This window comes from Bradyrhizobium cenepequi (assembly GCF_020329485.1).
In the GTDB taxonomy this organism is placed as follows: Bacteria; Pseudomonadota; Alphaproteobacteria; order Rhizobiales; family Xanthobacteraceae; genus Bradyrhizobium; species Bradyrhizobium cenepequi.
In genome coordinates this window covers 1-57671 of the sequence record NZ_JAGKJI010000042.1, presented here as the reverse complement: position 1 = coordinate 57671, position 57671 = coordinate 1, and the positions used below count along the sequence as shown (strand labels likewise).

Below are 57671 nucleotides of genomic sequence, written 5' to 3'. Positions count from 1 at the left end.
CGAACGTTCCGTGCTCGGTGTCTGGCGGGAGGGCCAGTTCCTCTACGGAATGACCGCGATTGCGCATCGTCTCCACGTGAGAGCGAATATTTCGCTGTGCTTCTTCACTGATAACTGGCCCCACATCGACGGACAGCCGGGCTGGGTTTCCTATTTCAACCTCCCGCATGGCCCCTCGGAGCATCGCCAGAATGCGGTCGGCAACGTCTTCCTGAAGACATAAAATCCGCAGCGCCGAGCAACGCTGGCCCGCCGAGTCGAAGGCGGACGCGATCACGTCAGCAACGACCTGCTCCGCGCCGGCCGAGGAGTCGACTACGAGCGCGTTTTGACCTCCCGTTTCTGCGATGAGCGGTATCGGGTGACCCTTGGCGGTCAGCCGCTCAGCAAGTTGCTTCTGGATCAGACGTGCAACCTCTGTTCGCCCGGTAAACATCACGCCTTGTACGCGGGTATCGCCGACCAATGCTGCTCCGACCGCACCGTCACCTGGCAAGAACTGCAAGACGTCCTTGGGGATGCCAGCTTCGTGCATGATCCGAACTGCCTCGGCGGCTATGAGGGGTGTTTCCTCGGCGGGCTTGGCGAGCACTGGATTGCCCGCCGCAAGCGCAGCAGCAATTTGGCCTGTGAAGATCGCGAGCGGGAGATTCCATGGACTTATGCAAACGACAGGCCCCAGCGGCAAAAGTTTTTCAGCTTCTTCCGCGCATACGATTTCGACCGCGTAGTAGCGTAAGAAATCGACGGCTTGACGAACCTCTGCAATTGCGTTTGCAAACGACTTCCCGGCCTCGCGGATGATCAATCCAACCAGAATTGGCGTATGTGCCTCCATCACGTCAGCCGCCGCATTGAGGTGGCCAGCACGCTCTTTAGCGCTGATGGATGTCCAGGCGGCCGTCACCTTGGCTGCACGCGAGAGAGCCGCCTCGATCTCGGCGGAGGCGGCATCTCGCACTTTGCCGACCACGTCGCGAAGATCAGCAGGATTGCGAATGAGACGAGAGTTGCCGCGGCTTATCGCGCCCGATGGCAATGCTTCCCATTGATGAAGTGCGCTTTTCGTCAGACTTTCGCCCAGCAGAGCGAGCGCACTTTCATCCGAGAGGTCAAGCCCAGCCGAATTCGCTCGGCCCGAACCGTAGAGATCCCGAGGTTTCAGGATTTTGTCGTGCGGAGAGCCTCGCGGCCTCAAAGACCGCGCCGTTTTTACCGGATCCGCGACCAAGTCCTCAACGGGAACGCTCGGGTCCGCGATGCGGTTAACGAAGGATGTGTTCGCGCCGTTCTCCAACAGACGCCGCACCAGATAGGCGAGCAACGTTTCGTACGATCCGACCGGCGCATAGATGCGGCAAGGACGATCGAGTTTCTCACGGCCGACGACCTCCTCGTACAGCGGCTCGCCCATGCCATGGAGGCACTGAAATTCGTACTGGCCACGATAAAAATTTGGTTCCGCCATTTGCACGATTGAAGCCAGTGTTTGCGCATTGTGCGTCGCGAACTGCGGAAACACGGCATCCGGCGCTGACAGGAGCTTACGAGCACATGCGAGGTAGGAGACGTCAGTGTGGATCTTGCGGGTAAATACGGGGAAGTCCTGCATCCCATCAACTTGCGCGCGCTTGATCTCGCTGTCCCAGTAAGCACCCTTGACCAGTCGCACCATCAGGCGACGTTCCGAACGGCGCGCAAGATCGATGAGCCAGTCGATCACGAAAGGGCAGCGCTTCTGATAAGCCTGAGCTACGAAACCAATCCCATTCCAACCTGGGAGATCCTTGTCGACACATAGCGCTTCGAGAAGGTCCAGCGACAAATCCAGACGATCCGCCTCTTCGGCGTCTATATTGAGACCAATCTCATAACGTTTTGCGAGTAGCGCCAACTGCTTCAGACGAGGAAAGAGTTCGTTCATCACTCGGCCAAGCTTGCCGCGACTGTAACGCGGATGGATTGCCGAGAGCTTGATTGAGATTCCCGGCCCTTCGTAAATACCGCGCCCTGCCGAACTTCTCCCGATCGCATGAATGGCTGTCTCGTAAGCCGAAAGGTGGCGCGCCGCATCATCCGCGGTCGTCGCCCCTTCACCCAGCATATCGTAGGAATAGCGAAAGCCGCGCGCTTCCATGCGCCCACTGTTCGACAGCGCCTGCTCGATCGTTTGTCCGGTCACGAACTGCTCGCCCATAAGGCGCATGACGAGCTTGACGCCCTGGCGAATGATGGGCGCGCCGCCCCGCGCAATGAGCCGCGTCAGAGTGGATGAAAGACTGTTCTCAGTTGCGATCGCTGTGAGCTTCCCGGTGACGACAAGTCCCCAGGTCGCGGCATTGACGAACAGCGATGTGCTGTTGCCGACATGAGCGCGCCAATCTCCAGCCGATATTTTGTCGCGTATGAGTGCATCTCGCGTCGGTGCGTCCGGGATACGGAGCAGAGCCTCGGCCAGACATAAGAGCGCGACGCCCTCTTGGCTCGACAACGAATACTCGTGGATGAGAGCTTCGACGCCGCTCGATTGCGCCTTTCCACGAAGGCGTATCACCAGTCCTCGCGCCAAGGTCACGGCCCGCTGCGATGCGTCCTCTGGGAGAGCGGCCAGATCGAAGAGCGGGTCCACACAGTCACGTTCGGCGCGACGATAGGCAGAGGTAATAGCCGCACGAAGGCCGCTCTGCCTGCGCACACTCGCCCTCAATTCCGCAAACGGTGCTGTCGGCGACAGACCATCGGAGATATTGGCGCGTTGCGGTTGCAGCTCTGGCGCGGTACCCGCGAATGACATTGCGCGTCCTCCAATTCGTACAGTGGCAACCTATTAGAGTTCGGCCAGCCGTTTGCACTTTAATGTCGCGCATTGATGCTCTATACGACCAATGTTGCTGGCTTTTGAGGTCTTGTCGTCCATGGATAAGGGCAACTATGGAAAATTGGACCAGTTTGATCGTAAGATCATGGCTGCACTGCAACGGGATGGCCGGAGATCGGTTACGGACCTCGCCAAAGACGTCGGCCTCTCCAAGACCCCATGTCAGGTGCGACTAAAGCGCCTAGTGCAAGGGCGATTCATCGAAGGATTTCGCGCCATTCTCAATCCGCAGCGAATTGGCATGGACCATGTGGCTTTCGTGGAGGTGACGTTGTCTGATACTCGCGAGAAGGCCCTGGCGTCCTTCAATTCGGAGGTTAGAAAAATTGATGAAGTCGAGGAATGCCATCTGATCGCGGGCCGCTTTGATTATCTGTTAAAGGTCAGAACGTCCGACATAAAGAAATACAGGCAGGTTCTCGCTGAGAAGATTTCCAGCCTGCCCAATGTGGCAAGCACGTCAACTTCGGTCGCCATGCAGGCGATAAAGGAAGTATGGTCCGATCCAGTGCGATCATGAACGCGGACTAGGCACACCGCCTAGCCAGCTCACTGCTTCTTTGCTTCACCAACACGACGAGACGGCACATAAGGCAAAACGCAATTAGACCTTCGCGGTGCTCAACGCGCCGCTCGCCCCCGCGATCACCTGAAATGTTTACGCAAGCTGACAACGAAAGCCCACGGTCAAGCCACAGCAAAAAAAGGGCCACTGCCGGAGTTCAGCAGCGGCCCCAGTCCAGTCTAGGGAGAAACAGCAGACGAGCCGGTCTGCCAGCGGATCCTGAAAAATTGTCGAGCCCGTAATCGCTTGCCATCATGATGATAAGCGACGCGACTGCTCAGACTTTTTGAACCTCCAAAGCGCATCGCTTTATTGTGGCGGTCAGTATCGCGCTTTTCGGCTGTCCAAGTGGAATCATTCAATTCGATCGCAAGGCCCCTTGAGATATCGCATCCATGATGTGCATCCCTAGACGAACCGCCTCGGGCGAGGCCAATACCAACTTCGGATGGATCAATGCCAGATTGGCATTGATGGCCGGCAAGGATTGGCAGAAATCCATTCTGCCAGCGATCCTTAAGCACTGTCGAGCGCGTGATTGGGGCGGTCAGGATGATGGAGGGACGCAATCGCCCAGACTTTCGAACTTTCAGAGCACGCCGCTTCATGGTCGTAATACGCTTTTTCGAGCCACTTTGCCTTTTGAAAGCCAAGACATTGCCTGTGCGACCTAAATGGCCATTCTTCTTTACTCGTTTCATCGATCATCTCCCAACAAACAAGCTCATGTTCCACTTCGGAAAGAGCGAGATGCCGAACCGGACGTGTTCGACCGGGCTACGGGAACAACCCACGTGTGTCCTTTGCATCGCGTACCCGCTCCACACCGATCGCCATAGCGCCGGTGCGGTTGAACACTTTGTCCCGCCTACTTCGCGCCAACACCCGCTCAAAGGCACGATCCAGCAGTTGATACTCCCGCCGCATTACCTCTTCCTCCTCCCAGAACAATCGCTGGAGGTCCTGCACCCATTCGAAGTAGCTAACCACTACGCCTCCTGAGTTGCACAAAATATCTGGGATAAGGAAGATCTCCCTCTGACGCTTTTCCAGGATCCGATCGGCTTCCGGTGTGGTCGGGCCATTGGCGCCCTCGGCAAGTATACGGCAGCGCAGATTGCCAGCGATTTTGGCGTCGATTACCCGTTCCACTGCCGCTGGAATCAGTACGTCGCACGGCAACGTCAGCATCTCCGCTGAATCTAAAATGAGTCCGTTGGAGTAGCCATCTAAGCTAACCCTCGAACCTGCGTATTTGACCAATTCTGGGATGTCGAGGCCCGCAGGCCGATAGAGCGCGCCCGTGTGATCGCTTACCGCGATCACCTTCACTCCCATATTGTGCAGCTCGAGTGCGGCGATCGAACCGACATTTCCGAATCCTTGTACAACCGCTGTTGCGCCACTGAGACGCATCTTAAGCTCATCCGCGGCGCGACGAACCAAATGGGCGACGCCCCTTCCTGTGGCCTCACGACGTCCTAACGTTCCGCCAGCGCTCACAGGCTTGCCTGTCACGATTTCAGTGACTGTTTGTCCCTGATACATTGAGTACGTGTCCATGAACCAAGCCATGATCTGCTCGTTCGTCCCCATGTCGGGCGCCATCACATCTGTATGTGGTCCAACAAAAGGAATCATTTCCTGCATGTAGCGACGCGAAAGCGCTTCAAGCTCGCGCTTGGACAAGCTTGAAGGCTCGACATTGATGCCCCCCTTAGCGCCACCATACGGCAATCCGACCAGCGCGCACTTCCAGCTCATCCAGATTGCTAGCGCCGCAACCTCCCCGAGATCGACGCTTGCTGCGAACCGCGTGCCACCTTTTGTCGGGCCAAGTGTGAGGTGATGCTGCACACGATAGCCCTCAAAAACCGCCGTGGTGCCGTCATCTCGGTGAATCGGACAGGATACTGTGACCGCGCGCTTGGGCATTAGTAGCCGAGCCCTTGCGTCTTGCTGAATGCATAGATAATCCGCGATTACCTCGAATTGCTTGACGGCCATGTCAAAAACCGGCCCACCGTATGCGGCCACGTTAGCTCCTTAAGCTGAGTGTGAGATAACAGATGGTTGTCTTGAGTTGCGATGCTCAACCGACATTCCCAAAGGGATGATGCAGCGCGGAGAGCTTGAATTAGCCAGCCTCGGGAGGCGGCGCTCTCAGGTTGAAATGCATCAGGCGATGTTGAAGCAACATGACGGAAGTGAGCAGAAGCATGGCCAGACACACTAATATCAGGCTAACCAAGATGATCATTAACCGTGACGCCATCGCTCGCCTCTGCAATCACCGTTGTCGTCTCGGCTTGGACGATTGCAGGCCTGTCGATTTTACATTTGGATGGCGGCTCTTCGAACGAATGGACAGGCACCTTTTGCCATGAACCGAAATACGCATTGCGCCACCCCTGCCGCGTGGGCAAACGTGGAAGGTGGTCGCAGCAAGCTATCGTTCGATAGTTAGCCGAAGCTCGATACTCTGCCGTTTACCAGCACCACTTCTTGGTCACGCAACGCCTAGAAGTAGAGCTCTTCGTGCTTGGTTACCTTCACGAATGCTGATGTCATTGCGTCCTCTCCCATCGTCATCGAGCACAGCCTCGCCGAAGAGTGCCGTTTTTCCAGATCGATACTATTGCACGCGTTCGCTCATCAAGAATTGATTCGATAGCGATCCGCTTATAAATCTCTTCGCAGGACGCGATGCTAGAGCAAGCGAAGTCTCGTAAGAAGCTTTGGTCGCGAGATTAGGGCGCGACCAAAGGCAAGTCTGCTGTTCATCTCCGGAAAGAGACCAGCCAACTTGCTTTCTCCGTTCGAATGATGTGGAAGCATCTCGAAGACATGCGCAAGGTCGGCCGCATCGACTGTCCCCAACTCCGCCAACATGACGTTCGAGCCTGGGCAATCTCATTGCCACCCTTCGATCTGGAGCCATGGAGTTTAATGAAACTCCCCCGAACTCAATCCCGCCCGCTCAAGAGCGACTTCGTGCCAAAGTGGTCTGAAGCAGCGCGGTCTTGCCGGCGCCATTCGCATCGATGAGCACGACCGTTTACCCGTCGCCCACTGACAGTGACACATACCGAGGCGCAATAATGTCCCATAAGCGACAGTCAGTCCCTACACATCAGCACATTGCGCTTCCGCTTTTCGTAGCCGGCCGAATGCTTTTGACTTTCGTTCCGTTTTTCGAAATATAAACCCGATATTCAATACGATGGCGCGCCCGAACTTGAAAGTCAAGCGAAGTGCGCGCCCATCTGCTTGGGAAGCAGGAGATGAACTTGCAAAAAACCAGCGAAGATCCGTCAGGCCCGCTCGAGCGCTACATGCAGATTCTCGAGGTGCTCGCAGCCTTCCCCGGCTCTCTCACTTTGGCCGATATTGCCGCCCTGCTCGAGCTGCCGAAGACCACGGCACATCGCTTGCTGAGGGGGTTGGCTCGCTCCGGGCTTGCCAACGGCGGAGGAAATCGCCCTTACGAAGTTGGCGAACGGCTGATGAGGCTGCTCCACGCTTCGGCCGACGAGGGTTGGCTGACGTCACTTGCACGACCTCATCTTCGCGCACTGACGGAGAGCACCCGAGAGACTTGCTATGTCACACGTTTGGTCGGTTCGCGGGTTGTCGTCGCTGCATCTCTTTCTCCTGACGCAAGATGGCGAGGCTACGTCCAACCTGGCATCGAGATGCCGATCAACGCCGCAGCGTCAGCAAAGGCGATCATGGCCTATCAGGAGAAGGCGGCGATCGACAAAGCACTCTCACACGAGCTGCCGATGCTCACGGCCAAAACACGAAGAGACCGTGTGTGGATCGAACGGCAACTTGCTGAGACGCGAAAGCGGGGTTACGCGACCTGCATCGGGGAGATCGACGAAGGCCTTGCCGCGATCGCCGTACCGGTAAAGCTTTCGAGCGGCATAGTTCTACACTCGGTCGCCATGACGGGCCCTCTGCAGCGCATCATGAACGATCAATTGGCTGAAAGGCTGAAAGCTTTGGGCCGTGCGGCCGATGCCCTCGCGGCCCTGCTCTCGATCGGAGAGCGAGTCAAAGGGATTAGAGAATCGGCCGACGAAATGGGTAAGGCGGCGTCGGAGACGAGCGTGATGACTGATCGGCATGCCAGCAAAAGCAGCGCTCCAGCCATATCTCGGCCGGCTACGACGAAGCCAATGGCCAAAGCGAAGAAGAAAGCGAAGCCCGGGCGCAAACAGGACCGCGCGCGTGCCGCGGGTCGGTAGTCTCTCAGTTTGCGTTTTTGGCCCAGAAGAAAAAGGCTTGTGCTTGCGCTGCTTTGCGCCGAGAGGTCGCCGCCTCGAAAAGCAAACACTCTTAAGTGCCTACTGGGAATCGGGCTCCATGCGATCCCCATTAGCTGGCAGGCGGCATAAACGGGCCCAGGACATGTAGGAAGAGGGCCCAGTTGGCTCTGTGCCTTGCCCTCCGGGCGAGCAGCTTCCGAGCCCCACATGATGCGGGGCACCATGGATCGGTCCGACCGCCCAGATCCATTTTCGCCCCTGCTCCTTCAAGGCCACTTCGAAAATCGGAAATCGACCCCGCATCATTACTACCATATATAGTGCCGGTTCAATGTTCAGTAAATTTGTTTGCTGCCTACGACATATCTCGAAGCTTAAAGCATTCGGTGTACGTTCCGCCGCGTTGTCATTTGTTTGGTGCGGGCAGGCACGCTCGACCGGCGTCATCGAAGACCGTCATAGACCATCAATGACATCTGCTCCCAACAAGATCGTCGAGTTTATCGACAGCGCCTATCTCCATTCCGCGGCTGAAGCTCTGGGCTTCGACCACAAGCGTCTGATCGAGGAATTTGACGCCCTGGAACGCTCCGCGCTGCCCCTCACTTCGGAAAGCGCTCACGCAGTTGCACTTTCCAGAACTTGCCCGTCGACGTTCGTGGTATCGCGTCGATGAACTCGTAGCGCTCGGGCAATTGCCACTTCGCGAAGCTGCGCGCCATCAGATGCTCGTCTAACTCCTTTGTGTCCACTTTCTTGCCGTGATTGAGCACGATGCAAGCGAGCGGCCGTTCACTCCATTTCTCATCGGGGATCGCTATCACCGCGGCTTCGGCGACCGCGGGATGCTCCATCAACGCATTCTCGAGATCGGCCGAGCTGATCCACTCGCCGCCGGACTTGATGAGGTCTTTCGTGCGGTCGGTGATGCGCACGAAGCCGAGCGAGTCGATCGAGGCGACGTCACCGGTGCGCAGCCAGCCGTCCTCTGTGAACTGGTCGAGCGTCACGGGCACCTCGTGGTAGGCCCCCGTAATGAAGGGCCCGCGCACCTGGATCTCGCCGGCGCTCTTGCCATCCCACGGCTGCTCGCCTTCGTCACCCCACAAGCGCAGGTCCACAAGCGGCACGGGCACGCCGGCCATCGCAGCGCGGCGGTACTTCTCGTCGTCGGTGGCATCGCGCAGTTCGGCCCGGCGGTACGATCTGGTGCCAACAGGCGATGTTTCAGTCATGCCCCATCCTTGCTCCATCCGCACGCCGTGCTTGTCGAAAGCGCGGATCAGAGATTCGGGCACCGTAGCGCCGCCTGTCACTGCATGCATTGATTTTGGCAACTTCCATCGACCCCGGTTGGACGAGCCTTCGGCTTGCGCCGCATCGAAGGTCTGCATCAACGTCATCCAGATTGTCGGCACACTGATGGCCACGGTCGGCGGTTCGATCTGCATCAGGTCGAGAAGGTCATCGGCATGCAAGTGCGGCCCGGGCAACACGAGCTTCGCACCCAGGTTAACCGCGCCGTAGGGGACACCCCATGCGTTGACGTGGAACATCGGCGTCACCGGCAGCACGACGTCCGTGCTATGCAAAGACCAGAAGTCGCCGAGGCTCGCGACGAGCGTGTGTAGGATCGTCGAACGGTGCGAGAACACGACGCCCTTGGGACGGCCGGTCGTGCCGGACGTGTAGCACATCGAGACTGGATCCGTTTCGTCGTGCTTAGCGTATTCGAAACTATCGGGATCCGCACGCCCCAGGAGAGCCTCGTAATCCTTCATGTCCGGCGAAACCGGCGCGCCGGAGAACGGGTATACGATCAGGTGCTCGAAGCGGTGCAAGTGCGCGAACTGTTTGTACAACGGCAGCAGGATGTCGTCGACGATCAGGAAGCGATCCCGGGCGTTGCCCGCGATCCAGCCGATCTCGTCGGGCGCCAAGCGCAGGTTCAGCGTGTGCATCACGCCTCCGGCCGCAGGGATGCCGAAGTAGCACTCCAGGTGAGCATGGTGGTTCCAGCACAGCGTCGCCACGCGGTCACCTTTCTCCAGACCGAGCTGCCTTAGCGCCGATGCGAGCGAGCGCGTGCGCTGGTAGAACTCGCGATACGTGTGCCGGCGCAGGTTCTTGTTGGGTAAGCGCGAGACGATCTCGTTTCCGGCGAAGAGCTTTCCCGCGCGCTCCAGCAGGTGGTTGAGCGAGAGCGGCACATCCATCATCGTGCTTTGCAACGCCGATCCCCTTCTTTCGAGCCAACGTCAGTGCGGCGAAACGCCGGGCCGTGAAACGGCTGAGCTTCCGCGGCCCGCCCCCAGACAACGATACGATCGAGGATGCCGTGCGTGAATAGATCGCGATCCTCTGATAACTGGTAGCGCGGCGCGGACTGAGCGCTGGCCTGGATGGAGCGGCTCACACGCTTCCGGCCGTACCTGCTCGAAGGCACGATCCAGAACTTGATACTGCGGCCGCATTACGTCCTCCTCTTCCCAGAACATTCGCTGCAGGTCCTGTGCGCGTTCGAAGCAGCTCCCCACAACGCCTCTTGAGTTGCACAAAATGTCGAGCGCCTCACGCGACCTCAAACAGGCCGGCAGCCCCCATGCCGCCTCCAACGCACATCGCTACGACGACATACTTCGCGCCGCGTCGCTTACCCTCGATGAGAGCATGGCCCGTCATTCGCGCGCCAGTCATGCCATAGGGATGGCCGATTGAGATGCTTCCGCCATTGACGTTGCAGATAGCGGGGTCGATCCCGAGGATGTCCCGGCAATAAAGAGCTTGGCAGGCAAAAGCCTCATTGAGCTCCCAAAGCCCAATGTCGCTAACCTTGAGCCCATGGAGCTTCAGCAACTTCGGAATGGCGTAGATCGGACCGATCCCCATCTCTTCCGGCGGACAGCCGGCCACCGCGATGCCGCGGTAGATTCCGAGCGGCTGCATGCCACGCCTCTCAGCGAGCGATCGCTCCATCACGACGCAGGCTGAGGCGCCGTCGGAAAGTTGGCTCGCGTTTCCGGCCGTGACAACACCGCCGTCGATCACCGGCTTCAGTCCTTGCAAGGTCTCCAAGGTCGTATCCGGCCGGTTTCCTTCGTCGGCCGCGAGGGTAACCTCTTTGTAACTCGTCTGACCTGTCGCCTTGTCCACCACTGCCATCGTAGTCGTGAGGGCAACAATTTCCGCGTCCAGTCGATTGGCCTCCTGGGCTACCGCGGTCCGCTGTTGGGACTGCAGGGCGTATTGATCCTGGGCCTCGCGACTGATGCCGTACTTCTTCGAGACCAATTCGGCCGTCTGCAACATCGGCATGTAAGCGCGGGGTGCCCGCGCCGTCACGGCGCCGTCCTGCGTGCGGCCTGACCACTGGTAGTACTCGTTCTGAACAGCGGAGATGTTCTCAAGGCCGCCAGCAACCGTCACATTCATGCCATCGACCACCACCTGCTTGGCGGCCGTCGCGATTGCCATCAGACCCGAAGAGCATTGGCGGTCCAAGGTCTGGGCTGAAACCTCCAGCGGAAGTCCGGCGGCGATCACGCCGAGACGAGCAACGTTCATGCTCGAGGTGCCCGCGGTAAGGCAACATCCGATCACCGCGTCCTCGATCTCCGCCGGATCGATGTTCGCACGGACGACCGCGTGGTGGAGCGCATGGCCGAGTAGCGTTGGCGATTTGATGTTGTTGAAGGCCCCTTTGAAGGCGCGCCCGATCGGGGTGCGTGCGGTGGAAACGATGACTGCTTCGCGCATGATGAGGTGTCCTGTCGGTCGTCTTTGCGTCTAGATTCCTGGCCGTTCTATCCTTTGGTCCAGGCAACGATGTGCTCGCCGCTGGCGGCGAGCGATTTAAGAAGGTTGCTGGGTGTCCAGTAACCGAACTGGTTTCCTCGCATACGGCCGTAGTGCTCGAGGGTCTTCTCGATTTCAGACAATCCGATCTGGTCCGCCATAAACATCGGCCCTCCTCGGTGATCGGGAAACCCATACCCGGCAGTCCACACGACATCGATATCACTGGGTCGGTATGAGATGCCCTCATCGAGGATCTGGATGCCCTCATTGATAAGCGGGTACATCAGACGTTGGATGATTTCCTGGTCCGTGATGTTACTGCGGCGCGAGATTCCATGCTCGCGTGCGAGCTCCGTGCACACTGTGGCGACCACGGGCTCTGGCAAGGGCGTGCGGCCCTCGTAGCGGTAATAGCCGGCCTCAGTCTTCTGGCCGTAGCGCCCCAGGTCGAACAGCTTGCGCACGACCACGCGATAGCTGGGGTCCGGCGGCAATTCGCCCGCTTCGAACTGTTCGTTGACGACCTTTGCCCCGATATCTACCCCGGACAGGTCGGACATCCGGCAAGGTCCCATGGCCAGGCCTAAAGATTCGATTGCAGTGTCGATCTGCTGTGGCTGCGCGCCTTCTAGCAATAGAAACTCTGTCTCGCGCATGTAGGGCTCGAGCATTCGATTTCCGATGAAGCCGTAGCAGACGCCCGACACCACCGGGACCTTTCCAATCGTGCGCGCGATCTGCATCACCGTCGAAAGCACATCGGGAGCAGTCTTGGCGCCACGGACCACTTCGAGCAAACGCATCACGTTTGCGGGACTGAAGAAGTGCATGCCAACCACATCGGCCGGCCGGCCTGTTGCTTGCGCGAGGATGTCCAGATCAAGTGTCGAGGTGTTCGTCGCAAGGATCGCCTCTTCTTTGCACACTTGCCCCAGACGTGCGCAGACCTCTCTCTTAATCTGCAAGTTCTCGAATACAGCTTCGATCACCAGGTCGGAGCTCGCCAGCGAAGCGTAGTCCAGCGAACCGCTCAGCAGCTCCATCCGTTTCTCGACTTCCTCGGCACTCAGCTTGCCCTTCGCAGCGCTCGCCTCGTAATTCTTGCGGATGACCGAGAGACCCCGTTTGAGCGCTTCATCGGTCGTCTCGACGAGCACAGTGGGAACGCCGACATTGGCAAAGTTCATGGCAATGCCGCCCCCCATGGTGCCGGCACCCACGATGCCGACAGATCGTACCTCGCGGGCGCGAATCTCTCTCGGCAGTCCCGGAATGCGCGCCGCAGCACGTTCAGCGAAAAACAAATGGCGCAGCGCTCGCGAGGTGCTGCTCAAGCGCAGTCGCTCGAACTCGCGGGCCTCCACCTCTTCACCATCAGCGAACGGCAGATTCACGGCCGCCTCGACTGCCCGTACGATCGCGCCGAGTGCAGGATAGGCCGGCTTCTCTGCGGCCTTGGCCGCCGCTGCCGCCAGAGCCTGCGTCGTTGCTGCGTCGACGGCGACCTTCAACGTGCTCGAGCGCCGCAGCGGTGCGTTCGCTTTGACCAGGCGTTCGGCCGCGCCAATTCCGAGCGCAAGCGAATCGCCTTCCGCGATCTCATCGACAATGCCTGCGGCAAGCGCATCCTGTGCGGAGATGAATCGGCCGGTCAGGATCAGATCGAGTGTGAGCGGCACTCCGGCTAGACGAGGGAGGCGCTGCGTGCCCTGGGAGCCGGGAAGGAGGCCCAGCTTGACTTCCGGCATGCCGAAACGTGTCTCCGGCAGAGTCAGCCGGTGGTGGCAGGCCATTGCCAATTCCAATCCGCCACCCAGGACGGTGCCGTGCAGGGTTGCGACAACCGGACGCGGGGACGCATCCAGCCGCACAAGCAGCAAGTTGAAAGGCCGAGTGTCGAAATACGGGGATCCAAAGCTGGCGATGTCGCCGCCCGCCACGAAAGTTCGTCCTTCGCAATGTATGACGAGTGCTTTGGCTTCGGCATCGGCCTCGAAGGCTCCGAGCGCCCTGCGCAGGCCCGCGACAACTTCGGGCGAGATTGCATTGACGGGAGGGTTTGAGATCAGCACCAGCCCGATGCCATTACAGTTCTCATAGCTGACAACGTTGATGGACATTTTCTGGATTATTCCGTTTGATCATGTTTTAGGTCATCACGACGATACGTCAGCCACCTGCATGCTGAGCTCAGGATCGCTGCAGCAACGATTGCTGGCAGTTCGTTCGGGAAAAAATACGGGCCTGGAAACGGCGGGTCGCACAATACATCCACGTTCGCTTCGCTGCCCTGACCGACGCTAAGCCGGTCAGGCCGGCGCGGGTAGCCGCACCTCCGTCCCCGCTTCGGACACGAGACGACTGCCGCTTGTCAGGCGCTGCGCCAGAACGACGGTGCGGTCTCGGATTTGCGTCACCTCACTTTCCACGCGCAGCGTCTGCCCGGCGAAGGCCATCGACTTCATTTTGAATGACAGCCGCTCTATGAAAGCCTGCGGCCCGGCCCAATCCAGTACCGCGCGCGCGAACAGCGCGCCGAATGCCTGCCCGTCGATGATGACGTTCGGCAGTTTCATAGCCCAGGCGAAATCGACGTCGTAATGCACGCGGTGCCAATCCCAGGTGGCGGCGCCGTACGCCATGAGATCGACGGTCGTGAAGGTCCTCTCCAGCATCGGCAGCGGCTCGCCCGGCTGGACCATAGCCACGCTCTTGGTCGGCTTGATCATGCCATCTCCAATGGCTGATAGACGACCGTCTCGCGGTTGATGGCAACCACCTCGCCAGCGGCATCCTTGTAGCGGGCGACCGAACTGACGAACAGCTGCGTACCGCCACGCGAAGAACCGCGCTCAACGATGTCTCCCAGCGTCCAGGTGACGGAGATGCGGTCTTCCGGCAGGACGGTCCGCATGAATTCATAGTCATTGCCGGTGCGGATCATGCGGCAGTCGGTTATGGGCAGGTGCCATTCGTGTCCGATGTAGCCGTTCGCCTCCGGCCTGCGATGGGCGTACTGGCAGGTTTCGCAGACCAGTGTCGGCGGCGCGATCACCGACGGATAGCCAGCCTCCCGCGCGTAACCTTCATCGAGATAGAGCGGATTCTCGTCGCCCATGGCGAGTGCGAAGTACCTGATCGAGGCACGACCGAGCTCCTCGTGCGCCGGATAGTGGACTTCGCGGCCGATCCAAGCCTTGAGTTCGTCAGTCAGCAGCGTCATGGGTCAATCCAGGACGGCAAGGGCATCGACATCCATCCGCATCCCGGGGCGCAGCAGCGCGTCGCTGATGAGGCCGGTGGAGGCGGGACGCGGTTCCTGCAGCATCTTCGAGCGCACGCCAGTGACCTCGCGATAGCGATCGAGAGAAGCCGGGGTCACGTATTCGATTGTCTTGACCAGATGACGTGACGCGCCCCCAGCGGCCCGCACCAGCTGGAGCACGTTGCCATAGATGCATTCGGCTTGCGCGACGACGTCTCCCTTGTGCAAGACGCGTCCGCTCTTCGGGTCGAGAGCGCCTTGCCCCGACATGTAAAGCAGCTTTCCGGCTCGCACAGCGGGGCTGCAAGCCAACTCGTCGTAGCGCGTCCAGCCGGGGTTCACCGCCACCGGCGCTTCGCGCGAGGCGATGAGATCACACTGGACGATCGCCTGCGGATGCAGGAGCCGCGGCATCACGATATCAACGGCGGCAGGATACACGGGGCCGAGCCGCTCGCGCCGCACACGCGCGGTGTTCTCGTAGGCAGGTAGCGCACGCGGCGTGATGTACGTGGCGGTCTTCACCACGCGATCGAGGCCCAGGCCCAACGCGGAAAGCATCCGCGCGGCGCGGTCGTACACCGCATGGGTCTGGGCCACCAAGTCGCCGACACCCACGACATTCCCCTGGTCGTCCACGGGCTCAATCGACGGCAAGAAGACCGTGCTAGGCGCAACGCCACGCGCGGCCGCTGCGGTCACCTCGATCTCAATGAAGGCGTCTGGCCTGAGCAGGCTCTTTACCGGGACGGTATTGACCACGGGCTGATGTTTGCCGAACAACTCCCGCCGCACAGCCGCCGCTTCCGCATAACGCTGAATGCCCTCGGGGTGCACGTACTCGACGATTCTGGTCACATCGCCGTACCCGAGACCGCCGCCTTCCAGGATGGCCGCCACCTTGGCATAGATTGTGCGTACCTGCTCGGTCATTCCGCCTCGCACAACGATGCGGCTCGTTGCGGGCTCGTACTCGGAAGCCGTATGACCGGACAGATAAGTGCCCGCGGACGTCTTCAGCCCAAGAGAAAAGGAGTAGCGCCTGTAGTCGTACCAATCGAAGCGGTCGAGGTGTATGGGGGTAATCGCCATGGAATCGTCCGGCTCATCTCTGTTGTTGTCGGAGCCCCAGCTCAGTAGCTCCGGGGAAGTCCCAGGCGTTCCCCGATGAAGTTGCGCACCATCTCGTTGGAGATGGGGCTGAAGGGGCCCAGGCGCGCGTCGCGGAATAGGCGTTCCAGTGGCGACTCCTCCACCATTCCGAAGCCGCCTAGTACTCGCATGCAACGGTCGGTCGCGCGGACTGCAACCTCGCTGGCCGCGAGCTTGGCCATCGCGGCCTCCACCGCGCATTCATGCCCATTGCTTTGCAACCAGGCGGCCTTCGCAGTGAGCAAGCGGATCTGCTCGAGTTCGGCGGCCGTGTCAGCCAGTGGATGCTGCACCGCCTGGTAGGCGCCGATCGGTCGGCCGAAAGCGGTGCGGTCCTTCGCGTACTGCAGGGCTAGGTCCAGCGCTGCGGCGGTGATGCCGACGTACATCGCCGCGCACAGAATCCGTTCCTCATCCAACGAGCGCAGGAGCGTATGCCATCCACGTCCCAGCTCTCCGACCACCGCATCGGCCGGTGCACGGGCATCGTCGAAGAACACTTCGCAGGTACAGGCGGCGCGCTGGCCCATGAGCTCAAGGCGGCGCACCTGCACACCGTTCTGATGTCGCGGCGTCAGCACCAGGGATAATCCGCGTGAGCGCTTCGCAGCCTCGGCCGGATCGGTACGGCACAGGACCAAAATCGCATCGGCATCGTCCGCAAGAGATGTGTAGAGCTTCTGCCCGCGCACTACCCACTCGCCCCCCACCAGCGTGGCGCGTGTTTTCAGGCCGAGAACATCCGTTCCTCCGCCTGGTTCGGTCATGCCGAAGCTCATCAGGAATTCGCCGGCAGCCAGCTTGGGCAGGAGCTCCGATTGCTGCTTCTCGGTGCCCGATTCACGCAGCACCCGCGCCGTCATCGAAATGAGCAACCAGTCAGTGGCGAGGGACGGGAAGCGCCGGGCAATCTCCTCGCAGAGAACCGCGCCCGTCATCACGTCCGCGCCGCTGCCTCCGTATTCCGTTGGCACCGACAAGCCCGGCCAACCAAGCTGGGCGAGACGCTTCCAGAGCTCGCGCGGGATGCGTCGTGTGCGATCCATCTCGCGGATCTTCGGTTCCTGAAGCTCACGATCAAAGAATTCGCGAATGCTGTCGCGCAGCGTTTCGTGCTCGGGGATGCGTTCGAAGTTCATCGCCAGCCCCGAACAGCCAGTCCCGAGGTAAGGATTGCGCACATGCTCGCTGCCGGCGAACTCGGATGTGCGCCTGGCCGCCGTGATCGGCCCTGTCTTATGACCCAGACACACGGGGGTATTCGAAGATCCTGTCCCCTCATTGCCATTGACATTTCCCCTTCACCGGCGTGCTAAACGCCCCTTGACTTTCGTTCCGATTTTCGGAATAATAGACCGATATTCGATACGATGGCCCGCTGGACTGTTAAAGTCAAGCGCAGGCGCGCGTCTATGGATCGCTCCGAAGGACATCATCGCTGGCGCGGTTTGACCGATGCTGCGGCTCGATCCAGTAATGATCACCAGCTTGCTGGCAAGCGAGAAGGACATCCTCACTCAAGCTCCTCGCGGATGAGGCCGCCGAGAACGGCGAGCTGGCGCAGGTGATGATCGGCATCACCGAACAGCGTGTCGATCATGGTGATGCGCTTGAAATAGTGGCCGATGCGGTACTCCATCGTCATGCCGATCCCGCCATGGAGCTGGATCGACTGCCGGCCGATCGCCTTCGCCGACTGGCCGATTTGGGCCTTCGCCGCTGAGATGGCTCGCGCGCGCTCGGTCGCGTCGTTTTCGCCCGCCATCATCGCGGCGTACATGGCCATAGAGCGCGATTGCTCCAGTTCGATAAACATATCGACGGCCCGGTGCTGCAGCACCTGGAAGGAGCCGATGGTCGTGCCGAATTGCTTGCGGGTCTTCAGATAATCAAGCGTGGTCGCCTGCATTTCAGCAAAGCAGCCGACTGCTTCCGCGCAACTTGCCGCAGCCGCCTCGTCCGCCACCCGCGCAATGACCGGAAAGGCGCCCGTCGGATCACCAATGACATCGGCTGCCTCGACGTGCACATTCTCCAGCGTGATCTCGGCTGCACGCAGCCCATCCTGAGTCGGATAGCCGCGGCGCCGGACGCCCTGTGCATTCCCGTCTACTAGGAAGAGGCCGATTCCGCCCTTGTCGCGCGAAGTCCCCGCAGTCCGCGCCGACACGATGACCTTGTCGGCCGCCGCGCCGTGAAGCACGAGCCCTTTGGTGCCATTGAGCATCCACCCGTCACCGTCCTTCTTCGCCTGCGCCTGGACGTCGAAGAGATCGTAGCGCGACTGCGGCTCGGCGTAGGCGAAGGCAAGCTTCATATGGCCGTCCGCGACCGCCGGAATCAGCTCGGCCTTCTGCGCTCGGCTCGCCCCGTGCCGCAGAATGCCGCCGGCAAGCACCACCGTCGCGAAATAGGGTTCTAGGATCAGCGCCCTGCCGAAGGCCTCCATGACGATCATCGTCTCGACCGCGCCGCCGCCGAACCCGCCATGCTCGTCAAAAAACGGCAGCGCCAGAAGCCCGAGCTCGGCATACCGCGCCCACATCGCCTCGCTGAAGCCCCGAGCCTCGGCCTGGTACTTGCGGCGGTCCTCAAAGCCATAGCTATCGAGCATCAGCCGCTCGACGCTGTCCTTCAGGAGCCGCTGCTCCCCGGAGAGATCAAAATCCATGTGGGGAATTCTCCTGAAAATCAGGGTGGTGCCAGCGACCCTGAAACATTTTGCAAATTGGCCCCTGCCCGGCCTTGCCGAATCGATGCCGAACGTCAGAGGCCAAGGATCGCCTTCGCGATGATGTTTTTCTGGATCTCGTCGGAGCCGCCATAGATCGATACTTTGCGGGTGTTGAAATAGGCGGGCGCGATCGTTGCCGCCCAGTCCGGACCAATCGGCGGCTCGTTGCGACGGTCGAAATCCTCCTCGGACTGATAAGGCAGGGCATAAGGGCCGACTACGTCCATCAGAAGCTCCGACGTCGCCTGCTGGATCTCCGCACCCTTGATCTTCAGAATCGAGCTTGCCGGGTCCTGCGTGTCCTTCTGCCGTTTCGATTCATTGGTGAGGACGCGGAGCTGCGTAATCTCAAGCGCCTTCAGCCGGATCTCAACTGCGGTGACCTTCTCGCGGAAGTCGGCTTGGTCGCTCAACCGTTCGCCGCCGAAACGGACCCGCGAGGCGAGGTTCTTGATGCGCCGGATGCGCTCCTTGGAAACCCCGACGCAGGCGATGTGGAAGCGTTCGTTGCCGAGGAGGAATTTGGCGTAGTCCCAACCACGGTTCTCCTCGCCGACGAGGTTTTCGGCCGGCACGCGCACGTCGTCGAAGAAGACCTCGTTGACTTCGTGGCCGCCGTCGATCATCTGGATCGGACGCACGGTGATGCCGGGCGACTTCATGTCGATCAGGAGGAACGAAATCCCGCGCTGCTTCTTCGCAGTCGGATCTGTCCGCACGAGGCAAAAGATCCAGTCGGCACATTGCGCAAGCGTCGTCCAGGTTTTCTGTCCGTTGACGAGGTAGTGGTCGCCGTCGCGCACGGCCCGCGTTTTGAGAGAGGCGAGGTCGGAGCCGGAGCCGGGTTCGGAGAAGCCCTGGCACCACCAGTCTTCGAGCGTAACGATGCGGGGCAGGAAGCGCTTCTTTTGGACGTCATTGCCGAAGGTGTAGATGACAGGTCCCACCATATTGACGCCGAAGGCGAGCGGCGCGGGCGCCGGCGTCTGGCTCATCTCCTCGGTAAAGATGTACTGCTTGACCGGGCTCCAACCCGTGCCGCCATATTCGACCGGCCAGTGCGGCACGCTCCACCCCTTCTCGGCCAGGATCCGGGTCCAGCGCGCCACGTCGTCCTTACTGGGGTGCATTCCGGCGATGAGCTTTTCGCGGGTATCGGCGGGAACCGCGGCCTGGAAGAATGTTTTGATCTCATTGCGGAAGGCGAGTTCGTCTTCAGTAAAACTCAGATCCATCCTTGCTGCCCCCTTTTCAGAAAATCTCGAACAGGCACGCGGCACTCACGCGGCGCCGACGTACATCGTCACGCGCGTATTTCACGCCGGCGCCGCCGAAAAGGCGGAGGAGTTCCGTCTTCAGGGCACAAAGAACCGTAGACTTGCCAGACCCATTTGGGCCCACCAGGCAAGCATAGTCGTTCAAATAGACCGTTTCGTCGGCGAACGATCGAAAGTTTCCAACTCGTGTGGACTCAATCTTCATGCGATTGCAGCTGCAACTCTATTGCGCTAGCGCGGGTGAGAACTGGGACTTCAACCAGCGCGGGTGAAATCGACCCCACCCTCAAATCGTTCTGCGCTGGGGTCTTGTAAAGGAATAGATCTGTACGTAACGTACAGATCGCGTCTCTGATGCCGTCGCTGTATTCGTGACGCTTCACTTCTGTTCGAATCGTACCAAAAATTCGGTCTGGCTCCTCCGCCAGCCTTGTGCCTGTTTCTGTTTGCGCTAATCTAGTCGTGCTCTTTGAGAGAATATTTTGGAATGAGCGGGGCCACTGGCAGCTTGACTGGCACTTTCCCAACATTTGAGGCGGCCTGACGCGATCCCAAAACGCCATTTGCCACCAGACGAGATGCAAATTGCGATAAAGGTGCAAAATGAGAGACTTTGTGACACCTGTGTGCGCCAGTGCATCGCAACTTAGTCGACGCATTGCTTGAGGGCAGCTCGGTCGCCATCCTGGCCAAGAAGCAGCTCGAACCGATTCAAAGCCGCACTCAGTGATCTATGGTCTCCACGACTCGTGTCACGATGGGCGCTCATCCGAAGTCGGGCCTGCCAGCTCGCGCGCCTTCATGACACTCGAACCAGGACTCGAGGACAAGTAATCGCCCCGCCGCAGCGTTGTAACCAGAAGCAAAATTTGCGACTAACCGCCGCCAAAAGGAAAGCGCTCTCTCTGCCCCGAGGACCGTGGTAGCTTCGGATTCGAGATTTTCATGCTCCTCACAATTGCCGAGCAGAAGCCGCGAGCCACCGCCTCCGATCGGTGTTGCCGGCCGGCAGAGACAGGCTTTCTCATAGTGGCGCAGTCGGAAGCGCGAGATAGTCGTTCGATGCAAAATCCACAAATGCGCGCGGCTTGAGGCCCGCGCAGCCGTTATCTTCTTTCAGGGCATGCAAGCCTCGACGTAATCGGCAACTTTGGCCGAATGAATCGAGCTCATTCTTTACTTCGAGCGCAATCAGTCCTCGATCGCGCCAGAGTACCGATGCCGTGCAGCACAACCTAGCATCTGCGAACGCCTCATAGCCTTCGACCCGGTAGGATGCGATTTTCTCGGTCAACCAGCACAACGCGTGGTGTGAAGGTTTTTGCTTCCACCTCATCAAAGGAGGCATATGCAACGATAATCACGTTGTCCCCGATCATCGCCAATCGCGCGGCCGCACCATTCAGGCCGATGGTGCCGGACCGCTTGGGTGCCTCTATCACATAGGTGGCGAAGCGCGCTCCGGTTTCGATGTTGTAAATTTCAACGCGCTCGTTGACCAAAAATCCCGCCGCGTCCATTAGCGCACGATCAATGGATATGGAGCCTTCATAGTTCAGGTCGGCTTCCGTCACCGAGGCGCGATGGATTTTGCCTTTCATCAACGTAATCTGCATTTGTCACCTATACGGGAGTTTGCGCATCGTGCTCGCTGCCTGTTCCAGTTGAGGCAAGGTTCGGACGCGATGCCGCTCCGGTGGAACAAATTCGCGTCGCGGTCGCGCCGCGGGTTTTTGGTGATCAACATCGCCGATCAAGAGCGAATCGGCACTGGCGACGAGGCACAGCGCCTGCCGTTCATCGCTCCTATACTGTCGCCCGGCGGACAACCGCACGACGCTCTTGGGCATCGTGATTTCGGCCGGTCGCGACGAGGCGCGCCAGCGCGATCGGATCGGGACGGTCCGCGGTGTCATTGACCGGCACGCTCTTGACCTCGTTCCAGAGGTTGATCGGCACCCATTCTGGATGCTTCGGAGATTGGCGAGCAGCGCCAACATGCTGAGCCGGTCCTCGAGGCGCGCGCCCATCCCAATAATGCCGCCGCTGCACACCTTTATGCCGGCCTCGCGCACATGTGCAAGTGTGTCGATGAAGTTCTACAGAGTGCGGGTGGTGATGATCTTGCCGCAGAACTCCGGCGAAGTATCGCCGTCGTGATTGTAGAACGCGAGTCCGGCCTGAAAGAGGCTGCGGCCTTATCCGGGGGTCACAAGAACGACAGCATGATCGGAAAGCGTAGCACGACAGTCGAGTTCTATTTAGCTACCAGGATGGAGAGGCCCTGCGCCGTGTTAAGTAGCTTCCGGACGATTCCCTCCTCAAGATAAACGCATTATCCTGTTAGCGACAAGCCAAGTGTCTCTTCAAGGCTTTGAGCGCCCGAGTTCGGTATTCTTTAGCGCCCCACTGCGCGAGGCAGTGGCTTAGCGGAGTCAATCATGACCCAAACCCGCCCCATTAGCCAGGAATCGTCCGGGACTCGATTTTCAAGGATCGTCAATTTTCTCTACAGATCAGCCGCGGACATCGCTTTCTTCATCACAATTCTATGCGCTGTCGGTTTCGCAAGTGGCCTCGTCGTGCCGAATACGATCGACGCGGGCCCGCACACGTGTATCGAAGCGCTTGCTGTAGAGGGGCCGGATGGTTCTGTTTGCCATGCAACACAACGTCATGGCGCGCAAGCGCTTCAAAGATTGCTGGACACAATATGTGCCGAACTACATTGAACGAAATACCTGTGCGCTCCGAGCCGCTGCCTCACGCTGCGAATTTGCACCCGACGCCAGGAATTATCTGGCAGCCCGAGGAAGCTACGGGGCGGTGACAGCTGCGCTGGCTAACCTTGCCGGACGCGATATACGGCAGCGCAATCCCCGGGCTGTACTAGAAATTTGTGCGATACGCCCTTTATCTCGGCTCTATCATTGCGTTCTGAGCCGCGCACGACACCACGATCGGGTATCTGTTAGTTGCGGCCGTGATGACCGCTTACATCTATGCTGCCATCTTCTGTCTCCTGGGGCCAGTGCCGTTGTCGGCGTTTTGTATGTCCCGCGTGGCATAGAGCCTCTCGTGAAAGGTGCGTCGCCGAGAGAACTGCTATTACACCAAAGGGTGATGTGCGCCTGCCTAGTACCCGGAATCGGAGCTGAGTGATACGGCGGTCTTTGAATCGGCGTTGACGGACCTTTTTCTTGGTCCAGACGAAGGGCTGGGCTTTGTCGTCGTACGCGTTGACGTAGGCATCGATGTGGTCCTGAAGCTGCTTGAGGCTTGTGAAGGAGGTGCCGCTAAGCGACTGCCCCTGCAAGATCGAAAACCATACCTCGACCTGATTGAGCCAGGACGCACTTGTCGGCGTGAAATGAAACTGCACGTTGGGGCGGGCCTTGAGCCAATGTTCGTTTTTCTTGTGGGTGTTGAGATTGTCGAGGATGACGTGAAGCTTTCGGCCCGGAAAGGCCGCGGTGACGCTGTTCATGAAGTCGAGAAACTCGACGCGGCGACGCCGTTTTGAATGAGCTGCGATGATCTTCCCGGTGGCGACTTCGAGTGCCGCAAACAGTGTTGTGGTGCCATGCCGCTTGTAGTCGTGGCTCTGGCCGGTCAAGGCGCGGCCATTGGGCAGTTTCAGATAGCCCTGCGCTCGCTCCAAAGCCTGGATCGAGGGCTTCTCGTCCACGCATAGCACAATGGCCTTCGCGGGCGGGGCGACGTAGAGGCCGACAACATCGGCGGCTTTGGCCGTAAAGTTCGGGTCGTTGCTCTCGCACCAGGACTTGCGAGCCGCCAGGTCAATCTTGTGGCTGCGCAGGAACCGCCAGACATATTGGACGTCAACATCGCCCAGCGCCTCGGCCAGCAGAGGGCCGGTCCAGCGCGCAAACCCTTGCGGGGGCGGCTTGTCCAGCAGCTTCAGAATCCGCTTGTCGGTCGTCTTCGTATAAATCGGCTGCTTGCCAGGCCGCGGCTTGTCCTTCAGCCCTTCAAGCCCATGATCGGCATAGCGATGCCGCCAAAGGCTGACAATCCGCGGCTGGACCCCAACTTCCTTGGCGATCGACCGCGTGCTGCGACCGTCCGCCGCCAACAAAACTATCTGCGCCCGCTTCAAATCGCGCTGCAACGTCACCGGCGAGCGACAACACGCCTCAAGCACCTTGCGATCTTTCCGCGAAAGGTGGACTTCTCTTGCTTCGGGTATCATCCATATCTTGAATCACGACTCACGATCCAAGAAAAGTGGGTGCTAGCGCAGATTCATCAAGCCATGCATGCGACCTGCTGGATGGCGTCCCCAATCTCATCTTTGATCGTCTCGGAATGGATCAGAACCGGAACGGCCGCTCGCGTGAAGCAGTCTCTGGTGCAGGAGGCGAGGAAGCGCGTGAAGCTCGCCTCCCAAATCCTCCGTCCGCACATCCGTCCAGACCGTCCCGCGAGCTTCCATGTCTGGCTGGACCTGCCAAGCGACGCCGCACAGCGCGTAGCAGCCCGCGCCTTGCAGCGTGGTGTCATCACCACCCCTCCCTCCGCTCTCCTGGTCGAGCCCTCCTTGATCTCAGCGCCGAGGATCTCGATCGGCGTACCGGAGCACGTCGAAGATCTCGAATGGGCGCTGCGCCAGATGGCTGCCTCGCTGGAAGTCGGCAAAGAGGCCGACATGGCGATCATCTGAAGCAAGGGCGCGCGCCACGCTGGAAGGCTGGATCTTGCGCGCGCTAAAACTTGCCGCACTGCAAGTACGCGGTCTGCGGATCCACACCGGACGTATCACGCTTCGGACCTTGTTTTCGGCGGCCATCGCCATCTCCGCGCTCCCCAGCACCCGATGATATATGGAGCCAGCGAGCGGCTCCTCAGTAAGCAGCGGCCGCAGCTCGGGGAAGGCAAAATCTCTCAGTCCCATGCTGCGGATGACGTGCTGCACGACGCCGGTGCTCCAGACGATATGATCATACGTTCTCGCCTTCTGAAAATCTGGTGGGACGGGACGAAAGAGTGGAAGGTTTCTTGCTTGGAGCAGACCATCTGCATGGCGGATGATCGGCGGTTGGTGCTTTAATACTTTTCGAAGCCGACCATTTTCATGGTCCAGCTGGTTACGTAGCCCCTATCGTTGCGATGGATGAACATCTTTCGGATTGAGGTCTCGAGGTTTCTGCGCTCGATCCCGGGCAGGAAGGGAATGTCGAGCTGACGCGTCTGCTTGAACTTCTCAACCACTGCCTCGGTCGGATTGCAGGAGGGTAATCTTGCGGCAACGGGGTGCGAGACGTGCAGATCCTCGATGAAGTAAAAGCCGCCTGGCTGGACGATGGGAAAAAGCTTCGCTAACGCAAGCTGCTGGTGGTAAGCGGCGTGCGAGGCGTCATCGATGATGATCTTGACGGGCGGGAGCGAGCTCGCAAGGCGCTCCAGGGCTGCCGCATCGCCCATGTCCAGGCGCTCGAAACGAAAGCGGTCCATCTTGAAGGTGCTGAAATCAGCAATGTCGCAGCCGATGATGTCGGCTTTGGGAAAGAACTCAAGCCACATCTTGATCGACGGGATGTCGTTGACCTTGCGAGTGGGCAGTGCATCGGGATCGAGAGAGCCGTGCTGCAGTCCAATCTCGACCATCGTGAAAGGTTCGTGGCGGAATTCCTCGAACAGAAACGAGTAAATGCTCGTGTAGCCATGGGCGTCGGCAACCTCATCGCCCTTGTCAGTTCCGAAGGTATTGGCCAGTTTCGTCAAATTCGGAGCGCTCATTGCAAGATCACCTCTTTGGGGCATCATACGGCGGGACGGCTCCTTCCTTTCAAGGCGCGTACCAAACAAGCCGATGCTGATTTGTCTTCCATTTCCGTCTGGCACGTGTCGCGGGGTCGACAGCGTGTCGTAACTCCGACAATCGCCGTCACAGGCGCTCCATGCCGCGTAGCCGATCTGGCGTGGGCTCAACGGGAGCAGGCGAGCCGCCCTCGCCTACACCTGCCCTGGTGCTCCCCTGGGAAGGACACAACCGCACCGATCACCTTTACGCCAGCTGCAAATGCTCCGGCGGTTGATGGAAGCGCAGCCGCAACTCGCGGGCTCGGCATTGGATTTACGGCAGCCTCTCCGGCCGACTGCGTCGATTTCGGCTTCAATAGCACGGTAGGCCACTGGCATAGTGACAGTTCAGCCGACCGGCTTTTCCACAGCATCGCCGATAGGCATTGGCCGACGCGCAAGTTGTTCCTGAGGATGGCTGGCCCTTGGGGATTGTTGATGCGCTGGACGAGCGCGGACGTCTCAAGCTCGGCCGCTCTGACATCGAAGATCGTCTTGACATGACAGTGCACGGCTCCCGCGGCGCCTGACCTCCACCTTCGTAAACCGTTGCAAGCTTTCGACCCTGAACGATCGAAAAGCTTGCAGCATTGTTTCCCGACGCGAGCCTGAGTCTAGCCACGGGACCCAAGCTTGCGTGATTGTGTAGTCGCGGCCTCCCGAAGCTTCCAATTACCAATGGTCAAGCGTCGATCGTGAGAATCAATCTGCGTGGCAATGTCCGTCTGGCGTGCCCAGAGCTAGGCTCGGCGAGGAGCGAGCAGCTTCAGTCAAACTTGTAGGACGCCTGCAGGAACGTGCCCCATCGTTCCATGCTGTACTTCCCAGGGCTAGGTTCAGTAATGATGCCCGCCCCATCGCAGCCGGTGCAGGTTGCCTTGCTGTATCTTGGAGTCCACATTGCCCAATAGCGACCCCCGACACCGACGCTGAAATTGTCAGTGATGAAGTAGGACAGGACTCCTTCTACCTGCACACCGCCGCCACCACTGCCGCGCTGATCGGCGAAGGTCGTGTCAGGGCGCAGGAGATGGTTGTCGCGACCCTGGAAATCGGTCCAAGGCAGGTAAGCAACATCGGCGCTCACGCGCCAACGGTCGAGCAACATGGTCTCAGCGTTGAGGCCGATGCGCAGCGCATTCCAATCGGTATCTTGGCTGCCGATAACCCTTCTATCGCCCGGCACAAGGCATGGAAAGTCGGGGGAGGCGATCTGCGCGCATCCTGTCGAGTCAGATTTCTGGCCGTAATAGGTCCAGCCGACAAACCCAGCGACCTTATAGGTGCTGCCGCGCAAGAAATCGTAGCCGGCATCAGCCGTGTAGTACATGAACTTTCCGTTCGCCTGGCCCGATATCATGTTGGAATATCCGACGGGAGGGTAAGGCGGGGGCAGGCCCCAATCTTCATCATTCATCTTTCCGTTGTTGAAGCGCCCGAATCCGATATTGCCTTTCAGGAAGATCCCCCAGGGGCTGTCAACCCGTTCGAACAACTCACCGGAAATCCCATCCAGCTTGCGATAAGTGAGTCTTGACAAGAGATCGGTTGGATCTCGATCGCTTGCATTGTCCCACTGAAATCTTCCTCGGCTCAGCCAGACCCGCGTGCCGCTTTCCAGCGACCAACCCCGAGTGAAGGCAATCGGCGGCGCGCTGAAGGTTGGCCTTGTCGCGTATAGTGGTGTATCGGACCATGCCGGCGCCCGTGGGTCGGCGTCAAAATGGTAGTTCAGACCAACCTTGCCGACATGATAGCTGCTGGACAGGCTGGTTGTGTTTGCCGGAATAATTGCAGGCGGCGGATATTGCACCGTTGGAGGGGTTGCCACACTTGGCCCGCCGAACATCAGATAGCCATACTCGAGTTTGACGGACCAGGCCGGCGTGAGCGCTTGCTCAACGCCCGCGCCAATTGTGCCACCTACACGACCATAGTCGAAATGAGTTGCGCCCTGTGGCGTCTCGCCAGAGAACTCGTTGTTATTGACGACATCGCCGCGATTGTGTTGCCAAGCCACGCCCCCCTTGAGATAAACCAGGGTGTGGCCCTGCGGGCCAAACGCATAACCCAAGCGGCCAGTCCCGGTGAAAAAGACGTTTGGACCTGCCTTGCAGTTTGCGCCCACGACAATCCCGGAGACGGCAAGACAGCTGTTCGTACCGTCCGAGACGGCGCCACTGGCATCCAATTCGACGCCAAGAACCCAGCTCTCCTTCTGCCAATTGTAGCCGATCTGGCCTCCGGCCATGAACACAGGCGTATCGGCAACGTCGCCGTAAATTGACGGACCGTAGGGATTACTGAACGATGTCCGGCCGTAGCCCCCGCCGACATGCCCGCCGATATACCCTCCGGTCCAGCTCCACAATGCCGGCGGGACCTTTACGGCCGGTCCGAGATCTGCCGAACTGGCAGCACCGCTTGCAAGGAGCGCAGCTGTTGCGGCACCACAAAGAAGAAGTTTTGATCGCATATCACCTCACGAGCACAACGCGCGACACCAGCTTGCAACGAACGCCGACTGGCTGACGTTTGCTAGCGCCGCTTCCACGCGCTTCTGGTGTGCAGGATCGGGGCCAGCGGAAGCGATGCGCATCGCTTGGGCCCTTTTTAGTGAGGGACGTCGTCTTCGCAACAACACGCGATAGGTATTGAAACAAAGCCCGTCTGACGTCTGACACGAAGCGCATGCTGCACGCAATTCCCGCAGATTGATCGGGTGAGCGCTCCTTCGAATTGGTTCGTCTCTTGCTCTACGTCTCCTCACAACCGCGCAATGAAATGAGCGTTGAGCTATTCGCGGTACGACACAACAGTTCGGGAGAATTTCAATGTACGACTGATCTCCCGAAAAGAGACTTTCGCGGAATTCCTGCCGTTAACTTCTGCGAGAAGTGCTGGAAAGGGGAGGCGTCCTGCTCGATGCTCAAGCTGTTGGACGTGTTTCTGAAAATCGCCCCAAGTGGTCTGCGCCGGTTGATATTTCAGCATTTCGCTGAATATCAGTGCCTGCTCAAGCGTCTCGTGAACGCCGCGGGCAAGCTCCTGAAAGCCCTTCGAGAGCAGCCAGCTCTCATACAGACTGTAGCGTTCGTCAGCCGTCATATCCGGACTGGTGAACCTGTAGGTCATTGTAACTGAGGGTCTGGATGAAAATGGTTGCTTTGATAGGTCCGCATTGGCCGCGGCATCGAGAAAAAAGCAACAATCTCGCTGCACTGCCAAGGCGCACGCTGTGCCGGAGCGGCAACGCCGTTAGCATCAAGTCGTATCTGTAGTTGGTGCATTGCTGCTTGTCCTGTGACACCCATCCGCATAGAGATTTTGGGGCATGATAGTTGTCTCCTAAGACCGAGACGACAACCCTCGCGTTCTTGCGCCAAAATGGCGGTATGCCCGCAGGGGCTCGGAGGTTCTTGTGTTGCGCTTCGTCTCCGTCATTGGCGTCATCGCTGCTAGCGCCAACTGGGCCGCGGCAGAGGCAATTGACGTCAAGTATTATGGTAAGCTCGACCGGCCCCCCTTCGCGTGCACCGACATCACGCGCAGCAGCTTCATCGGTCGCGCCTGCTACGACAAGAACCTGCAGCTCATGATCGTGCAGCTGGACTCAGTGTATCACCACTATTGCGAGATGCCGGCGGCGACCTTCGAGGCGTCGGCGTCGGGCAAGTTCTACAACGCCACCATAAAGGGCGCCGGCTCGGATGGCCCGTTTAATTGCCGCACGCATCGGCTGGCGAAGTACTGATTCCGGAAGTGGTATCAGAACCGTCGCGACGTGGCCCGCTGATTCGCTTCATCTCCGGGCGCTTTACCAGCATTTCAGCAAATTAAACTGACAGTGGATAAGCCGGCGCGGACGCTCAAGACATTCGCTTTCGGATGCGGAAATCACGGTAAATCTGATCGTATGCACACGAGAGCTAGCCAGAGGATTTCATCTGCAGCGTGACAGACGATTGCAAGGGAGGGCTCATGAACGTCAAAGCGACCGAGGTCAACCGAACAGGCCGATCTCTGTGTGCGACAGAAACAGAGGTGCCGCGCTCAACGGCAGCACCATTGAGGTCAAAAGCGTGCTGACGCTCGCGAAAACCATGAGCGCCAGGACGGCTCGTGCCCGCAGGAGCGGCCCACGTAGAAACAAGGCGGGATAGAGCGAAGCACCGTTTCATAGCTCTCAGAGGCCTGTGTCACGGCTTGGCGTGGAAGGAGCCGCATGAGCAACGCGCTCATCGTGAACATTGGCACCGCGGAAGCAAGATAGACCGACCTCCAGCACCAAAGTCGGCAATCACTCCAGATACGAAACGGGCAGCGAGAAATCCGATTACGACGCCACTGGTGACGAGTCCCACCGAACGCCCGCGTTCCGACGGTGCGGCGATCTGCCGGGCCCGACCTCGACTGTCGTGCCGGCATGAGCGCGACTAGCGACACCGGAGCGGCGCGGCACGTCGCAATCCTCAAGGCGGCGACCAGCGTCTTCCTACGCTATGGCTTCAAGAAAACGTCAATGGACGACGTGGCCCAGGCGATAGTGATTTCGCGCCACCGCCTGTACCTCCACTTCCAGACCAAGGAAACCCTATTCAGGGCCATGGTCACGTACACCCTGGAGGCGATGCGCGCCCCGGGCAAGGGCGGCTCTCGCTCGCGAAAGATCCAATCTCGAAGAGCGCGTGCTCGGCGCCTTTGAGGCCCTACGGCAATGCAGTCGGTGTCGAGCACCTCGGCGAACTGATCGCGACCACGGCAGCACTCATCAGTCCCGTTTTTCTGCGAGGTGGAGAAGGCATTGGTTTCCGACGTAGCCCGCCTGTTGGCCTCCGCGGGCGTCGCCGTGCGTTGGAAGGAGGCAAGGCGGTATCTGCCAAGAACCTCGCGGAGCACCTCTCGCCGCATCGATGGCGCTCGACCTCGAGCGCGTCAACCAGCTGGAGCGGCCCTGGCTCGATGGCAAGGTGGTCGAGCTCGGCCGCGAACTCACCGTGGCTACGCCGGTCCACAGCATGACGTACACGTTGCTCAAGCCCTGCACGATAGGGACGTCGGGGAATGACGCTGGGTCGGCATTCGATCGGGCGTATCGACGGTAATGCAACCGCTGGCCGCGCGCGACACGCAGGTGCACAGCTTCCCGTTCGTCGCCTGCTCCTCGCTGCTGAAGAACACGTCGCGATGATCAACCGGGGCCGACGCCTCCAGGATCGGCAGGACGCACAGGCCACATTCCCCGCGTCGGCAACCGAAGATCATGTCGACGCCCGCATCTTCAAGCGCCTCCAGCATGGAGCGGTTGGCGGGGACGTCGACTTCGAGACCCAGCCGGGGAATCCTAATCTTGAACGACGCGTCCGCAAAGTTGCCAGCATTGCTAAACGTCTCGTAGCGGAGGTGCGCCACGGGCCTGCCTGCATCGTACCACAAGCGCCTGGTCGCCTCCAACATGCCGAACGGGCCACACACATAGAGCTCGCCGCGCCGATCGAGTTGGGCGATCTCGCCGGCGATGTCGATGCGCTGTCCCTCTTCGCCGACGAAGAGCTGAAGCCGTTCGCCGATATGACGGGCTAGCTCGTCTGCGAGCGCCAGGTCGCCGCGGCTGCGCGCGGCATAGAGCAGGCGAAAATTCGCGCCCGCTTGCTTCAGCGCTAGTGCCATCGTGTAGATCGGCGTGATGCCGATGCCGCCGGCGAGCAGCAGATATTCCGGCCGGCCGTAGCTCAATTCGAAGCTGTTGCTCGGCGCGGAGATCGTAAGCCGTTCGCCCGCCTTGAGGCGCCACATGCCGATAGACCCGCCCCGGCTGGACGCGAGCCGCTTGACGGCGATGCGATAGAGTCCGTCCGGACAAGGTCCTATCAGCGAATAGCTGCGAAGCTGCGGCCGGCCGTCAATGGGCACAACGACGTCGATGTGACTGCCGGGCGTTGCGGTGACGAATGCGCGGTCCGGCTCGATCTCGAAGAGACGGACGTCAGGAGTAAGCTCACGCGTGGCGCGAAGGCGCGTGGCTGCCCATTCGATTGGCTTGGCCATGACCTTCCGCTCACTCGGCCGCAACATTTGCGATCACGCGGGCCTGTTCGTCGGCCAGCATCCGGTCGATCAGCCGCCGCGCCCAGAGCGCGCCCGCATCGATGTTGAGATCGTAGAAGGGCGAACGCGGGTTCTTGTCGATCGCGGCCTGCTGCGCCTCCAATACCCTGTGATCCTGATCGTAGACGCCCGCTCCGCCATTGACGTGGGCGAGCTGGAGCTCTTTCGTCAATTGCGCATCATGCCTGCGATAATTGCGGACGAAGTTCCAGAAATAGTGGCAGGTCATCTCGGTCTCGGGGGTGATCGCCGCCAAGAACGCGCCGTTGGCGCCGTGCGAGCGGTCGCCTTGCGGCGCGCCCGTACCTGTCAGCGCCACGCCGACGTCGCCGACGACGACCGACGGTGCCTGGAACGTCACGATCTGCCAGCGATCGACACGGCCCGGCCGTCCGAGCTGGCGCGCCCAGAACGGGGGCGGCTCGATGTCGATCATCCAGCGCGTCATCGTCGCCGTGTCGCCGGTGTGGGTCACATCGAAGGGCGCGGCCGTGATCGCCTCATCGCCGATGCTGCCGGCGTGAACATACGTCTCGTGGGTGAGGTCCATGAGATTGTCGATCACAAGGCGATAGTCGCATTTCAGCTGATAGAACGTGCCCCCCTCGCCGAGCCATTGCGTGCCGTCGTTCCAGTGAAAATTCGGAATTTTGGCAGGGTCCGCCAGCGCGGGGTCACCGGGCCACAGCCAGACCAGGCGATGCCGCTCGGCGACCGGATAGACGCGCACGCAAGCTGACGGATTGATCGTCTTCTGCGCGGGCATGTAGGTGCAGCGGCCGGCCGAATTGAAGACCAGCCCGTGATAGCCACACATGACGTCATCGCCCTTGAGATGTCCGAGCGACAGCGGCAGCAGCCGGTGCCAGCAGGCATCCTCCAGCGCGGCGATCACGCCGTCGGTGAGCCGGTAGAGCACGACGTTCTTGCCGCAGATGGTGCGGGCGGACAGCTCGCGGCCGATTTCGTGGCACCATGCAGCCGCGTACCAGGCGTTGAGCGGAAAAGGCTTGGATGCGTTCATGGTGGCGTCTCTCCCTGGTCCGGTCGATGGTCGCGGGCTTGTCTAAGCCCATTCCAATAGCCTGCGCCTTGCCGCCCCGGCACGAGATGTTCCTCGGCGATCACTCATCATCCTCAAATGACAAGCGTGGCAATAAGCCACGCCGCTCGAATGGGTTTGTCGATGAGCTACAGGCACCGCCAAGCCTACAACCTGACGCTGCGTCAGGTTCAAGCTTTTTCGTGCTCATTTTACGCGCACGGCGATGTAGAGCTGAGCGCCACAAGTAGCGACTTCTCGTCGTCCTCGACTTTCATCATCACTGCGTGCCGCCTCCTGACGGCCCTATTTTGGACGATGTCTACCCGTTGCGTTGGGTATCCACATCGATGGTGAGTCGATTTGCAGCTGTGGCACACGATCTGACATGAGCGACCCAGATCATCGCGAATGCCGCTTATGACGCCGATCACATCCGCGATGCTGCGGCTGACAAAGGGGCCCAAGCCATCATTCCCAACAACCCCTCGCGATCACTCAAATATCCGCTCAACAAACACCTCTACGCCCATCATCGCCTCATCGAATGCTACTTCAGCAAACTGAAGCAATTTCGTCGCGCGGCGACCCCGCTGAAAACACGACCAGAAACTACCTGGCCGTCGTCACGATCGCGGCTACCGTGTTACGGCTCCGATGAGTGTCACATGGCCTAGAGGATCGGGGTAGCGAAATCGCACCGCGGCCGTGCCGTAGTGCTTTTTCCGATTACCAGACGAACTTCGCGCCGTCCGGCAGTTCGCAGACGAATTCGCCCTCCTTCACGGCTTCGGCCGCCCCGGCGGCCAGCTTGGAGACCCGCATCGTGAGCTTGCCTTCGCGGCTGAGGATGTGGCGATGGTATTCCGTCACCGGGTGCCCCGAGTTGTCTACGGTTTGATGCGCACCGCCGAAGCTGATGCCGTTCTGGGCGGTTTCGCTGAAGGCCCTGATAACCAGCCCGCCCTGCACGGCCGGCCCGGGCTTGCCGCCATCTACGGTGGTACAGCGGTTGAGGTCCAGTATGACCTTCACATTCTTGCCGGCGTGCAGGGCACTGAGCACCTCGGCGTATTTCGGCGAGGGCTCATCGGCCTTGGCGATCGTGCTCACGCTTGCAGCCAAAAGCAAGGAAAACAGGATCGACAGGCGTCTGCCACTGAACTGCATATGCTCTTCTCCTCTACATGAACCACAGGCCGCGCAAGCGCCAAGTTGCCCGATGTCGTGTTCGCAAACAGCTTGGCGGATTCAAGACATCGGGCACGTTCGCCTTCGAAACAACACGTGTCGCAACCGCGCGCAAGTGGTTGCGAAGGCTAATCTAACGTCACAAACGCGTATGTAAGGTTTGCGAAGTGGCGTCACAATTTGTGACGCTCTCTGCACGATTTGGACCAGCGGTGGCAGCTCCGAAAGGACGAACGTAAGCGAGCGATCCTTTGACCCCACCTTGTTGCTCGTGAGCTGATCGGCAACATGCGTTCGGTCTTGAAGAGCACGGTTTGCATAGATGATCGAGCCTGTTGTCGAAGCATCCCAGCTACGGGTCCGGTGGCGCTGGAGTGGCGAGGTCAAGGGACGGATCGTCGCAGAATCCTTTGTGCCGGGCGCGATCGTCTCGGGTATCGCGCGGCGCCACGATCTGTCGCCGCGGCATTTGTCGGCTTGGCGCAAGGCGATACGCGACGAGGTGTTGAAGCTGCCAGAAGTCACGGAGCCGGTGGCGACGAGGTCTGCTGGAGCGATCACGATCCAGAAAGCGAGCTCGTCAAGCGGCAAGGCCGTTAGCTTGCGGCGATCGATGCCCAGGGCATGCGTTCGTCCAGACGCGAGGCCGGCCAGAGATTGACAAGTCTGGTGAGGACGCCGGTCAGATAAGCCCGCGGCTCGACGCCGCAGACCGGCAGGTCGATCAGCGAAGCAATGCAGGCACAGTTCTCCGCGCCCTCATGATGCCCCGCGAACAGTGCATTCTTGCGGTTGATAAGAGGACGGATGCTTCGTTCGACGATGTGGGTGTCGAGCTTAATGCGACCGTCGTCGAGGAAACCGCGTCAGGCATCCCAGTGGTTCAAGGCTTAACGGATGTGCTGGGCAATTGTCGCTTTGCCCGAGACGCGGGTGAGTTGCCGCTCGAACCAGGCCTTGAGCGCCAGCACCAGCGCCTTGCTGCGCTCCTGGCGGACGGCACGGCGCTCATCGGCGCTGCGGCCCCTGATCGTCTACTCGATGGCATAGAGAGCGGCGACAGGCTCGAGCGCTTCGTCAGCGATCGAGGCAGAACCGTCCTGGACAACGAAGAAGCGCCACCGCAAATGCGACCTGCAGAAAGCCGGCGTGATCGCCGCGTCAGGCGCGGTGTCGGCAATGGTCTTGCAGACGGTATAGCTGTCGCATTGCACGATGCCGCGATAACCGTCGAGCAGCCTGCGCGCGTAGACGGGGCCGCGACCGGGCGCGAAAGTGTAGGCCACTGCCGGCGGGTCGGCGCCGGTTCACGGCCGATCGTCGCGCGGATCGCCCAGCAGATCGTCGTCCGCTCGCGATCGGGTGTCGGTGATGTGTCGCCGGGGTCGGCGGGCTCGCCGTCGAAGCGGAGTGCAAGGGGGAGCGGCCGAAATCGGTCATCGGGGGAGACTGTCCAGGCTCGACAAGGGTCTATGTGAGATAGTCGGACGGCTCATGTCGAAGCCGATCTCGGGCTGACAGGTGGCGGTCATGCCGAAGACCGAGGTCACGATGCGGCTTGCCCGGAAGCTTGCGCCCCGTTGCTCGGCCGCCGGCATCGGATCGCTCTCGTCGGACGCGGCGGCGAGGTCGAGGATGTCGAGGGGTGAGCACCAATTCCCTGAACCAGAGACATTGCGCTTTTGTATTATATACCCCAGATAAATTCAGCCGCATCCGGCGCAGCTACTCGTTGCGATCTTGGGCGGCGCATCGTATCCGCTCGCCTACTCTCGACAGCCTGTGTTCCAGCCTGCAAATTTGACTCCTGAGCCGCGGATCGGCCTCCAAAAAAGCGGACGCCAATCAGGCGCAAAATTGCAATCCGATTGACAAAAAACGCCGTGAGAGGGAGGGACTTGGTTTCGCGTCATGCCGACAGCCGCAACGAAATCTCAGCGCTCGAGAAGGTCCTGTCCGGCGTTGACATCTCCATGTCCACGACGCGCATCGATGCACGTCGATCCTCATAGATGTACCGCACGTGCCAGAGCGGCCCCATGTCCGGTGTGAAGCTGAAATCGCCAGAGCGAAGCGCTCTCCCAATCATTCGGACAGCGTTACCGTTGCTTATTGGCAAGCGGAACGCCGCATCGATAAGTGCCGCCAAGCTCACGCCGTCTTTCAGCAACGCGCGTGCAATGTTGTCGCCGTGAACGCGCCGCAAAGTTGAGACGATTGCCGCTACGGCGTCTGGGTCCTTCAAAGGCACTCTGCGCTAGCCTTGTTGAGCCGCGCCATAATTCCGAAGCCCGAACGTCCCGCAAGTCTGCGGTGATGTTCGTAAAGGCCAGGACGGACCGGTTAAGAAAAGCACTCCGCCGGCAGTATGCTGGCATCTGGCTCGCTGTTTCCAATTGCGAGCGAACGGAGCGGCCTGATACCGCTTGCCAGCTCGCGCTCGAAATTTTCTGCGATCTAGCTGTCGCCGCGGGTCACGAAGGCACGGTGTCAAAGTGGTGCCACTGGTCATCTGTAGCCGGCCAAGCGCGCGGCCGTTACCGGCCGCCTCGATCGCAAGCCTGCCGACGACCTCGCTCATCGGCGAAAGCAGCGGAAGTCCCGCCCTGCGCATCAGGTCACGGCTTCCTAAGCAAATTGCGGTGCACCCAGGCTTTAGGAGCACAATGGCCTGCTCCGGGTCCGACGCCGGATGCAGACAAGTCAAGAGGATCTGGCTATTTCGCAGCTGCGTCCATTCGGCAATCTGGGGCTCCTTGACCTTTATTATCATCTCGCTCGATGCAAAATACCTCACGTAAGGAGTCCAGAATCGTTGCGCCGGCCTTGCGTGTCGACCCTAGCGCCGATGCCACGCCGGCATCGGTCTCGACTACCAACCCTGTGGCCGGCCGCCACATATTCGCGGGGCCTCAAGCGTAAGACCCAGGCGGTTCGTGCGCCCTGATTTGCTTGGGAACACCAACATTTCGTTTTCAATCTGCTTAGTCGGACGACCTCTTATAATTGGGAGAGCAGTGCAAGCTTGCGAACCAGGCGCCAAATGGCGCAGAAATTCAGCGATCTTTATACCTGTCACGCAGGATACCAAACCGATGGACACCGCCAAGGTCGATGTAACAACCGTCGCCAAGCTAAGCACCAATACGGATCTCTCAGACCGAACTCGCCGCGTCGACCACCTCAAGTCGATTCAGCCCGTTGATCGGGCCCCTATCGCCCCACGGCGAGAAAGAGCAACGGCCATGCCAGCGCTCCTCGCGCGCACTAAGCGCCTGATTGCGCTTTGAAACGGTTCGCGATGCGCTCATGGCGCGCGGTGTTTTGAATCTCACAGGTTTTGTGATGCCGCTGTCGGAAACCGGACAACAATATCAAGAAGAGGGGCTGGCGTATCCGGACCTTTCCCACGGTTAATCCAGAAGGTCGCTCTGGCCCAAAGGACCAGGACATGAAGCGCAGCCGCCTTTCGCAAGAGTAGATTATCGGGATTTTTAGGAGCACGAGGCTGGCTTCCGGTCGCCGATCTGTGCCGGAAGCACGGCGTCAGTGAAGCCATGACCTACAGATGGAAAGCCAAGCGTCGCAGGATGGAGGTCTCGCATGCGAAGCGCCTGATGAGGTTGGAGGACGAAAACATGCGGCTGAGGCTGCTGTTGGATGCGACCGCGGCAATAACCGGGACCGGCTGCTCGACGGCGATATCGCGGCCAAGTTTCTTTGCACTGTGCCAAACCTGCCGCAGGTGCATTGGCTCTTGTCCGGCGAGCACCTCTCAGGCGATGGCAGGCTGATCGAGGCGTCGACCTCCATGAAGAGCGTCAACGCTGCCTTAGACAATCCTGTGCGGCCCGGTGAATATCAATGCGTTGCCAGAGCTGATCGGCGCGATCCCAAGCGGCTGCAGAAGGGTAAGTAACGCTAAGCTGCGCCGATGCGGCCAGCCGTGCCTTAGCGGTTTATTGCCCACGCGGCGTAAGGCCGTTTCGATCAGGGACGCAATGACGGCCCAATGCTGCCGTCGTCGTCCGTAGCAATGCAAGAGTTCCCGCAGTCTGGGGGGTGCGATCAAGCGCTTCTAGCCATTTTCACCGAGAACAGTCTCATCGTTGAGTGACGATGAAGTGAGACGCGACAACCGTCTTGGCTATCAACTGCATGGATGTGAAATACGTACTTCGAAATATCCAACCCAAATGTCGCGACTTCCTTGTTGAATGGCCCTGTTAGCGGTTCCGTGCATCGCGGTCTATGGCTCCGACGGATCTGGCCGTCTTCCCCATTAGAGGTCGCCCGCGGCATGAAGGATTGAACGAGACGCTGTTCACGTCGCTGGCTCAGGCCCGCGTCACGCTTCGATGCTGGCGGGCCGAAGACAACGACGCACGACCACTCGTAGCACGGATGGAAGACGCCGTGTCCGAGTTCGCCTTCACCTGCCAACCGCGACGGGATCTGGCGCTGCGCTATGCCGCAGGCTCCGCGCCAGCTCCCGTCGCTCCCACCGCCCAACCAGGCAAATCCAACGACCGGGGCGAACTCAGGACTGGATCGAACTTGGGGCCACCTCAGGCGAGCGGTGATTAGGGCTCAGGATGAGACCTCGATGTCGGCTTTTCCGACCTCAGCAATCCATCAACGAGCCACGATGGCGTCGCTTTGCGCCTCGCCGTTGGAGGGGTTTGTCCGAGATCGAACAACCAGGTCGACAAAACTCCGAAGAGTAGAGATTGCAAGAAGCCTAGGATCACGCAAGCCCGTAATGTTGGATAAATTGTTCGGTGGCGCCGTGCCCGTTGATTCAGATCATTGTAATCCTCAAGCGAGATCAAATAAGAATCCAGGTCGGATGAGCAATGGCGAAGAGCTTGGCGCAATGGCTGTAAGTGCGATACTTGGGGAAGAGAAGAGAAATCTAAGGGAACCCAGGCGCAACGAGACGTTGCGGATTGGGATTGTCGGTCTGGGTCATGGATTTGTTATGGCGCAGGAAGTTCTGGCGACCGGAAGAGCATCGCTGGCAGGGTTATGCGTCAAAGATCCATCCAAGAATGCTCGAAAAGCCGAATATCTGAGGGCGCCAGTTTACACCTCTATCGATGTTTTGGTCGACAAAACGAAGCCGGATGGAGTGATCGTTGCGGCGTCGACTGACCATCTGGCTCAGATAGCAGAGAGATGCATTGAAAGGGGCGTCCCCGTTCTGCTTGAGAAGCCGGCGGCGCGAAACGTGGCTGAGATTGGACGTCTGCAATCGGCCGCCAAATTACGTCGAACACCAGTCTTGGTTGGATATCACCGCAGATTCTCAGACCAAATTGGATGGCTGAAGAGTGCTATTGACAAGAAGGTAGTGGGATCAATCAGCCGCGCCGTTGCGCTATGGTTGGTTCGCAAACCCGATGAGTACTTTGATTCTTGGCGTGTTCAAGCCTCTGCGGGCGGTGGAACGATCATGATTAATATGGTGCACGAGATAGATACGTTTCAGCATCTTCTTGGTCCGATCCGCGAGGTTAGTGCTGTCGGACAAGAAACGAAATTAGCGGACGATGAAGTCGGTCATTCGTATACGATAACGGCCACCATCGAAAATAGGACGGGGGGCGTTTGTCACGTCACCTTTATCCATTCAGACCTAACCCCCTCACCGTTCAGCTATGAGAGCAACGCCGCGGAGAATAGTGTTTTCCCCCGATACCCTAAGGATTGCTATCTCCTGTTTGGAGAAGGTGGAGCAATTTCCTTTCCATCGGGACAGATCTGGTCGACCAGCGGATCTCGAAAGGGATGGACACAACGGCTTGAAAGTTCGATTTACCCGGGCGCCGCAGGCAATGGTCTGCACAATCCTCTTTTACAAGAAGTGGAGCACTTTCTTTCCGTGATTGAAGGGAAGTGTGATCCGAAAGTTACTTTGGAAGACGCGGCTTCGACGTTGTCTGTCATACAGGCGATTAGAGATTCAATGTCGCTCGGTCGACCTGTTGACCCAAAAGCGTACCTGGATTCAACCAAAAGAACTCGCATCGGGGCGGTGCCTCCGGGAGTGACCGCGACGTAAGGGGAGCGACACAGTGCAATCCACATTTGAGGGCAAGACTGTGGTTGTGACCGGAGGTACCCAGGGTATAGGAGGCGCCGTCACATCCCTCTTTCTAGAAGGTGGCGCAAAGGTGTGCGCCCTCTTTCATAAGGACGAATCGGCGGCAAAGAAGCTGCGCGAAAGTGCGGGCGTACACCAAGATCGTCTGCTGACGCTTCGGGTGGATGTTTCCAACTACCAAGCCGTGAGCTCTGCGTTTGACATGTTGCGGGCACGTTGGGGACACGCAAGTATTTTAGTAAACAATGCGGGAGTTCACTGTCCCGTTGCCGCTTTTGAACTCCAAGACAATCAGACGTGGATCGACGTCTTCTCCGCCAATGTGTTTGGAGCTGTGTTTGCAACCAAAGCTGCCATTACTCCTATGAAGAAGGCACGGTGGGGACGGATCATCAATATTGCTTCGATCGCAGCGACTGAAGGCTTGCTCAACGGTAGTCCCTATGCGGCGAGCAAGGCGAGCTTACTCGGGCTTACTCGCAGTCTGGCGAAGGAAGTCGCGCCGTACTCGATAACGGTCAATGCGCTCCTGCCGGGCATGACGGAAACGCGAATGGCACATGCAGTACCGCGCGAAGTCTACAACCGAATCCTGTCAACGATCCCCATCGGTCGAGCTGCTACTTCGAAGGAAGTCGCGGCGCTGATAGCGTTTCTCGCTAGCGACGCTGCAAGCTATATCTCCGGTTCACTGATCAATGTGTCGGGCGGGCGCTAGGCGCGTATTCGCTGTTCAAGCGTTAGAGGGCGTGGCATATCTTGGATATCTTTGTGTGCAGATATTCAACGCGGCGGATGCAAGGGCATGTGGCCCGCAACTCGTTCGATTGGTCATGAGAACAAAACGCTGGAGGTCCTAGAACATGATCGCTGACCGAAAGATTGCAATTGTCACGGGTGGCTCCGGCAATATTGGACAAAGTATTGCGACCGCCTTGTCCAATGAGGGCTATCGTACAGCAATTTTCGATCGATCTCCTCCATCGGAACAGTTCGGCTCTTTGCCCAAGGAGGTGATCTTTTTGTCGGGAGATGTTTGTCGAGAAGAGCAAGTGAAAAGAGCTTTCGCGGAACTCTTTGAGAAAGAGGGCCGCCTGGATCTATTGGTCAACGCGGCGGGAATCTCACCGAAGCGCGACGGTTCAAAGAGAGCGCGAATTTGGGAGGTGAGTTTTGAAGAGTGGCAAAATGTGATCGGCGTAAATCTGAACGGCGTATTTGTGACTTGCAAGGTCGCAACTGAGTATTTCCTTCGGCAGCGCTCGGGCAATATCGTAAATATTGGTTCAGTGATGGGGTTCATTGGAAGCACGAGCGCGAGTTCAAATAGGTTTCCGTACAGCAATTCTGGCGCCCACTATTGCGCATCAAAAGCGGCCGTCCATAACCTAACCAAATCGCTGGCACGAGAGCTGGCAGAATTTAACGTCCGAGTTAATTGCATAGCGCCAGGGGCGGTAGAAGGAGGAATGCTTCTCCTGGACGAGGACCAGAGACAATCGGTCTTGCGCCAGTTGCCTTTAAACAGCTTCTGTAAGGCTCGGGATATCGCTGAGGCAGTACTCTTCCTCGCCTGTAGCGACAAGAGTCGGGCAATCACCGGACACACGATAACCGTGGACGGCGGCTGGAACATGCGCTAGGTGGTGTGGACACTTATCGCATCCATAGGACGATGGCTGCGAGAGTGACGACGGCAAGGTAGTTTCGGGCGGTCTTTTCGAAGCGGGTTGCGACGCGACGGAATTGCTTCAGCTTTGAGAAGCAGCATTCGACGAGATGGCGCTGGGCATAGAGATGTTTGTCGAGCGGATATTTGAGCGCCCGTGAAGGGTTGTTGGGGATGACGGCGAGCGCCCCTTTGGCGGCGATGGCCTGGCGCAAGTGATCGGCGTCATAGGCCGTATCGGCCATGACGACCTCGGCAGGTAGCCCTTCGAGCAAAGTAGCCGCTTGCGGTGCATCGCCCTTCTGACCTGCGGTGAGCGTGAAGCGCACGGGACATCCCAGGCCGCGAACGGCCAAATGTATCTTGGTGCTCAAGCCACCGCGCGAGCGGCCGAGCGCTTGATCTTGATCTTCAGACCCCCTTTTTTGGCCCCGGCAGCGTGCTGGTGGGCTCGGACGATGGTGGAGTCGACGATCAGATATTCGAAGTCCGGATCATCGGACATCGCCTCGAAGATCCGCCACCAAACACCTTTGATGCTCCATCGGCTGAAGCGCCGGAACACGCTGTTCCAATCCCCGAACGCTTCGGGAAGATCACGCCAGGGCGAGCCCGTACGCACGATCCACAGCACCCCTTCCACGAACATCCGGTTGTCGCGTCCGGTTGAACCCTTCTGGTCAGGCCGCCCTATGATCAGCGGCGCCATCCGCTCCCACGCCCCGTCGCTCAAAACCAACCGGTCCATCACACCCAAGACTGCCTCCCCAAAAGCAGCCTTGAATCTGATTTGCTCCTAAAAGGGAATCCTTAGAGTCCACACCACCTAGCGGACTCGCGCGTCAAGCTACCCGATCAACTGAGCAACGGCACTCGATATTCCGGCGCCGGTTAATCCAAAACCATCGAGGGCGCCTTCGTATTGGAGGTTGCTCGGATATTTCGAGGAGCCCGAGAATGGCAACAGTCTGACGTTATCTATGCCATGCTGAACCAGTATCTCCGAAACGATGCTGGCTAGTCCACCGACTCGTCCGTGCTCTTCGACGGTGACGAGTATATCCGTTGTCTTAAGCGCGCTGAGAAGAGTTGTTTTGTCAAACGGCCACAGGCGAACTGCATTTAGAATGCTGCAGCTAATACCTTTGTCGTTCAGCAAATCAGCGGCGTCGCTAGCGGCGAAAAGACCACGGCCGGTGCTCAGAATTGTTACACGGTGTCCTCGCCGTAGGACCTGCAGCCTGTCTAGATCGGGGTCCTCTCTGCCATGTTCTCTCATGCTCGCCGACAAGAACGGGTTCTCCACACGTACATAAGCGAAGCCGCGTTCCGCAAATAGGCGATCGACGATATTGTGCATGTCCAGGTAACTGCTCGGGCAGTAAACGGACACGTTGTCTAACGTACGCATGATCGAAATATCCTCGTGAGGAACGTGGGTGTGACCCTGAAACGTGTAGTAGAGGCCCGACCACAAGCCTACGACTTTAACATCGTAGTTTCCATGTGACACAAGCGTGCGGATCTGCTCGTAGGCTCGCATCGTAACAAATGAGGCTATGCCCACAATAAATACTTTGTGCCCGCAGCTGGCCAGTCCGGCGGCCACACCAGCCGCACACTGCTCCATAACCCCGAGCTCAAGAAAATGAGCTGGATAGTCCGCTTCTATTTGCTCTACCAGCGATGACTTCTTCGAATCGACGGAAATGAGGGTGAAGGCGTTGCCTGCCTTTGCTTTTGTTATGAGCGCGTCTGTGAATCCGGAACGAAGATCAAGAGATTGGCTCGACATAGCGTGACGCTCCGCCTAACTGAAATTGAAAAGAGCTAGCTGATCGCCCAACCACCATTGCAGTCGATGGTGCAGCCGGTGATGTAATTGGCTCTGTTTGAGGTCAGAAACGCGGCAAGCTGTGCCACATCTTGTGGCAAGCCGAGCCTTTGAAGAGGAACATTGTGCCTGGCCCGGCCACGCCGTCTCGTTCCAGGGTCCGAAAACTCGCTCGACGTATTCCGCGAGAAGCTCCGGAACGAGTGCCACGCTTGATGTTTCAACGTCTGCCAATGCGTTCTAACCTGATCTGCAGCGGTCAAGCTGGTCATAGACCGCCAATGAACCCACGAGCTACGAGCTCTTGCATCGCTGCACCGTACTCCGCCTCAGAGGGAACTCGGTAATGCCATTCCACTGAATTCTCCATAAAGGAGATACCGCGCCCCTTGATCGTATGCGCGATCAGGATCTGCGGAGATGCTGACGTTTCAGCGTTTGATCTGGCTAAGTTGAGAGCGTGCACGATTTCAGATATCGAGTGTCCATTTACTTCTTGCACATTCCAACCAAACGACTTCCATTTCTCAGCCACAGGCTCAAGGGTCATTATCGATTCGGTTGGGCCGTCTATCTGGAGTCGATTTCGGTTTACGATGACGAGTAGATTGCTTAGCTTGAGATGACTACCAGCTAAGGCTGCTTCCCAGACTGACCCTTCATTCATTTCTCCGTCGCCGACAAGCGCGACCGTCAAGTAGGATTGCCCAGACCTTTTTGCGGACAGCGCTGTTCCGATTCCAAACGCGATCCCGTGTCCAAGCGATCCACCCGTCATCTCGACGCCGGATATGCTGATCGTTGGAAACATTGTCAGTTCAGAGCCACCCGCAAGAAACCGCTCCAGCGAAGATGGCGGCAAGAAACCGCGATGCTCCATTACTGCAAAGAGCGCCACTGCACCTTGGCAAGAACTTAAGATGAAGCGATCTCTGTTGGGGTCGTTTGGCTTCAGTGGATCGATGCGCAGAAATCGACAAAACAAGCAGTAAAGGATCTCGATCAGCGAAAGAGAGGAACCAATATGTCCACCGCCGGCATTTCGAATCGTGCCTACAGTGCGAGCGCGAAGTGAGCTGCAGAGCAGTTCATCCTCTCTCTGCATTTCCATGGCTGATGGGAGTTTCGTTGCGGTTTCGGCGGGCACCATCTGCTCCATACGCTCAAGGCCTCACAAATTTGATGCATTGGCAACTATGCGACGTCGCCAAGTCCGTTCTGCCCAGCCACGAGACTTGGAACGAGTTGACCGACAGCAAAGCCATCGGCTCACCCCAAACTTGTCTCGACGTTAGCTCCTGCTTTTGACGCACCAGCTGCGAGAGCTTCGCCTGCGCATCCGCGCCTGGTGTCCGAGCGTTTCGGTTCAAGGCCAGGCCGACCTCCTCCGGCCCGATCTGCTGGAACGGCTCGTTATCGTCTATCGCGACGGTGTTACGCAGCACCTCATGACGTACCACTAATCCGAAGGCCGGCTGCAGACTCGACTCGTCCAGCTCGCCGCGAAGCCGGCGCCCCATTTGGATCTGACAGGTCTCACTGCCGCCGTCCAGACGCGACCGGAACCAACGTCGCTGCTGGGCGTAGAACAGCGACACCCGCGACGGACGCGGCAATGCTTCAATCGGCGAGACCGCACTCAACAGTGGAGAGTCTACGGCATTGATTTGTATCAATCGAGCACGTTCCATGCGAAGTCCTGAGCCGGTGACTGGAGACCGCTATGGTCGCAACGGCTCCTTCACCGTGTTCCAGCAATCGGCATGCCGCAAAAGACGTTGCGCGCGCCTTGCTTGAAGAAGGCAACAGCATGAGCTTCGCGCCGTATCGGCGGAACAGTTGGAGCCTAGTGTCGGACTCCGGACGTCAACGTCTTCAACCGGACGCCGTTGGACACGACGATCCGAATCGTCAAATGACGATAGTCGCCTCCTCGTGCCAAACTCGAACGTCTGCTTGAGGATGATGTCTCCAATGGCGACCTCACGATCGAAGGGCTCAGTATCGGAACATTACCTGGTGTCATTCGACTTGCGGAGCGGTATCCCATGCCGAGGACGCTGTTGCCCCTATACGTCCGGAGACCTCCTCGCAACGTTGATAATTTGGTCCTGCGGTGGAATTCGCGTGAGAAGTGATATTTCAGTACGCTACGGGATGCTGATCGCTATGACGTTCGAACACGATGGCGAGGTTGCGCGGCCGTCGCCGCATCAAGCTTCGGCATGAAAGGCAATCTAGTCGCGTCACGGTCTTTTTACTGGAGCCGCGCATATCCGTTCCTGTTCGCCGCGAAGCAAGCCCACACGCGAGGTAACCATAATCTGGCAAGTGTCGGTATGGCCCGCCGAATTTCTTCCAGGCTCGCATGATCAGTATTTTGTGCCGAGCGCCTATCCTGCAAATCAGCAAGCCGCGCAAGCTTCGCCGCCACATTTGAGCGCGCTACCGCGAGAGCCTCGCAAACCTGTCTCATCGGGCGTCCTCCGGCAATGATGCGAGCGCGCAATCCATCTTTGCGCAACCGTACGTCACGCAGGGTTTCGACTCATCTCCTCTTGCCCAGCAACCGTTGCAGCTCGTCGAACCCTACGACGGCAATTTGGTCTTCGCCTCGGTGCCCAGCTGCAGATTAATTCGTCTGCGCAGCATTCCAACTCTGCTTGATCATGGCCAAGTCAGCAGGTGGCCTGCAACGGACACAAAGCGATCACGAGGACCCATTTCGTGCAGGCACGAAGAAGCTCCAAGGATCAACTTGATGATAACAAGCGCGGCGGCCGGCCCTAACCAGATGACGGCGGTGAGCGCGACGGCGATGCCGCCGACACCGCGGATGGTTACCCGTTAGAGGCTCGTCTCGTCTCCCAGCAGCTTGTGATGATCGCGCGCGCCAGTACTTGGAAGCCCGCCAGCGTTTGAGCCCTCAGCTGTAGCGCTCGCTCGTAGAGGCACGCCATGACCTCCCTGAACGACCTTGACTCTGTGTTGTCGTGTTCAGCAGTGTTCAGTTGAAGACTTATGTTCGCAACTCGACACTGAGGCTCGGGAATTCCGAAGGCGTGGCGCGAAGCGCATGCTTTTACCCCTCTTCAATAGGGCCTGCAGAACGTCCTTGGTGGCACGCCGATTGCTTGGGCGCACGGTGAAAGTGCGGTCCGGCCAATTGACGCTCTGCTGCACTTTTTCGCGGTTGCCGCAATCGTTCGCCCAGCGGCGGCTTTGATATCTTTACGCCTGGAGGACGGCGTTCGATCTGGAAGCCGGGCCGTTGACCCGGTGGAGGTGCAGCGATGGCTAATGCCATGCTTAGCCAGGCAGGAAATGTGATTCTTAGCGTCGCGTCGAGCTGATCACGGGGGAGCGCCGCCCGCGACGATGGAGGGCGAGGAGAAGGTCCGAATAGTGGCGGAGAGCTTTTGAGTAGGGTGCGAACATCTTCGAGGTGGCCCGACGCAATGGCGTCGGCCGCAAGCTGCTCGCGCTTTGGGAAGCCGCGGCTATGGAGAATGTCGCTATCGCACCGCTCGTCGTCTCGACCGCCCACTATTCCAAAACCTCGCCACGGGCAAATGAATCCACGATCACAATTGTCTCGTCATGCTCGGCCCGATCGGCCCCGGCAAATCCTGGCTGGACTGCGCGCCCGGCAACGGAGCCTGCCGCGATGGCATCTCCGAGAGTATCTGCGGCGCACATCTTGGCGTCTCCGCTCCCGATACGACCCGCATGAAAACCCGCGAAAGCGACCTGAGCGCCAAGACTGCAAAGACATTTTCGACGCTGTCGTGAGGGTTGAGAGCACGGGCCGTCCTGAGCTGACGGCAACCGTTCCTGCCGTGCTCGTTTTGCTCAACGAGGCCGTGAAGGCCACAGTTAAGCATTCAGCGATCTACGACCTCGCCTACCTGCTCACGGCCGAGGAGGTCGCCTGATGCACAAGATCGTTGATGGCTCGACGCAGATCCTTGGCGTCGTTGGGGATCCGATCCGGCAGGTTCGCGCACCGGAAGTCTGGAGTGCTCTATTTCGCGCAAATCGTTTCAATGCCGTCTGCGTCCCTCTGCATGTCACGCCCGCCGAATTGAAGACCTTCTTGACGGGATTGCGAACGATCCAAAACATCGCAGGTCTGATCGTCACCATCCCGCATAAGCTCGCGGCGGTACATCATGCGGACATCCTTACAGAACGGGCGCGTCACGTGCAGTCTGTGAACGTCATGCGCCGTGACGAGGACGGCCGCTGGCGTGGAGACATTCTCGACGGCATCGGCTTCGTCAAGGGATTGCTGAGCAGAGGTCAACGCATCGAAGGACGCCGCGCGCTTGTCGTTGGTTCAGGAGGGGCTGGCACTGCGATCGCCTTCGCCATCGCAGAGGCGAAGGCTTCCTCTGTTCATGTCTCTGATATCGCGGCAGACCGCGCGAGCGATCTCGCGAGCCGATTAGAGGCGGCCGGAATACCCTCCGGGACCTCGGCTGCTTCGGCGCGGGGATACGATCTCGTTGTGAATGCCAGTCCGATCGGGATGAAACCGGATGATCCGATCTCGATCGACTGCACCGATCTGGTGCGTGAGGCATTGGTCGGAGACGTCGTAGTCCATCCTCAGATTACACCGCTGCTGGCTGCCGCGCGGGAGCGCGGCTGCTACACGCAACCGGGTATAGTGATGATGGACAACCAACTGACTGCGATGCGTGAATTCTTGCGTTTTCCTGACGGTGACTACACCCCGGCGGCAGTCGCACGCGTGCCGGCCGCCTAACGCGTAGCGCTGATCAAATAGCTGACCACAACGTATACGGCCCGAGGTCGGAAACTCAGAGGGAGGAAATTTGCAATATGTGTGAGCGATGCATTTAGGCGAGGTACCGAGAGTCGCCGCTGAGATAGCTGGCATTGTTGGGTTGGTGATCGATGGTGGGCGGCACCATCGCCAAGGGTGATCTGCGCCGTTGGGGCGCGCTCAGAAATACCCGTTAGGCCCTTAGGTTAAGATAACCTGCTCGTCGCAAGCGCAATCCGCCGGCACGCGTCCTCAAGCTCCGAAAGAGCCGTGGCAAAGGAGATCCGGAAGTACGGCGCGAGCCCGAAGGCCGAACCGGGAATGACCGCGACGCCTACGCTGCGCAGGAGATATTCCGCGAGATCGGTATCGCTGTTGGTACGCTGACCATCCGGCGCGGTCTTGCCGATCAGTCCAGCGCAACCGGCGAAGGCATAGAACGCGCCCTCGGGCACCCGGCAGCTGATGCCTTCAATTCTGTTCAAAGCGGTCACAACGAAGTCGCGCCGTGCCTGGAACGATCGGCAGCGCTCTGTGACGATGTCCGAAGGGCCATTGAGCGCGGCGATGGCGGCAGCCTGGCTGACCGACGAGGGGCAGGACGTGGATTGGCTCTGAACGACAGCCATGGCGCGAATGAGCGCGGCTGGTCCGCCTGCGTAACCAATCCGCCAGCCGGTCATCGCATAGGCCTTGGAGACGCCATTGACTGTGAGGATGCGTTCGCGAAGCAAAGGCTCGATCGCGGCGGGCGTCACGAAGCGGAAATTGTCGTAGACGATGTGCTCATAAATGTCGTCCACCATGAGCCAGACATGCGGATGCGCAATCAGCACGTCGAGGATGAGCCGGTAAGCTGCCTCCGAATAGGCCGCGCCCGACGGATTGGACGGCGAGTTCAATATCACCCAGCGCGTGCGCGGCGTGATCGCCCGTGCGAGATCCTCCGCTGTCAGACGAAAACCGTTGGCTTCCCGGCACGGCACCAGCACAGGTTTGCCACCCATGATCAGGACGATGTCGGCATAGGACACCCAATAAGGCGTCGGCACGATGACCTCATCGCCCGGCTCGAGCGTCGCCATCATCGTGTTGAACAGGATCTGCTTGGCGCCGGCCGACACCGTGATCTCGTCCTGCGCAAAATCGAGACCATTGTCGCGCTTGAACTTCGCGCGAATTGCAGCCTTGAGTTCGGGCGTGCCATCGAGCGCGGTATATTTCGTCGCGCCGGCGTCCATAGCCCGCTTTGCCGCATCCTTGACATGCTCGGGCGTGTCGAAATCCGGCTCGCCCGTTCCGAGCACGATGACGTCCCTGCCCTGACGCTGCAACTCCGCGGCAAGGCCCGTGATCTTCAGGATCTCCGAAACGCCGATCGCCGACAGCCGGCTCGCCGGCCGCAGCGGGGACGCCCTTACTTGAACGGGAGCGTTCACGCCTGATGCTTTCTCACACAACGTCGAACCTGACGCCTTGCGCAAGCGGCAGCGTCCGGCCATGATTGATGGTGTTGGTCGCGCGGCGCATATAAGCCTTCCACGCGTCTGATCCGGATTCGCGGCCACCGCCGGTTTCCTTCTCCCCGCCGAAGGCGCCGCCGATCTCCGCGCCAGACGGGCCAATGTTGACGTTGGCAATACCGCAATCGGAGCCGCGTGCCGACAGGAAGGCTTCGGCTTCACGCAGGTCATTGGTGAAGATCGAGGACGAAAGGCCCTGCACAACGGCGTTGTGCAGGTCGAGCACGGAATCGAAGTCGCTGTACTTCATCACGTAGAGAATCGGCGCGAAGGTCTCGTGCTCGACCGGACCGGTCTGCGCGGCCATCTCGACCAGCGCCGGCCGCACGTAGTAGGCGTCAGCAGTTCCCTCAATAGCAACACGCTCGCCGCCGTGAACGATACCGCTTGCGGCTTTCGCGGCTTCAAGTGCGCCTTGCATGCCGCGATAGGCAGCCGCATCGATCAGCGGACCAACCAGAGTCCCGGTATGAAGCGGGTTGCCGATCGTGACTGATGCATAGGCGCGCTTTAAGCCCGGCACGAAGCTATCGTACACCCTCTCATGCACGAATAGGCGACGCAGTGTCGTGCAGCGCTGGCCGGCGGTGCCCATCGCCGCAAAGGCGACGCCCCGGAGCGTCAAATCGAGATCGGCGGTGGGCGCGACGATCGCCGCATTGTTGCCGCCGAGTTCGAGGATCGCGCGCGCAAAGCGCTTGGCGAGCCGCGGTCCGACCGCGCGCCCCATCGCAGTCGAGCCGGTGGCTGAGACCAATGCGACCCTGAGGTGGTCGACCAGCAGTTCACCGATCTCGCGGCCGCCAAATAGCACTGCCGAAAGACCATCTGGCGCCGCACCGCCCTCCTGCTTGAAGCGCTTCACGGCACGCTCTAGGAGCACCTGCGTCGCCAGTGCGGTCAATGGTGTCTTCTCCGACGGCTTCCAGACGATGCTGTTGCCGCACACGAGTGCGAGCGCTGCGTTCCAGGCCCACACCGCGACCGGGAAATTGAACGCCGAGATGATTCCAGTGACGCCGAGCGGATGCCAGCTCTCCATCATTCGATGATCGGCACGCTCGGTCGCGATAGTCAGTCCATAGAGCTGTCGGGACAGACCGACGGCGAAATCGCAGATGTCAATCATCTCCTGGACTTCGCCAAGCCCCTCGGAGACGATCTTGCCGACCTCGATCGAGACCAGCCGGGCCAAGGCCTCCTTGTTGGCGCGCAACTCTTCGCCAAGTAGCCGTACAAGCTCGCCGCGCTTCGGCGCGGGCACCAGTCTCCAGACGCGGAAAGCAGTGTGCGCCGCTTCGATGGCCGCCGCAGCTTCGCTGGCGCTCGTTTTCTGGACCTGTGCGATGGTTTCGCCGGTAACGGGCGTATGCACCTTGAGCGTGCCATCCTTGTAGTGGGCTCGGTTCACGCCAAGTGTGGTGAGCAGCCTGTCGACGTCATCGGAAAGATCGGATGTGTAGGTTTGCGGTTGCAGTTTTGTCGAAGCGGACATGGCGGCTTCCCCGAGTTGGGCGTTGAGTTCAGATCTTTGCAGGCGTCGGGTAAACTACATGTGAGGGCTCGTTCCGCCCGAATCGGAGCGCGCGTCAATCGCGTTCGCAAAGGCGATCTGTGGAGACCCGATTGGCTTCAGCGCTCGCTCCAGCGACGCTTTCTCCACCTGCGCATAGAGTTCCAGTTCATCGCGGACGACAGCGCCAAGCTCCGCTTCGAACTGAGGCCGATTGGACTGCGCAGCATAGTTCTTCTGCTCGTCGGTGCCGATATTGGACTGGAAGATTCCCGCTGCACTCACAGGCAGGAAATCCTCGTACACGATCGGATCGAATTGCAGAAAGCCATTCGAGATCAGTTCGTCCACGGTCGCTGGTTGCCTGCCGAGATGGTTTGATGCGAGCCCGGCCGCAGTTGCCGAATACCGGAAGAAGGCAAGCCCACGCGACCGCAGCTCAGCCCAGTCGTCCGGAAATAACTTAAACCGCTCCGAGAGCTCGACGTCGTAGGTCGACGCATCAGTGCCCGCGGCGTCGATCTGGACATCACGACGGACGGATGCGAGCAACTCATCATAGAGCCTGCGGCCGTCGGCCGTCAGGGCGACGCCGCGTTGCTCGATCTCGCCGAAGCGCGCGGTGTGCGTCCCAGCAATGTCTTCGCCCGCGCTGTGTCTGAAGATGATTGGCTCTTCCAGTGCCTTGAAACTGGTCTGCCGGAGCAGGATCGGGCACCTGCGACGCGCCAGCCCTTCGATAACCGCCTTGGGCGCAATTCGACGTCCTCGCATGCCGACCCGGGCGGCATCGATATCCAGAGTCCGCGGCGTGAGATGATTGATATGCGGGCCCTTAAAACTTACGATGTCCGCGATCAACCGGAGCGCATTGTGCAGCTTTCGGTAGGTGACAAGGTCCACAGTCGCGTCACTGTGCCAGCGGAACGTCTGCAACGCCTCACGAACGAACTCTTCCGCTTCCGGCTGCGTCAGCCTACCTTCGGCTTCAAACACATCGACGAGTTCGAGGGTACGCGGCTTGAAAATGCGGCGAGCAGAAAGGATTCGCTCAGCCTCAATGCGCAGCGCAGGATCCTCGATCAAATCGAGCCGGAGCAGCGAGGTAAAAACCCGAAACGGATTGCGGTGAAGCGCTTCCTGGGCCGTCGGGCGAAATGCTGTGGAATGAACCGGGACACCGGCGATCGAGAGATCATAATAGCCAACGGGGTGCATGCCCATGACGGCGAAGACACGGCGAATGTCGAACAACTCTTGCGCTGTGCCGATCCGAATTGCGCCCTGACGTTCAAGCCCGAGTCTTTCGATTTCCCCGCTCTGCTCGAGGCTCGCACGCATCTCAGGATCGGCGCGCACCGCATCGGCATTGACGTCCGCAACAAGCTGCAGGAGCGTCCCATATTGCGGAACCTCGGCGCGATACATGTCGGACATTGCGCGCAAGAGACGGTCACGAATGTCATCGGAATGCGCATGCCTTGCGGCCATTATTAGCTCCATTGCTGAGCCCCGGTGTCCAGCGGGGCTCGCCGGTGCATACTGTAGTGGTATATCTAGCCAAAGATTATGCTTGTGTTTTCAAAGCAATCAAACGACCTTTCCTTGAGAGATCATTCTAAACTGGAATAAACATGCATACCGCCCGCCGGCTCCTGCCTTCGACCGCACAGCTAGCTGCTTTCGAGGCCGCGTCTCGGGCGGGGAGCATCACTTTGGCGGCCAAGGAGCTCAACCTGACGCAGAGCGCGGTCAGCCGACAGATCAAGACTCTTGAGGAGCAGCTCGAGGTCGAGCTATTTGCGCGCGAACGGCAAACCATTCGCCTAACGTCCGCCGGTGAAGCTTATGCGCGGGAAATACGCGAGGCGCTGCGCAAGATCAGCGCCGCTTCATTCAACCTTCGCGCCAACCCTAGGGGTGGCACGCTTAATCTCGCGATCCTGCCAACCTTCGGCACGTGTTGGTTGGCGCCGCGACTTCCCAAGTTTCTCGCGCATAATCCGGGCATCACCATCAATCTTGCCACGCGCCTCACGTATTTCGATTTTCGGAGGGAGGCCCTGGACGCGGCCATTCATTTCGGGCCGCGGGACTGGCCCGGCGCCGAGATGGCATTACTGCGCTCAGAAGAAGTTATCCCCGCCTGCAGCTTCGAGTTGAAGAACCAGTACGGGTTTCGCACGGCCGCTGATCTCAAGAAGGTGCTACTGCTCAGCATCTCGACCCGGCCAAATGCCTGGGATCTGTGGTTCTCCGCGCAGACCGTAGCGGGCGGGCCTGGACAGACGATGTACTTCGATCAGTTTGCCACCGTCGCACAGGCCGCGATGGTTGGTGTCGGTGTTGCTCTGCTGCCGACCTTTCTGATCCAGGACGAACTGGCAAACGGCAAGCTTGTTCGCGCTCTCAACCTGCCCATGGAAAGCGCCGAGCGATACTATCTGGTGTGGCCGTCCGAGCGATCGACCCACCCGCCTCTCATCATGTTTCGCGACTGGCTTCTGGCGGAAACTGCTGCCGACCGTTGAACATCGGCATGGCGCGCCTAGCGTGTGCGTGCCTCACAAGCAGGGTCTCGTTGGGACCGCCTTCTTGCCACCTACTGCATAGACTCTATCGAGCCTTGCCAAAATCATCAGACTTGCAAGACCTTTAACATCCGCTGCAGATCAGCCCAAAGGTGATCGACACTCTCCAGGCCGACGCTCAAACGAAGATATGTTGCTGTTTCGCTGGAAGGCATAACATGACGATCATTGGTGATGACCATTGGCGCGACAATGCTCCGCGTGCCGCCCCAAAATGCCCCGATAGCGAATGTTTTCAAGCTGTCCAACGCTCGATCAACCAGCTCCGCTGAAACCCCGTCGAACCGGAGGCTGAAGACGCCGGAACTACCTTTAAAATCAAGCCGCCACAAAGTGTGGCCAGGGAAATCTGAGAGACAGGGATGAAGCACGGCAAAGCTACAACTCTCAGCCAATCGGTGAGCGAATTCCTCCGATATCTCGCCGACGTGGCGCAGTCGCAGCCCCATGGTCTGAATGCCCTGCAATGCAAGCGAACGCTCGTCAGGCAAGACGCCAACACCGAGAGAGCTCAAAGTACGACGTATCCGTTGATAGAGTTCCATGTCACTGAGGATGATCGCGCCTAACAAGATGTCGGAATGGCCCCCAGCATATTTTGTCAAGGCTTCGGCAATTAGCCCGACAAGCACGCGAGGAGTTCGAGGAGCAGAACGATGTGCGGCGCTACTGTCCCACAGCGCGGACGGAGAATAGCTACCGAATCAGAGCCGCGCTTCAGTCAGGTGAACAAGCTGAGCCCCCGCTCTGTAGAGGGCCTCTCGGGCGGCACGAAAGCGTCGCTCTTCGACGGCGGCGACCGGAAGCGGCAGATCCCTTTCCGTAACCTGGCCGAGGACATAGGATGCCAACACACTGCCGAAGAGAGTCCCAGGCGCAATACCGCGCCCATTGTAACCACTGAACGCGACGACGTTGCGGCCGAGCATGTGAAAGCGCGGCAGGCTGTCCGAGGTCATCCCAATCATGCCGAACCAGCCGGCTTCGAATTTGAGATCGCCGATCTGCGGAAACAATCTGCGCAGCGACCTCACCGCCCAGGCACGGTGAACCGAGGCGCCAACGCGCTCAAGAGCGCCAACACTGCCGAACACCAGACGTCCCGAGCGATCGAAGCGAAACGAGGAAAGGACCGCCCCTGTGTCCCATGCCCCTTGCCGTTCGGGCAAGATGGAGGTCCTCAGATTGTCCGATAAGGGCGGCGTGGCAAAATTGAAGTAAGGTACATGGATCTGCTGCCGTCGAACCTGCGACCAAGGTCCTGTGCCGTAAGCGTCGGTGGCGACGATCACCCACTCAGCATTCACAGATCCCTTTGCCGTGCCGATCCTCCAGCGCGAGCCGGTATCGCTGGCTGTGAGGACCTCACTCTGGGTGAAGATTTTCACGCCCGCTGCAAGCGCGACGCGTGCCAGGCCACGCACATAGGCCAGCGGCTGTATTGTGCCGGCGCGCTTGTCGAGCAGCGCGCCGGTGTAGTTGCCGCCACCGATTTTTTTGCGCGTCTCCTCAGCATTGAGCACCACGATGGGAGCGCCGCGCTTCTGCCACTGTTCGACACGCATCTCGATTTCCTGCAGACCCTTGCGCCCGATCGCGCAATGCAGGGTGCCCGCGCGCTCAAGTTCGCATTCGATGCCGTGCTTCTCGATCAGTTCGAAAACCTTACGTGGTCCACGACCGAGCAGGTCGATCAGCCGCTCCCCGAACGGAACGCCAAGAATACCTGCGAGCGTGTCGGGCATGATCCACATGCCCGCATTGACCAGCCCGACGTTGCGCCCAGAACCACCGAATCCTATCTCGGATGCCTCGAGCAGGCCGACGCGCACGCCTGCCTCCGCAAGGTGAATGGCCGAAGAGAGTCCAGTATATCCCCCGCCAATCACAACGACGTCGGCTTCCGCATCGCCCACAAGAGGACCGGTATCTGGCGGCGCTGGAGCCGTCAGCTCCCATAAGCCGTGCGATTTTGGATCGCCTCGCATCCGACAAACTCCCTCAGCTAAGGATTGTGAATCACGTCGGAAGGTCAACGCACTTCCCGCAGAAATACAATCCACTTCGTGCACGCGAACTGATCGAGCTGAGCTGCACATTTTACGTCTCCTCCAAAGAAGCCGAAGCACTCGCCATTGCGGACGAGAGAAAGAGCCAGGCTGATCGTCTCGGTCCCATCCCATAAAAAGCGTGCAGCGGCAAGTGTTGGCTGATAGCGCGAACGGCCGACGGCGCCCGCTGCTCGACCGCTCTCCCTCACATCTCTCGGGCGGGGAGCGGCAGCGCGTCGCCGTCTGCCGGTTGCTGTTGTCCCAGCCCGGACTGCTTGGTGATGGACGAGCCGCTTGCCGCGCTCGACCGCTGACCCTCTAGCTAGTCTTACTGCGTCACAAATCGGGAAGGCGCATGGTCCCCGATTTGAATTGCGCAGCACGGACATCTACGTAGCCGCCTAACCAATGCGCTCGCGAGGCGGCGCCGCATGGTAGCGATCGACTTCGGTATGTGACGCTCGGTTCTGAGCGGGAGTGCCGCGGGGCTTTTGATTTTTGGGAAGCGCAAATTCTTTGACAAACGCGGGCCGACGAGGTCGTGAGGGGGAATCGTCTCCCTTTCGGAGATCAGGAAACCGTAGGCGGCGATGCATAACGTGGCGTGGTGATGGAAGCCGCGCCAGCCACGTCCTTCATAATGCCCGAGGCCGACCTCCTGCTTGAGCTCTTGGTAGTCGCGTTCGATGCGTCATCTGAGCTTGGGCCAAATCCACCAGGGCGCGGAAGGAGATGTTTTCAGGCAGCGTCGAGAACCAGTATTTCGTCGGCTCCGCTTCGTCATCGGGCCATTCGATCAACAGCCATTCTTCGGCGTGCGGCTCGCTCAGCCAGTAATCGCGATGAGCTGGACGGACCCGGAGCCTCGCAAAGCGCGAGGTCAAGAAGTCAGCGCTGCCTTCGCGCCATTTGACATTCCGCCAAGCTTGTTTCGGTAGACCGAGAGCAAATTCCTTGACCGAGCAAGGCTTGTGCTTGTCGTCCCGCCGCATCAATTTCGTCGGCCGCCCATTCCCCGACCAGTTCTTAGGCGGCAGCGGTCCCATGCCGGGCGGCCACACGGACGTGTTTGGCAAGATGCCCGCAACATAGCGCAATTCCAACGCCGTCACTTCCTTGCGCAGCGTCGTATCCGCGCCATCTCCGGCATCCATCAGTACCACGCCACGCTCAATGTCGGCTTCACGGGCCGATCGGATTTGCTCCAGCGCGATCTCGGGCTTGGTCTTGAAGACAACATCCTTGGGCACACCGGCCTTCTCTCGACGTTCCTCCTCCTCGACCCATCTCTGGGGCAAGTACAAACGATAGGCGATCGGCAAGCTCGCATGGTGATTGGCAATCGACAGCGAAACTGCCACCTGGCAATTGTCTTGCTTGCCAAGTTGACCGCAATATTGACGCGCCACGCCGACCGAATGCCGGCCTTTTTTGGGAAAGCCAGTGTCATCGATGATCCAAGCTTCAATCGCGCCGTGCCGCTCA

Annotated in this window: 46 protein-coding genes and 11 pseudogenes (1 of these 57 running past the window's edge); 19 read left to right on the top strand and 38 right to left on the bottom strand. The window is 59.3% G+C overall.

What is annotated here, in order from left to right; genetic code table 11:
- Nucleotides 1–2794: pseudogene (gene putA, locus J6497_RS31310) on the bottom strand (bifunctional proline dehydrogenase/L-glutamate gamma-semialdehyde dehydrogenase PutA) (its annotated part extends 107 nt beyond the left edge of the window); the annotation flags it as partial.
- 121 nt (nt 2795–2915) lie between these two features.
- Between putA and J6497_RS31305 the strand changes: the two are divergent.
- Nucleotides 2916–3398 carry an Lrp/AsnC family transcriptional regulator gene (locus tag J6497_RS31305; RefSeq protein WP_225708085.1) on the top strand — a complete coding sequence of 161 codons (483 nt, stop codon included), beginning with the start codon at nt 2916–2918 and terminating at the stop codon, nt 3396–3398.
- A gap of 224 nt (nt 3399–3622) precedes the next feature.
- Here J6497_RS31305 and J6497_RS31300 read toward each other — a convergent pair whose 3' ends face one another.
- Nucleotides 3623–4144, bottom strand: coding sequence for a hypothetical protein (locus J6497_RS31300; RefSeq protein ID WP_225708084.1), 522 nt, complete (start codon nt 4142–4144; stop codon nt 3623–3625).
- Nucleotides 4145–4220: 76 nt separating this feature from the next.
- Complete coding sequence (locus tag J6497_RS31295) at nt 4221–5480, bottom strand: Glu/Leu/Phe/Val family dehydrogenase (protein ID WP_225708083.1); 1260 nt, start codon at nt 5478–5480, stop codon at nt 4221–4223.
- Between the two features lie 1217 nt (nt 5481–6697).
- Between J6497_RS31295 and J6497_RS31290 the strand changes: the two genes are divergently transcribed.
- Entirely contained in the window at nt 6698–7696 is a 999-nt protein-coding gene (locus tag J6497_RS31290; protein WP_225708082.1) for an IclR family transcriptional regulator, read from the top strand.
- A 623-nt stretch (nt 7697–8319) separates the two neighbouring features.
- Here J6497_RS31290 and J6497_RS31285 read toward each other — a convergent pair.
- From J6497_RS31285 to J6497_RS31215, 15 genes and pseudogenes are all read right to left on the bottom strand, one after another.
- Nucleotides 8320–9948: a long-chain fatty acid--CoA ligase gene (locus J6497_RS31285; protein ID WP_225708081.1), complete on the bottom strand. Its 1629-nt coding sequence runs from the start codon at nt 9946–9948 to the stop codon at nt 8320–8322.
- 198 nt (nt 9949–10146) lie between these two features.
- A pseudogene (locus tag J6497_RS31280) lies at nt 10147–10281 on the bottom strand (glutamate dehydrogenase); the annotation flags it as partial.
- Between the two features lie 7 nt (nt 10282–10288).
- A complete protein-coding gene (locus J6497_RS31275; RefSeq protein WP_225708080.1) occupies nt 10289–11473 on the bottom strand; it encodes an acetyl-CoA C-acyltransferase in 1185 nt (394 codons plus the stop codon).
- Nucleotides 11474–11520: 47 nt separating this feature from the next.
- On the bottom strand, nt 11521–13635 hold the full coding sequence (locus tag J6497_RS31270) for a 3-hydroxyacyl-CoA dehydrogenase NAD-binding domain-containing protein (protein ID WP_225708079.1): 2115 nt from the start codon (nt 13633–13635) through the stop codon (nt 11521–11523).
- Nucleotides 13636–13824: 189 nt separating this feature from the next.
- Nucleotides 13825–14244: a MaoC/PaaZ C-terminal domain-containing protein gene (locus J6497_RS31265; RefSeq protein ID WP_225708078.1), complete on the bottom strand. Its 420-nt coding sequence runs from the start codon at nt 14242–14244 to the stop codon at nt 13825–13827.
- Nucleotides 14241–14738: an FAS1-like dehydratase domain-containing protein gene (locus tag J6497_RS31260; protein ID WP_225708077.1), complete on the bottom strand. Its 498-nt coding sequence runs from the start codon at nt 14736–14738 to the stop codon at nt 14241–14243. Before J6497_RS31260 ends, J6497_RS31265 begins: the two co-directional genes overlap by 4 nt.
- Before the next feature lie 3 nt (nt 14739–14741).
- Entirely contained in the window at nt 14742–15872 is a 1131-nt protein-coding gene (locus J6497_RS31255; RefSeq protein WP_225708076.1) for a RidA family protein, read from the bottom strand.
- Nucleotides 15873–15913: 41 nt separating this feature from the next.
- Nucleotides 15914–17071: an acyl-CoA dehydrogenase family protein gene (locus tag J6497_RS31250; RefSeq protein ID WP_225708075.1), complete on the bottom strand. Its 1158-nt coding sequence runs from the start codon at nt 17069–17071 to the stop codon at nt 15914–15916.
- 162 nt (nt 17072–17233) lie between these two features.
- Nucleotides 17234–17443, bottom strand: a complete 210-nt coding sequence (locus J6497_RS31245) for a hypothetical protein (protein WP_225708074.1) — start codon at nt 17441–17443, stop codon at nt 17234–17236.
- A gap of 2 nt (nt 17444–17445) precedes the next feature.
- A complete protein-coding gene (locus tag J6497_RS31240) occupies nt 17446–18603 on the bottom strand; it encodes an acyl-CoA dehydrogenase family protein (protein ID WP_225708073.1) in 1158 nt (385 codons plus the stop codon).
- A gap of 95 nt (nt 18604–18698) precedes the next feature.
- Nucleotides 18699–19901: a pimeloyl-CoA dehydrogenase large subunit gene (gene pimC, locus J6497_RS31235; protein WP_225708072.1), complete on the bottom strand. Its 1203-nt coding sequence runs from the start codon at nt 19899–19901 to the stop codon at nt 18699–18701.
- Between the two features lie 16 nt (nt 19902–19917).
- A complete protein-coding gene (locus tag J6497_RS42190) occupies nt 19918–20148 on the bottom strand; it encodes an AAA family ATPase (protein ID WP_225708071.1) in 231 nt (76 codons plus the stop codon).
- Between the two features lie 1048 nt (nt 20149–21196).
- A complete protein-coding gene (gene panD / locus J6497_RS31225; protein WP_225708070.1) occupies nt 21197–21559 on the bottom strand; it encodes an aspartate 1-decarboxylase in 363 nt (120 codons plus the stop codon).
- Nucleotides 21544–22123, bottom strand: a pseudogene (locus J6497_RS31220) (biotin synthase); the annotation flags it as partial. The gene panD and the pseudogene J6497_RS31220, both read right to left, overlap by 16 nt.
- A 971-nt stretch (nt 22124–23094) precedes the next feature.
- Nucleotides 23095–24156 (bottom strand): annotated as a pseudogene (locus J6497_RS31215) (IS630 family transposase); the annotation flags it as partial.
- Nucleotides 24157–24300: 144 nt separating this feature from the next.
- Between J6497_RS31215 and J6497_RS31210 the strand changes: the two are divergent.
- Nucleotides 24301–24627: a hypothetical protein gene (locus tag J6497_RS31210; RefSeq protein ID WP_225708069.1), complete on the top strand. Its 327-nt coding sequence runs from the start codon at nt 24301–24303 to the stop codon at nt 24625–24627.
- A gap of 383 nt (nt 24628–25010) precedes the next feature.
- On the opposite strand, the gene J6497_RS31205 is transcribed toward J6497_RS31210, so the two are convergent.
- The 3 genes from J6497_RS31205 to J6497_RS31195 form a co-directional block, all read right to left on the bottom strand.
- Entirely contained in the window at nt 25011–25895 is an 885-nt protein-coding gene (locus tag J6497_RS31205; RefSeq protein WP_225708068.1) for a hypothetical protein, read from the bottom strand.
- Between the two features lie 637 nt (nt 25896–26532).
- Complete coding sequence (locus tag J6497_RS31200) at nt 26533–28242, bottom strand: outer membrane beta-barrel protein (protein ID WP_225708067.1); 1710 nt, start codon at nt 28240–28242, stop codon at nt 26533–26535.
- Nucleotides 28243–28562: 320 nt separating this feature from the next.
- Nucleotides 28563–28901 carry a hypothetical protein gene (locus J6497_RS31195; RefSeq protein ID WP_225708066.1) on the bottom strand — a complete coding sequence of 113 codons (339 nt, stop codon included), beginning with the start codon at nt 28899–28901 and terminating at the stop codon, nt 28563–28565.
- Between the two features lie 286 nt (nt 28902–29187).
- On the opposite strand from J6497_RS31195, the gene J6497_RS31190 reads away from it, so the two are divergent.
- The 3 genes from J6497_RS31190 (at nt 29188) to J6497_RS31180 (ending at nt 30871) form a co-directional block, all read left to right on the top strand.
- Complete coding sequence (locus J6497_RS31190) at nt 29188–29520, top strand: KTSC domain-containing protein (protein ID WP_225708065.1); 333 nt, start codon at nt 29188–29190, stop codon at nt 29518–29520.
- 672 nt (nt 29521–30192) lie between these two features.
- Nucleotides 30193–30471, top strand: a complete 279-nt coding sequence (locus tag J6497_RS31185) for a TetR/AcrR family transcriptional regulator (protein ID WP_225708064.1) — start codon at nt 30193–30195, stop codon at nt 30469–30471.
- A 208-nt stretch (nt 30472–30679) separates the two neighbouring features.
- Nucleotides 30680–30871, top strand: coding sequence for a ketopantoate reductase C-terminal domain-containing protein (locus J6497_RS31180; RefSeq protein ID WP_225708063.1), 192 nt, complete (start codon nt 30680–30682; stop codon nt 30869–30871).
- Here the strand turns inward: J6497_RS31180 and J6497_RS31175 are convergent.
- Together J6497_RS31175 and J6497_RS31170 are read right to left on the bottom strand one after the other, a co-directional pair.
- Nucleotides 30801–31814 carry a PDR/VanB family oxidoreductase gene (locus tag J6497_RS31175; RefSeq protein WP_225708062.1) on the bottom strand — a complete coding sequence of 338 codons (1014 nt, stop codon included), beginning with the start codon at nt 31812–31814 and terminating at the stop codon, nt 30801–30803. The two genes, J6497_RS31180 and J6497_RS31175, sit on opposite strands and share 71 nt — an antisense overlap.
- Nucleotides 31815–31824: 10 nt before the next feature.
- Nucleotides 31825–32898 carry an aromatic ring-hydroxylating dioxygenase subunit alpha gene (locus tag J6497_RS31170; RefSeq protein ID WP_225708061.1) on the bottom strand — a complete coding sequence of 358 codons (1074 nt, stop codon included), beginning with the start codon at nt 32896–32898 and terminating at the stop codon, nt 31825–31827.
- Nucleotides 32899–33317: 419 nt separating this feature from the next.
- Here J6497_RS31170 and J6497_RS31165 point away from each other — a divergent pair.
- Nucleotides 33318–33577 (top strand): annotated as a pseudogene (locus J6497_RS31165) (IS5/IS1182 family transposase); the annotation flags it as partial.
- Nucleotides 33578–33645: 68 nt separating this feature from the next.
- On the opposite strand, the gene J6497_RS31160 reads toward J6497_RS31165, so the two are convergent.
- On the bottom strand, nt 33646–34086 hold the full coding sequence (locus J6497_RS31160) for a VirK family protein (protein WP_225708060.1): 441 nt from the start codon (nt 34084–34086) through the stop codon (nt 33646–33648).
- A 343-nt stretch (nt 34087–34429) separates the two neighbouring features.
- Here J6497_RS31160 and J6497_RS42185 point away from each other — a divergent pair, with 343 nt between their 5' ends.
- Nucleotides 34430–34768 carry a transposase gene (locus J6497_RS42185; protein WP_225708059.1) on the top strand — a complete coding sequence of 113 codons (339 nt, stop codon included), beginning with the start codon at nt 34430–34432 and terminating at the stop codon, nt 34766–34768.
- On the opposite strand, the pseudogene J6497_RS31150 reads toward J6497_RS42185, so the two are convergent.
- From J6497_RS31150 to J6497_RS42180, 3 genes and pseudogenes are all read right to left on the bottom strand, one after another.
- Nucleotides 34704–35563: pseudogene (locus tag J6497_RS31150) on the bottom strand (IS66 family transposase); the annotation flags it as partial. The gene J6497_RS42185 and the pseudogene J6497_RS31150 sit on opposite strands and share 65 nt — an antisense overlap.
- Before the next feature lie 453 nt (nt 35564–36016).
- Nucleotides 36017–36358 (bottom strand): hypothetical protein, encoded by a 342-nt coding sequence (locus J6497_RS31145; protein WP_225708058.1) that lies wholly within the window; start codon nt 36356–36358, stop codon nt 36017–36019.
- A 6-nt stretch (nt 36359–36364) separates the two neighbouring features.
- The gene (locus tag J6497_RS42180) at nt 36365–36880 is read right to left on the bottom strand and encodes a hypothetical protein (RefSeq protein WP_225708088.1); all 516 of its coding nucleotides are present in this window, start codon (nt 36878–36880) and stop codon (nt 36365–36367) included.
- 708 nt (nt 36881–37588) lie between these two features.
- Between J6497_RS42180 and J6497_RS31135 the strand changes: the two are divergent.
- From J6497_RS31135 to J6497_RS31110, 6 genes and pseudogenes are all read left to right on the top strand, one after another.
- A pseudogene (locus tag J6497_RS31135) lies at nt 37589–37772 on the top strand (transposase); the annotation flags it as partial.
- Between the two features lie 11 nt (nt 37773–37783).
- Nucleotides 37784–37930: pseudogene (locus J6497_RS31130) on the top strand (IS5/IS1182 family transposase); the annotation flags it as partial.
- 464 nt (nt 37931–38394) lie between these two features.
- Nucleotides 38395–38694 (top strand): annotated as a pseudogene (locus J6497_RS31125) (integrase core domain-containing protein); the annotation flags it as partial.
- A 262-nt stretch (nt 38695–38956) separates the two neighbouring features.
- Nucleotides 38957–40171 carry a Gfo/Idh/MocA family protein gene (locus J6497_RS31120; RefSeq protein ID WP_225708057.1) on the top strand — a complete coding sequence of 405 codons (1215 nt, stop codon included), beginning with the start codon at nt 38957–38959 and terminating at the stop codon, nt 40169–40171.
- A 13-nt stretch (nt 40172–40184) separates the two neighbouring features.
- Nucleotides 40185–40931, top strand: coding sequence for an SDR family NAD(P)-dependent oxidoreductase (locus J6497_RS31115; RefSeq protein ID WP_225708056.1), 747 nt, complete (start codon nt 40185–40187; stop codon nt 40929–40931).
- 145 nt (nt 40932–41076) lie between these two features.
- Nucleotides 41077–41856 carry an SDR family NAD(P)-dependent oxidoreductase gene (locus J6497_RS31110; RefSeq protein WP_225708055.1) on the top strand — a complete coding sequence of 260 codons (780 nt, stop codon included), beginning with the start codon at nt 41077–41079 and terminating at the stop codon, nt 41854–41856.
- Between the two features lie 13 nt (nt 41857–41869).
- Here the strand turns inward: J6497_RS31110 and J6497_RS31105 are convergent.
- The 5 genes and pseudogenes from J6497_RS31105 to J6497_RS31085 form a co-directional block, all read right to left on the bottom strand.
- Nucleotides 41870–42639 (bottom strand): annotated as a pseudogene (locus J6497_RS31105) (IS5 family transposase).
- A 90-nt stretch (nt 42640–42729) separates the two neighbouring features.
- Complete coding sequence (locus tag J6497_RS31100; RefSeq protein WP_225708054.1) at nt 42730–43677, bottom strand: transketolase family protein; 948 nt, start codon at nt 43675–43677, stop codon at nt 42730–42732.
- Between the two features lie 35 nt (nt 43678–43712).
- Nucleotides 43713–43988, bottom strand: coding sequence for an SDR family oxidoreductase (locus J6497_RS42175; protein WP_225708053.1), 276 nt, complete (start codon nt 43986–43988; stop codon nt 43713–43715).
- Nucleotides 43985–44875, bottom strand: coding sequence for a transketolase (locus J6497_RS31090; RefSeq protein WP_225708052.1), 891 nt, complete (start codon nt 44873–44875; stop codon nt 43985–43987). The genes J6497_RS42175 and J6497_RS31090 overlap by 4 nt, the downstream gene beginning before the upstream one ends.
- 4 nt (nt 44876–44879) lie before the next feature.
- On the bottom strand, nt 44880–45407 hold the full coding sequence (locus tag J6497_RS31085) for a condensation domain-containing protein (protein ID WP_225708051.1): 528 nt from the start codon (nt 45405–45407) through the stop codon (nt 44880–44882).
- Nucleotides 45408–47316: 1909 nt separating this feature from the next.
- On the opposite strand from J6497_RS31085, the gene J6497_RS31080 reads away from it, so the two are divergent.
- The 3 genes from J6497_RS31080 to J6497_RS31070 are packed head-to-tail and all read left to right on the top strand — an operon-like array spanning nt 47317 to nt 48487.
- Entirely contained in the window at nt 47317–47508 is a 192-nt protein-coding gene (locus tag J6497_RS31080; RefSeq protein ID WP_225708050.1) for an ATP-binding protein, read from the top strand.
- Nucleotides 47505–47651, top strand: coding sequence for a hypothetical protein (locus J6497_RS31075; RefSeq protein WP_225708049.1), 147 nt, complete (start codon nt 47505–47507; stop codon nt 47649–47651). Before J6497_RS31080 ends, J6497_RS31075 begins: the two co-directional genes overlap by 4 nt.
- Entirely contained in the window at nt 47651–48487 is an 837-nt protein-coding gene (locus J6497_RS31070) for a shikimate dehydrogenase family protein (RefSeq protein ID WP_225708048.1), read from the top strand. The genes J6497_RS31075 and J6497_RS31070 overlap by 1 nt, the downstream gene beginning before the upstream one ends.
- A 227-nt stretch (nt 48488–48714) precedes the next feature.
- Here the strand turns inward: J6497_RS31070 and J6497_RS31065 are convergent, their stop codons facing one another.
- From J6497_RS31065 to hglS, 3 genes are read right to left on the bottom strand one after another with little or no spacing between them, the layout of a single operon-like run.
- Nucleotides 48715–49947: a pyridoxal phosphate-dependent aminotransferase gene (locus J6497_RS31065; protein WP_225708047.1), complete on the bottom strand. Its 1233-nt coding sequence runs from the start codon at nt 49945–49947 to the stop codon at nt 48715–48717.
- A gap of 13 nt (nt 49948–49960) precedes the next feature.
- Nucleotides 49961–51526: an L-piperidine-6-carboxylate dehydrogenase gene (amaB, locus tag J6497_RS31060; protein ID WP_225708046.1), complete on the bottom strand. Its 1566-nt coding sequence runs from the start codon at nt 51524–51526 to the stop codon at nt 49961–49963.
- Between the two features lie 54 nt (nt 51527–51580).
- Nucleotides 51581–53035 carry a 2-oxoadipate dioxygenase/decarboxylase HglS gene (gene hglS / locus J6497_RS31055; RefSeq protein ID WP_225708045.1) on the bottom strand — a complete coding sequence of 485 codons (1455 nt, stop codon included), beginning with the start codon at nt 53033–53035 and terminating at the stop codon, nt 51581–51583.
- 137 nt (nt 53036–53172) lie between these two features.
- Here hglS and J6497_RS31050 point away from each other — a divergent pair, with 137 nt between their 5' ends.
- Nucleotides 53173–54075 carry a LysR substrate-binding domain-containing protein gene (locus tag J6497_RS31050; RefSeq protein ID WP_225708087.1) on the top strand — a complete coding sequence of 301 codons (903 nt, stop codon included), beginning with the start codon at nt 53173–53175 and terminating at the stop codon, nt 54073–54075.
- Between the two features lie 107 nt (nt 54076–54182).
- Here the strand turns inward: J6497_RS31050 and J6497_RS31045 are convergent, their stop codons facing one another.
- Together J6497_RS31045 and J6497_RS31040 are read right to left on the bottom strand one after the other, a co-directional pair.
- Nucleotides 54183–54767, bottom strand: coding sequence for a PLP-dependent transferase (locus J6497_RS31045; RefSeq protein WP_225708044.1), 585 nt, complete (start codon nt 54765–54767; stop codon nt 54183–54185).
- Between the two features lie 72 nt (nt 54768–54839).
- Nucleotides 54840–56123, bottom strand: coding sequence for an NAD(P)/FAD-dependent oxidoreductase (locus J6497_RS31040; RefSeq protein WP_225708043.1), 1284 nt, complete (start codon nt 56121–56123; stop codon nt 54840–54842).
- 202 nt (nt 56124–56325) lie between these two features.
- Here J6497_RS31040 and J6497_RS31035 point away from each other — a divergent pair, with 202 nt between their 5' ends.
- A complete protein-coding gene (locus tag J6497_RS31035) occupies nt 56326–56508 on the top strand; it encodes an ATP-binding cassette domain-containing protein (RefSeq protein WP_376708298.1) in 183 nt (60 codons plus the stop codon).
- A 171-nt stretch (nt 56509–56679) separates the two neighbouring features.
- Here J6497_RS31035 and J6497_RS31030 read toward each other — a convergent pair.
- Nucleotides 56680–57671: pseudogene (locus J6497_RS31030) on the bottom strand (IS701 family transposase); the annotation flags it as partial.

What these genes read in the sequence shown, in the direction of transcription:
- J6497_RS31180 (WP_225708063.1), top strand. Translation starts at nt 30,680, where the DNA reads ATGGCGCTCGACCTCGAGCGCGTCAACCAGCTGGAGCGGCCCTGGCTC.
- J6497_RS31120 (WP_225708057.1), top strand. Translation starts at nt 38,957, where the DNA reads ATGAGCAATGGCGAAGAGCTTGGCGCAATGGCTGTAAGTGCGATACTT.
- J6497_RS42175 (WP_225708053.1), bottom strand. Translation starts at nt 43,988, where the DNA reads ATGACCAGCTTGACCGCTGCAGATCAGGTTAGAACGCATTGGCAGACG.
- J6497_RS31085 (WP_225708051.1), bottom strand. Translation starts at nt 45,407, where the DNA reads ATGGAACGTGCTCGATTGATACAAATCAATGCCGTAGACTCTCCACTG.
- J6497_RS42185 (WP_225708059.1), top strand. Translation starts at nt 34,430, where the DNA reads ATGATCGAGCCTGTTGTCGAAGCATCCCAGCTACGGGTCCGGTGGCGC.
- J6497_RS31175 (WP_225708062.1), bottom strand. Translation starts at nt 31,814, where the DNA reads ATGGCCAAGCCAATCGAATGGGCAGCCACGCGCCTTCGCGCCACGCGT.
- J6497_RS42190 (WP_225708071.1), bottom strand. Translation starts at nt 20,148, where the DNA reads ATGAAGATTGAGTCCACACGAGTTGGAAACTTTCGATCGTTCGCCGAC.
- J6497_RS31080 (WP_225708050.1), top strand. Translation starts at nt 47,317, where the DNA reads ATGCTCGGCCCGATCGGCCCCGGCAAATCCTGGCTGGACTGCGCGCCC.
- pimC (WP_225708072.1), bottom strand. Translation starts at nt 19,901, where the DNA reads ATGGATCTGAGTTTTACTGAAGACGAACTCGCCTTCCGCAATGAGATC.
- J6497_RS31090 (WP_225708052.1), bottom strand. Translation starts at nt 44,875, where the DNA reads ATGGAGCAGATGGTGCCCGCCGAAACCGCAACGAAACTCCCATCAGCC.
- J6497_RS31260 (WP_225708077.1), bottom strand. Translation starts at nt 14,738, where the DNA reads ATGACGCTGCTGACTGACGAACTCAAGGCTTGGATCGGCCGCGAAGTC.
- J6497_RS31070 (WP_225708048.1), top strand. Translation starts at nt 47,651, where the DNA reads ATGCACAAGATCGTTGATGGCTCGACGCAGATCCTTGGCGTCGTTGGG.
- J6497_RS31270 (WP_225708079.1), bottom strand. Translation starts at nt 13,635, where the DNA reads ATGTCCATCAACGTTGTCAGCTATGAGAACTGTAATGGCATCGGGCTG.
- J6497_RS31300 (WP_225708084.1), bottom strand. Translation starts at nt 4,144, where the DNA reads ATGAAACGAGTAAAGAAGAATGGCCATTTAGGTCGCACAGGCAATGTC.
- J6497_RS42180 (WP_225708088.1), bottom strand. Translation starts at nt 36,880, where the DNA reads ATGATAATAAAGGTCAAGGAGCCCCAGATTGCCGAATGGACGCAGCTG.
- J6497_RS31195 (WP_225708066.1), bottom strand. Translation starts at nt 28,901, where the DNA reads ATGACCTACAGGTTCACCAGTCCGGATATGACGGCTGACGAACGCTAC.
- J6497_RS31160 (WP_225708060.1), bottom strand. Translation starts at nt 34,086, where the DNA reads ATGCAGTTCAGTGGCAGACGCCTGTCGATCCTGTTTTCCTTGCTTTTG.
- panD (WP_225708070.1), bottom strand. Translation starts at nt 21,559, where the DNA reads ATGCAGATTACGTTGATGAAAGGCAAAATCCATCGCGCCTCGGTGACG.
- J6497_RS31250 (WP_225708075.1), bottom strand. Translation starts at nt 17,071, where the DNA reads ATGAACTTCGAACGCATCCCCGAGCACGAAACGCTGCGCGACAGCATT.
- J6497_RS31240 (WP_225708073.1), bottom strand. Translation starts at nt 18,603, where the DNA reads ATGGATTTTGATCTCTCCGGGGAGCAGCGGCTCCTGAAGGACAGCGTC.
- J6497_RS31305 (WP_225708085.1), top strand. Translation starts at nt 2,916, where the DNA reads ATGGATAAGGGCAACTATGGAAAATTGGACCAGTTTGATCGTAAGATC.
- J6497_RS31170 (WP_225708061.1), bottom strand. Translation starts at nt 32,898, where the DNA reads ATGAACGCATCCAAGCCTTTTCCGCTCAACGCCTGGTACGCGGCTGCA.
- J6497_RS31110 (WP_225708055.1), top strand. Translation starts at nt 41,077, where the DNA reads ATGATCGCTGACCGAAAGATTGCAATTGTCACGGGTGGCTCCGGCAAT.
- J6497_RS31040 (WP_225708043.1), bottom strand. Translation starts at nt 56,123, where the DNA reads ATGCGAGGCGATCCAAAATCGCACGGCTTATGGGAGCTGACGGCTCCA.
- J6497_RS31100 (WP_225708054.1), bottom strand. Translation starts at nt 43,677, where the DNA reads ATGTCGAGCCAATCTCTTGATCTTCGTTCCGGATTCACAGACGCGCTC.
- J6497_RS31245 (WP_225708074.1), bottom strand. Translation starts at nt 17,443, where the DNA reads ATGTCCTTCTCGCTTGCCAGCAAGCTGGTGATCATTACTGGATCGAGC.
- J6497_RS31185 (WP_225708064.1), top strand. Translation starts at nt 30,193, where the DNA reads ATGAGCGCGACTAGCGACACCGGAGCGGCGCGGCACGTCGCAATCCTC.
- J6497_RS31265 (WP_225708078.1), bottom strand. Translation starts at nt 14,244, where the DNA reads ATGATCAAGCCGACCAAGAGCGTGGCTATGGTCCAGCCGGGCGAGCCG.
- J6497_RS31200 (WP_225708067.1), bottom strand. Translation starts at nt 28,242, where the DNA reads ATGCGATCAAAACTTCTTCTTTGTGGTGCCGCAACAGCTGCGCTCCTT.
- hglS (WP_225708045.1), bottom strand. Translation starts at nt 53,035, where the DNA reads ATGGCCGCAAGGCATGCGCATTCCGATGACATTCGTGACCGTCTCTTG.
- amaB (WP_225708046.1), bottom strand. Translation starts at nt 51,526, where the DNA reads ATGTCCGCTTCGACAAAACTGCAACCGCAAACCTACACATCCGATCTT.
- J6497_RS31255 (WP_225708076.1), bottom strand. Translation starts at nt 15,872, where the DNA reads ATGGCGATTACCCCCATACACCTCGACCGCTTCGATTGGTACGACTAC.
- J6497_RS31275 (WP_225708080.1), bottom strand. Translation starts at nt 11,473, where the DNA reads ATGCGCGAAGCAGTCATCGTTTCCACCGCACGCACCCCGATCGGGCGC.